The following is a 56,446-nucleotide window of genomic DNA, read 5'->3' on the forward strand; positions in this document are numbered from 1 at the left end:
CCGGCGAGGCTCTCGTAGTTGCCGTCGAAATTCCACTTGCTGGACTTGAGCACCTCGAAGCCGAGGTTGTCCTTGCGGTAGGAGGCGAACTCGTACTTCTTCTTGCGCTCCTCGGTGTCGGTGACGTTCGAGAAGGCGACGTTGACCTTGCCGCTGTCGATGCCGACGAAGAGGTTCTCCCAGGTGAAGTTCTTCAGCTCGGGCTTGAGGCCGAGGACGGCGGCGACGAGGCGTCCGAAGTCGGGCTCGGCACCGGTGAGGGTCTTCTGGTCGCTGCCGACGTAGGCCAGCGGCGCGAACCCGGCCGGCAGGGCGCCGATACCGATCTCCAACTTGCCGCTGTTCTTCACGGACTTGGGCAGTTCGGCGCTGATCGACTTCACCTCGGAGACCTTGAGGCCGGTCTGCTTGGCGGCACCGTTCGAGAGCTGCCCGACGGTCACGCTCCCGGAGGCGGCGGCGTCGGTGCTGGTGGCGGCGTCGCTGTTCCCACCGCAGGCGGCGAGCCCGGTGGCGAGGGAGGCGACGGCGGTCGCCGCGGTGATGCCGCGTATCAGGCTGCGTCGGGTGAAGTGGGTAGACATGGCCGTTCCTTGTCGCTGGGAGAAGGTGATGAGGGCGTGGCGTGGGGGGAGGTCGTGGGGCGCTGCGGGAATCGCGGCGGTGTGCGGCAGGTCAGAGGACCTTGCTTCAGAGGACCTTGCTCAGGAAGTCCCTGGTCCGCTCGTGCTGTGGCTTGTCGAGGACCTCGGAGGGCGGACCCTGCTCGACGATCTTTCCGCCGTCGATGAAGACGACCCGGTCGGCGATCTCGCGGGCGAACCCGATCTCGTGGGTGACGATGACCAGCGTGGTGCCGCTGGTCGCCAAGTCCCTGATGACGGCGAGGACTTCGCCGACGAGTTCGGGGTCGAGGGCGGAGGTGGGTTCGTCGAAGAGGATGACGCCGGGCCGCAGGGCGAGGGCGCGGGCGATGGCCACGCGCTGCTGCTGGCCGCCGGAGAGCTGCCTCGGATAGGCGCCGGTCTTGTCGGCCAGACCGACCCGAACGAGCAACTCGCGGGCGAGCTCCTGGGCTTCGGCCCTGCCGAGCCTGCCGGTCGCGACGGGGGCGGCGGCCACGTTGTCCAGGACCGTCAGGTGCGGGAACAGGTTGAAGTTCTGAAAGACGAAGCCGATCCGGCCGCGCTGGGTCAGGATGGCCCGCTCGCTCAGCTCCTTCAGCCGGTCGCCCTGCCGCTTCACGCCGATCAGCTCGCCGTTGACGCTGACGTGGCCGATCTCCGGCTTCTCCAGGTGGTTGATGACCCGCAGCAGAGTGGACTTGCCGGAGCCCGACGGGCCGAGGATCACGGTCACCTCGCCCGGCCGCACCGTCAGGTCGATGCCGTTCAGCACGCGGTGGGCGCCGTACCACTTGTGCACGTCGTGCACTTCGACAGTGGCGGGCTCGACGTCCGCGAGGGGCTCGTCGAGAGTCTTCGCGGTCATACGGCGGCCTCCCTGCGGATCCGGGCTCGCAGATCGGTGAGACCGGTGCGGAGCTTCTGCAACGGCGTCGGCGGCAGGCTGCGGGTGGCGCCCCGGGCGAAGTACCGCTCGACGTAGAACTGGATGACGGAGACGACGCTCGTCAGGATCAGGTACCAGACGGTGGCGACCAGCAGCAGCGGCACGATGTCGCCCGGGTAGGTGGAACCCATGGACTGCGCGGTGCCGAACAGGTCGAGCAGTGAGACGTAGAAGACCAGCGAGGTGCTCTTGATCAGGCCGATGAGCTGGTTGACGTAGTTCGGGGTGATCGAGCGCAGGGCCTGCGGGAAGACGATCCTGGTGAACTGGTAGGTCTTCGGCAGGCCGAGCGCCGCGGCGGCCTCGTGCTGGCCCTGGTCGACGGAGAGGATTCCGCCGCGGACCACCTCGGCGGCGTAGGCCGCCTCGTTGAGGCTGAGGCCGATGACGGCGACGGCCATGTCGGTGGCGAGCTTCGACTCGTCGAAGGAGAAGAAGGCCGGTCCGAAGGGGACGCCGACGCTCAACGTCTTGTACAGGGCAGAGAAGTTGTAGAGGAAGAGGAGCACCACGATCAGCGGGATGGACCGCAGCGCCCACACATAGGTCCAGCTGACGGCGCGCAGCACCGGCGACTTCGACAGCCGGGCCAGCGCGAGGAGGATGCCGCCGAGGAGGCCCAACACGGCGCTGTAGGCGGCGACTTCGAGGGTGATGAGCAGGCCGTCGAGGATGTTCGGCCGCAGGAACCAGTACCCGAAGCGGTCCCACTGGTAGAAGGGGTTGGTCGTCAGACCGTGGACGAACTGGGCCACGAGGATCAGAACAACGGCGGTGGCGATCCAGCGTCCCGGCCGCCGCAGTGGCAGAACTCGCTGTGCTGTAAGGGGTTTTGACGGTTTGTCGGCTGGTGGCGCCTCGGGGGCGGCGACGGTGAGGCCTGGGGGTTCGCTCATGGTGGGCTCCGGCGGATTTGGACACCCCGGCGCGCGGCAGCGTGCGCGGCGACAGGACGCAGCGCAGGGAGATGCACGTGAACCGGGGGGGGCGGGGAGGTCAACGGCACACCGCACGGGCGGTGTTCGTCAGAGGGTGCGAGGGCTGAGCGGAGGCGTCAGCCCTGGCAGCGGGTACAACCCGGTGCGGTACACAGTGCGCTGTTCACGCGGAGCAGATCGACGGCGCGGTCGGCGACAAGCGGGTTCGCGTACGGCCGTACGCAGCCCTGGAGGCGGCTCGCGGCCGTCCTGGGAGCTGCGTACATGGCGTCACCGTCGCTGTTCCGGCCCATGGGCCTCGTGCTTACCGAAAGGTGGGCAAAGTTAAAACAGTTGCCCGAACGAATGTCAACGCCGGTCCACTGTGTGGAACGACTCAGGTCCTGCTGACCTGCGGTCCGGTCCCGTTTCCATCGGATGCATGGGCAGCCCAGTCCAGGATCTGGACAGCGGCACCGGCGGCCTCCAGGCCCTGACAGCGGGCGTGGTGACGGCGCTCGATGCCGTCGAGGTCGAGGTGGGTGCCGAAGGCCGGGTGGGCGGCCAGACGGCGGGCGTAGGCCCACAGCACCGGGTGGTCGGCGATGCGCTGCACGGCGGACGCGTCGAGGTGGTTGCGGTGCACGGTGTCGAGTTGGACCAGGGCGACCCACAACTCGACGTCCGCGGCGGTGACTTCGTCGCGGATCATGTACGTACGGCCGACGAGCCAGCACTCCAGCGCGCCCAGCGTCTCGAGCAGTGTCTCGAGCGCTGCCGCGCGCTCCGCCTCGTCTCCGCCGGCCGATCCGGCGCTCTGCGCGGCCTGTTCGATGCCCTGCGCGCACATCCGCTCCACGGCCTCGATCTCCGACTCCGCGCCGCACGGGTACGGCGAGGGGCGGTCGCTGCCGAAGCGACGGGCGAGGTCCCGCATGATGTCCGGGGCGTGGGTGCTGACGATCCGCCCGGACCAGTCGTCGCTGAGCACGGGCGCGACGGCCGGACCGGTGTAGTGGTGCGCGCTCGCCTCGTACAGCGGGCGCAGGGCGCAGTGGCTGCCTTCGGGGGTGTCGGGGACGGCGGGCAGAAAGGTTGCAGGACAGACGGTGTCCAGGCCGAGCAGGCTGTGGGTGACGGCGATGCGCAGACCGTCGGGACACGCGGTCGACAGATGGAGGCGGTAGCGGCCCGGTACGGCGTAGTGGCCGCTGCGTGCGTCGCCGCCGATGCGGCCCCGGAAGGCGGGCGTGGGCCGGGCGGACGCGTGGGCGGCCAGCGGTGTGACGGACATGGTTCTCCCCTGGAGTGGGCGCGGACGTACGCGCGGCGGAAGCGACGTCGGGCAACTCAGCCCTGGGGGCTGATCGCACTGCAGACCCGCTGCAGATCGATGTGACGGCGGGAGGTGAGGAGAGGCGAACGGATCACTCGGACGGTGACCGACTCAAGGCGCCTCATGTTTCCCTACCTATTCACTAGGATTCCCCTCTGGAGTGTCGGTCCGGCTCGGAGTCACGTCAAGAGGGCCGTCCCGCAATGCGGACAGGCTGGTGGACAAGCCAGTGGACAGGTCAAGCGCAACCATTCATCCCCCACGGTTGTCTCCTGTGGGTGAACTGGCGTTACCGCGCGGTTCGTTCGCCCGTCGCCGATGCTTCACTCAGAGGACCCCCACATGCTGCAAGGCTCCCTCGGCCTCCGCCCGCTCCGACAGGCCGCCGGCGCACTCGGCGCCGTCGCGCTGATCGCGCTGGGCAGCGCGCCGGCCGTCGCCGACGACGATTCCGGAGCCGTGCTGACTCTGGGAACCATCGCCCCGGTCAACGGGGTGAAGCCGGGCAGCACGTTCAAGGTGCCCGCCGCTTTCACCAACAGCGGCAGCGCCTCGGTCGACAAGGTCTATCTGTCGTACTCCGTCACCCGCGGCCTGGGCCACACCGAGCTGCCGTCCAACTGCCTTCGCTATGAGGTCGTCTCGTTCGACGAGGAGCCGAGCAAGTCCGAGGCGGTCTGCGAGTTCGACCAGACGGTGAAGCCGGGGATCGTATATGCCCCCGAGAAGGCGCTGACGCTGAACGTCCTCGACCACGCCCTCTACGACAGGCTCCGGGTGACCGTCGCCACCGACGACTCCTCCCCCGAGGACGGCTCCTCCGCACCCGTCCGCGGCACGGCGCCCGCGGTCAAGCTGGTCGAGCAGCCCGACGCCACCCCGGCCCATCCCGGCTACTCGCCGCACCCCGACTGGGACGGGGCCGACGTCAAGGTCACCGCGAGGAACACCGCCGACTTCCAGGTGACGGGAGCCGACCTGAAGGGCAAGGTGGGTGACACGGTCCCCATGACGGTGACGTTCACCAATGCCGGGCCGGCCTGGGTCCTCAGGGACGGAGGCATCCCGGTGACCAAGGTCAAGATCAAGATGCCGGCCGGGATGACCGTGACGAAGGCCCACGGCTTCTGCGACAAGGTGGCCACCGGCAGCTACGAGTGCGGCACCAGCCAGTCCTGGGCGGACGAGGGCGACGAGGAGACGTACACCTTCAAGCTGAGGATCGACAAGGCGGTGACGGGCGCCAAGGGCTCGGTGTCCCTCACCGGTGCCGCCCGGCCGTTCGACAACGACAAGGCCGACGACACGGCCGCCATCACGCTCGACGTCGCGGGCAGCGGCGGCTCGACGGGCGGGTCCGGCACCTCGGGCGGGTCCGGCTCGGCAGGCGGCGACGGCTCGACATCTTCCACCGGTGGCTCGGGCTCCACGGGCGGCTCCACCACCGGGGGTGACTCGTCGACGGGCGGCACCTCCGCCCAGTCCGCCGCCGGCAGCGGCGACCTGGCGAGCACCGGCTCCGGCTCGGTCCTGCCGCTCGCGGGCGCGGCGACCGTGGCCGTGGGCATCGGCGCGGGTGCGGTCCTGGTGTCGCGGCGTCGCCGCGCGGCGCGACGGTAATCGGCCACTCGTACGACTGCGCAGGCCGGCCGGGGAGGGCAACTCCCCTGGCCGGCCTTTCCGTTGGGCTCGGGTCACGCTCACGGTCACCGTCAACGCGGTCGCCCCACCGGGCAGGTGCCGTACGCCGGCGGCGGGCGCATCCTCGTATGAACTCTGCTGCGCAGCAAGAGACTTCACGCGACTTCACGATGGGAGCCCGTATGACCTCCGTCCCCGAACGTTTCGCCGGCAAGACCGTCCTCGTCACCGGTGCGGGTACCGGATTCGGCGCCGAGATCGCGGTGCGGGCCGCGCAGGAGGGGGCGCGGGTCGCCGTCCACTACCGCAGCTCCGCCGCCGGCGCGGAGAAGACCGTCGCGCGCATCGAGGACGTCGGCGGCGAGGCGTTCACCGTGCAGGGCGACATCATCGTCCACGCCGATGTGATCCGCATGGCCGAGGAGGTGTTCGGCCGCTTCGGTGGCCTGGATGTGCTGGTCAACAATGTCGGTGACGTGGCGGGCGAGCAGATGTCCTGGCGGGACCTCACCGAGGAGTCCATCGACCATGTGCTCGCCGTGGACGTCAAGGGAACCATGCTGTGCGTCCACGAGTTCGGCTCCCGGATGCTGGACCAGGGGCACGGTGCCATCGTCAACATCGGCTCCACGGTGATCGTGCGCGGGAGCGCACGGGCTCCGCAGTACGCTGCCGCGAAGTACGGCATCCTCGGGATCACCAAGTCGTATGCCCAGGCGTTTGCGCCGCACGTCCGGGTCAACACGTTCGCCCCCGGGTTCATCGAGACCGAGACGCTGCTGAATCGGGCGGACTGGAGGTCCGGGCGGCGGGACGACATGATCGCGAAGACGCCGATGGGACGGATTCCGGGGCCTGCTGAAGTTGCGGGGACCGCGTTGTTCCTCGCCACCGACGACGCCTCGCACATGACCGGTGTGTATCTCAATGCCGACGGGGGCTTCAACATGATCGGGGCGTAGTCGCCGCGCGGGTTGGCCGTTTTGACTGCGGGTGCGTGGGGGGCTTGTCGCGCAGTTCCCCGCGGCGGCCACCACCCCCGGCATGGCGAGCGGGAAGGTGATGCACCGGGCGACGGTGAGGCGGCCCGCGCCCATGCTGGCCGCCGCGTCCTCCAGGCGTTCGTCGATGCCCTTGAGCGTGGCCATGAGGATCATCACGGCGATCGGCGAGGCCAGCACGGTGTGGCCGAGGGCGATGGCGATCGGGCTGCCGAGCATGGCGGCCGGTTCGAAGAGCAGGAACAGGCCGAGGGCGACGACGACCTGGGGAATGATCAGCAGGGCGAGGACCAGGCCGTAGACCGCCGAGCGCAGCGGCAGTTCGCTGCGGACCAGGGCGGTGGCCGCCGTCATGCCCAGGATGAGCGAGAAGACGGTGGTCATGGCCGCCACCAGGGCGCTCAGGGAGAGCGCGGCGGGCCACTTGCTGCCGTCGGCGAACAGTTGCCGGTACCAGCCGACGGTCCAGGCGCTGGGCGGGAAGGAGCCGAAGGCGTCCTTGCCGAAGGAGGTGACGACGATGACGACGATCGGCAGGGCCAGGAACAGCAGGATCAGTGTGGACAGGACGGCCAGGGTGATGCGTCCGGCCAGGGTGGAGCGCAGCTCGATCATGACGTCGTACCCCGCTTCTTCAGGGCCTCGCCCGCCGACTTCAGCAGCCTGAGCAGCAGCAGTCCCGCGAAGGTGAGCAGCAGCAGGATGATGCCGAGTGCGGAGGCGCCGTTCCACTGGTTCTGCTTCATCACCTGCTAGTCGATGAGCGAGGCGACCATGGTCTGCTTCTCACCGCCCATCAGGGCGGGGGTGAGGTAGTAGCCGAGGCAGAGGATGAACGACAGGACGCCCGCGTTGACCAGACCGGGGGCCACCAGGGGGACGTAGACCCGGCGGAAGATGGTGATCCGCCCCGCGCCCATGCCGGCCGCGGCGGCGATCAGCCGGCGGTCGATGCCCTTGATGACGGCGTACAGCAGCAGGACGGAGTACGGCAGCATCACGGCGGTGGTGCCGATGACGACACCGGTCTCGTTGTAGAGCAACTGGAAGGGTGTGCCCGGGAAGTGAAGGTCCGTCAGGACATTGTTCACGACGCCGTTGTCGCCGAGCAGGATGATCCAGCCGTAGGTGCGCACCAGGGCGCTGATGAAGTGCGGGACGACCACGACCAGCATCACCAGGCCCGCCCACAGGGGCTTCAGCCTGGAGATCGCGGAGGCCAGTGCGAAGCCGACCACGAGGGCGAGCAGGGAGGTCTCGACGGAGATCCGCAGCCCGCCGCGGCAACCTGTCCCGGGAGACGGTCTACCAGCGCCTGCGCACCATCGAACGGCTGCTGGACTGCGACCTGGAATCCGGCGAACAGCGCACCGAACTGCATGTGGCGCTCGCCGCCTTGGACGTCATGCGGGCACGCTGACTCACCCCTCGGCGACCCCGCCGTCCGTGGAGGCACCGGAGGCGATCCCGTACGCCCGCGCCGGCACCGACGTCGGCTCCAGGAGCGTGGAGCGGCGGCCGTCCACGCCCACCGGGACGTCACCGTCGATGGTGACGCGGCGCAGGGTGCACTCGTGGTCGTCGGAGTCGTTGACGCCGTAGTGCTGGGTGGCCCGGTTGTCCCAGACGGCGACGTCGCCGGAGCGCCACTGCCGGCGGACGGTGTTCTCCGGGCGCTCCACGTGCGACTGGAGGACGCCGATGACCGCCCGCGAGTCGGGGCCGCGCAGGCCGACGTCTCAGCGGTTTCCGGTGCGCACCGCGCCCGCGCTCGCCGTGACGACCAGCGCGATCGCGGCGCACTGCGGCAGCGACAGGCCCTGGCCCAGCACCAGATAGCCGGCCACCGCGGCAAGGGCCGGCGCCAGGCTCGTCAGTACGGCGAACGTTGCCGCGGGCAGTCGGCGCAGGGCGAGCAGTTCGAGGGTGTAGGGCACTGCCGAGCTCAGCACGGCGATGGCCAGGCCCAGCCCGAGCACCGCGGGCTCCAGCAGCGTCCCGCCCGCCGCCCCCAAGCCCAGCGGCAGGCTGACCAGTGCGGCGACGGCCATCGCGATCGCCAGGCCGTCCAGCCGCGGGAAGCGGGCGCCTGCGCGGGCGTTGAGGACGATGTACGCCGCCCACAGCGCGCCGGCAGCCAGCGCGAAGGCCACACCGGCGACGTTGAGGCGGTCGAAGCCGCCCCCGCCCAGCAGGAAGACCCCGGCCAGGGCCAGGCCGGCCCACAACAGGCCGGCTGCGCGGCGCGAGGCGGCGACGGACAGCAGCAGCGGTCCGAGCACCTCGACGGTGACCGCCGCACCCAGCGGGATACGGTCGATGGCCTGGTAGAAGAGGAGGTTCATGCCGCCCAGGGCCAGACCGAACCCGCCGGCCAGCGCCCAGTCCGCGCGCGAGTGCCCACGCAGCCGCGGCCGGGTGGCGACCAGCAGCAGCACCGCGGCGAACGTCACCCGCAGTGCGACCGCGCCCGCCGCTCCGGTGCGGGGGAACAGCAGCGCGGCGCAGGCCGACCCGAACTGCACGGACACCGATCCGGCCAGCATCAGGCCGACGCCGCCGAGGCTGCCGCGGCCGGGCGCATGACGGACGAGAACAGGCGCGGGCGTCGCCGCGGACGAGGTGCGGGCCATGGAGGTCATGCCGTTCACGTTAGGAATCCGGCTGCGGTCTGTGAAATGCCGATTCCGCTGCGGTTATGCTCCTGAGGTATGACCATCGAGCTACGGCATCTGCGGGCCTTCCTCGTCATCGCGGAGGAAGGCAACATCACCCGTGCCGCGGCCCGCCTCCGGCTCAGCCAGCCCGCGCTCTCCCGCACCCTGCGCCAGCTGGAGGACCAGCTGGGCACCCGCCTCGTCGACCGCTCCACCCACCATCTCGAACTCACCGCCGAGGGCCGCACCTTCCGTGACAAGGCCGCCGCCGCCCTCGCCGCCGTCGACACCGCCCTGGACCCGCGCAGCCTGCGCAGCTGGCCGCTGCGCCTGGGCCATCCCTGGGCGGCCCTCGGCGACCACACGATCGCGTTGCTGCGCCGCTGGGACGAAACGCACCCGGACGTCCCGCTGCAGCTGCTGCGCATCGACGACCGCACGGCGGGCCTCACGCAGGGCAAGGTCGACGCGGCCCTGCTGCGCGGCGCGGTTCCCCGGGCGGGGCTGCGCACGGAGCTGCTGGTGTCGGAGGAGCGGGTGGCGGTCATGTCGGCGGACAGCCCGCTGGCCGCGCTTCCCCAGGTCACCCTGGCGGACCTCGCCGCCCATCCGATCGCCCTCAACACCGTCTCCGGCACCACGACGATGGATCTGTGGCCGTCCGCCGCCCGCCCCACCGCCACCATCGAGGTCTCCAACACCGACGAGTGGCTCATGGTCGTCGCCGCGGGCCGCGCCGTGGGCATCTCCACGACGGCCACCCCGAGCAACCACACCCACCCGTCGCTGGTCTTCCGGCCGCTGGTGGACGCACCGCCCGTCCCGGTCTTCCTCGCCTGGCGCGAGGGACCCGGGCACCCGGCCGTCCCGGACCTGCTGGCGCTCACGCACGAGGTGGTGGCGAGCGGAGCAGCGGGCACCAGGGTGAGCCGCGGCAGCACGCCGCCACCCTGACCGGGGGATGCGTCGCAGGGACCGTGCCGCCGGTGGAGTAATTGCCGTTCGCCCTGGTCGGCCGTGCGACGCTGTGGTGACGAGAGTCGTGTCAGGAGGCCGGAATGACCGGAGACAAGGAAGGGAGACAGCCGAGGCAGCCGGACCTCCGCGACCTGCAGCTGCGCCTGCGTTCCGAGGTGGGCCGGATCGACGAGCAAATGCGCGCCCTGCTCTCCACCATGGACCGGCTGCAGGGCCTGCTGGACGCGGTGATGGCCATCAGCCGCGAGGTGGAACTGCCTGCGGTGCTGGACCGGATCGTGACCACCGCCATGGACCTGGTCGGCGCCCGCTACGGGGCGCTGGGTGTACTCAACGAATCCGGGGAGGGCCTCGCCCAGTTCATCCCGGCCGGTCTGTCCGAGCAGGAACGCGACGCTCTGTCCGAGACCGGCCTGCCCCGTGGCCTGGGCGTCCTCGGCCATCTGATCCGCTACCCCGAGCCCCTGCGGGTCGACGACATCCCGGCCCATCCGTCCTCCGCCGGGTTCCCGCCCGGCCACCCGCGCCTGCACACCCTGCTCGGGGTCGCCATCAGCGTGCGCGGCGAGATCTACGGCGACCTCTACCTCGCCGAGCGGCGCGACGGACGGCCCTTCGACGTGCACGACGAGAACGTGGTCGTCGCCCTGGCCGGCGCCGCCGGCATCGCGATCGAGAACGTCCGCCTCTTCGAGCGGATCCGGGTCGGGGCCGAGCAGTTCCAGCGGCTGCTGCTGCCCACCCTGCCCGACCTGGGGCCGTTCACCGCCGCCGCCATCTACCGGCCCGCCGCCGAGCCCAGTCAGCTCGGCGGGGACTGGTACGACGCCATCCCCCTGCCCGACAACGTGGTGGCGGTCGTCATCGGCGACGTGGTCGGCCACGATCTGCAGGCCGCGGCCGCCATGGCCGCCACCCGCAACATGCTGCGCGCGCTGCTGTTCGACCAGCGCAACTCGCCCGGCGCGATCCTCACCCAGCTCGACCGGACCCTGGAGGCCCTCACCAACAACCCCGTCACGACCACCGCCCTGGCCCGCATCGAACCGGAGGGATCGGGCTGGCGGCTGCGCTGGAGCACCGCGGGCCATGTCCCGCCCCTGCTGATCACTCCCGAGGGCCGGGCGGAGTACCTGCTCGTCGAGCCCGGACTGCCGCTCGGCGTCGACACCGAGCAGCCCCGGCCCGACCACTCCCGCTTCCTGCCCCCGGCCGCCACCATGGTCTTCTTCACCGACGGGCTGGTGGAACATCCCGACCACCCCATCGACGAGAGTCTGAACGAGCTCGCCGAACTCGCCGCGGCACATGCCGCCCTGCCCCTGCGGGAGTTCGTCCAGACGCTGGCCGATCACCACCCCAGCGACGGTCACGACGACATGGCGATCCTCGCCCTGCGCGCCCCGCACGCCTGACCGACACCGCCCAGGTGTTGATCTGCACCGTTCGGCTGCGACGTCGGCTCCGTAGAGGATCCGCGGGATACGGCGGATGATGGGCTTCGGGCGATGTCGTCCACGGAGGTCACCCGATGGCTGACGCGCGGCATGAACGGCTCCGGCGCAGCGGCTTCGCCGCCCTGGAGATCTGTGTCATTGCCGCGCTGTATTTCGGCTCGGCCAAGGTGGGACTGCTCCAGCAGCTGGTGCGCAGCCAGGTCACCCCGCTGTGGCCGCCCAGCGGTATCGCGGTGGCGGCCCTGCTGCTGCGCGGCCCGCGCGTCTGGCCCGGGATCGCACTCGGCGCGTTCCTGGTCAACGTCTCGCTGGGGCCGAATCTCCCGGCCGTGCTCGCGATCGTGGCGGGCAACACCCTCGCGCCCGTCTGCTCCTACGTACTGCTGCGCCGCGTGGGATTCCGCAACGCCCTGGACCGTTTGCGGGACGCACTCGCGCTGATCTTTCTCGGCGCGTTCACCGGCATGCTGGTCAGCTCGACGACGGGCAGCACGACCCTGGTTCTCGCCGGAGTGCTGGGCAGGGGTGACTTCTGGCCGACGTGGTCGGTGTGGTGGACCGGTGACGCGATGGGCGTCATGGTGGTCACGCCGGTCCTGCTGGTCCTGCGCTCGGCACACCGGCCGAAGGACACGTTGCCCGCCCGGTGGGTGGAGGGGCTGCTGCTGGTGGCCGCCACGGCCGGCGTCGGTCTCCTGGAGACCAGCCACGCGCCGCTTCTGTTCCTCGGCTTCCCCCTGCTGATCTGGGCGGCCTTCCGCTTCCAGCTGTCCGGGGCCGCGCCCTGCGCCCTGGCCGTGTCGACCTTCGCGATCATCGCCGCTGCCCAGGAAACGGGCCCGTTCCACGGTCACGACCTGCTCACCAACATGATCACCCTGCAGGCGTTCAACGGCTCCGCCTCACTGACCGCCCTGCTGCTGGGGGCGGTCGTCAGCGAGCGCAACCAGACCCAGCAGGAGATCGCCCGGGCCTGTGGGCAGCTCGCCGACATGGTGGCCAGGATGGCCGGCGGCGACCTCCGCCCCACGCTTCCCTACAGGGGAGACGAGAAGGAAGAACAGAGCGGGCAGAAACAGACTCCGCGAAAGGCATGAGCGGGCGGGGGCCCGGCAGGCAGGCTCGGAGGCCCACCCGCCGGGCCCGGGTTCAGAGCAGGTCGGCGCGGGCCTGGCTGTCGTCGACGTGACGGCCGGCGACGTGACCGTCCTCGACCGGAATGCCGTCGACCGGAGTGTTGTCGACGGAACTGTCCGCGAGGAAGCCGCCCGACTGGTGCTGCCACAGCTTCGCGTACGCGCCGTCCGACGCAAGCAGTTCCTGGTGCGTGCCCTGCTCGACGATGCGTCCGCGGTCGAGGACGACGAGCCGGTCCATGCCGGCGACCGTGCTCAGCCGGTGCGCCACCACCAGCGCCGTCCGCCCCTCCATGAGCCGCCACAGCGCCTCCTGGACGAGGATCTCGCTCTCGGAGTCCAGGGCGCTGGTCGCCTCGTCGAGCAGCAGGATCGGGGCGTCCCTCAGGATCGCCCGGGCGAGGGCGACCCGTTGGCGCTGTCCGCCGGACAACTTGATGCCGCGCTCGCCCACCATGGTGCCGAAGCCGTCGGGCAGCGCATCGGCGAACTCCGTGACGTGCGCCGCCTCGGCCGCCCGGCGGATCTCGGCATCGGTGGCGTCCGGCCGGGCGAAGGCGATGTTCTCCCGCAGGGTGCGGTGGAACATCGCCGGGTCCTGCGGCACGTAGGCGATCAGACCGCGCAGATCGGCCTGACGCATCCGGCTGATGTCCTGGCCGCCGATGAGGATCCGGCCGCCGTCGATGTCGGTCATCCGCAGCAGCAGGCGCGTCAGGGTGGTCTTGCCCCCGCCGGAGCGGCCGACGAGACCGATCTTCGTCCCGCCGGGCACGGACAGGTCGAGTCCCTCGAACAGCGGATCCGCTCCCCCGTGGGCGAAGGTCACCCGCTCGAAGCGGACGTCGGCGGGGCCCGGCAGCAGTTGCTCCGGCGAGGCCGGGTCGAGCACGGTCGGCGGAACCAGCAGCAGTTCGGTGAACTGTGCCGCCTCCGTCATCGAGCGCTCCAGCCGCCGGTAGGTCTGGTTGAACTCGAACATGATCTTCGTCGCGTTGCTGTAGTACGTGAAGGCGACCACGACCGCCTCGACGCCGTGCTCGCCCCCGCCGAGCGCGACCGCGAGCAGCAGGCCCAGCACGTTGGTCAGTACGGACATCGGCGCGACGAACGTGTCGATGCGCAGGTTGCCGTAGTCCCACGACCTGAGCGTGAGCCGCCGCGAGTGGGCGACGCGGGTCCGGTGCTCGGCGGCCTCGCGGTGTTCCGCGGCGAACGCGCGGACCGTGTCCATGTTCATCAGGCTGTCGGCGACATGGCCCGACACCCGGGCGATCGCCTCCTCGCGCTGGTCGACGAGCGCCTGGCGACGCCGGACGAGCGGCGCGACGCACACCGCCGTCAGCGCGATCATCGCCAACAGCCCGACGACGAGCAGCGGTTCGTAGCGCCACAGCACCACCGACCCGAACACCAGCGGTACGAGGCTGCCCACGATGTTGAACGTGAGGGTGTCGCCGAACTCCTCGAAGCGGGAGGCGAAACTCAGCACCCGCTTGGTCAGCGCCCCGGCGAAGTTGTCGTGGAAGAACGCGGCGTCCTTGGCGAACAGCTCGTCCATGCCGATCACATACAGCTGCTCAATGCCGAGGGCGTCGAGGCGGTTCAGGCAGTGCAGACCGATGCGCCACACCCCCTCCGACAGCAGCAGGACACCGGCGAAGCCGAGGACGTACGGCAGCGTCGAGCCGATACCGATGCCGGCGTCGCCGGCGATACGGCCGACGAGCTTCGCAACCAGCAGCGGCGCGATATAGCTGATCCCGATGTTGCCGAGCGCCGGGAGCAGCATGCCGGGCACGGTCCACTGCCGCAGCCGGCCCAACTCCCGTCCGTAGTAACGAAGTGCGAGGAGCACGGCGCCCCTGCGCGGCGGTACCTTGCGCGATTCAGGTAATCCCATCCCGATCCCGTGTGGTTGTACGGTGGACCTGCGCGTGCCGCGTCGGTGGGGTTGCCGTCGGAGTGAAGGCCGTCGCGCGAATACGGGCAGGCCAGGGAGTGGGAGTGTCCCGCGAGGGCGCCCCCTACGTCCAAGCGTTTTCCGTCGTCTTCCTCTTGGCTCGAACGTCGTCCGTCATGGCTTCGCGCCCGACCCGTCGAGCAGAACCGGAACCTGCCCCGCCGCGGCCGGCCGGGCGCGCAGCCGTGCCGCGTCCTGGCCGGGCGGCAGGCCGTAGGCGCGCCGGTATTCGCGGTTGAACTGGGTCGCGCTGACATATCCGAGGAGGATCAGGCGGTTCTCCACCCCCAGGCGCTGAGCGCCCCGCACGCGTTCCAGCAACCGGCGCACCGACTCGTCGTCGAGCGGGGCTGTGAGAACGTTCTACTGGAACGTTCTAGCTCCGCCTCCGCCGAACCCTTGACATAAGCGTGCGACGGCTGGCGTACTGCTCACCAGTTATAGAACGTTCTAGTATCTCCGGTCGCCCGGAGATGATCCGGAGATGAGGAGACCCGCGATGTACACACTGGCGGTCTGCGCGGAGATGGTCTTCCGAGACCTGCCGATCGGCCAGCGGGCCAGGCGCATCCACGAGGCCGGATTCCAGGTCGAGATCTGGGACTGGACGAAGCACGATCTCGACGCCCTCGCCCGGACCCCCGCCGAGTTCGTCTCCATGACGGGGTACGTCAGCGGCAGCCTCACCGATGAGGACGGCGCGGCCGAGCTGTTGCGCACGGCCGAGGAGTCGCTCAAGGCGGCCGAGCACCTGGGCTGCACCCGGCTGAATCTGCACGGAACCGGTCTGGACGACCGGGGGCTGCCTGTGGTGCCGGTACCCGGGGAACCGACGGGCGCGATGTGGCTGGCCGCGCACCGCACTCTCACGCGGATCACCGAGCTCGGCGAGGACGCCGGGGTCGTCTTCACCCTGGAGAACCTCAACACCGCGGTCGACCACCCGGGCGTCCCCTTCGCGAAGGCCACCGACACGCTCGCGCTGGTCGCCGCCGTGGACAGGCCGGGGCTGCGCATGAACCTGGACCTGTACCACGCCCAGATCGGCGAGGGGAACCTGATCGAGCTGGTCCGACGCGCCCACGGCGCGGGACTCATCGGGGAGATCCAGGTGGCGGACGTACCGGGCCGCTGCGAGCCCGGCACGGGAGAGATCAACTACCCGGCCATCGCCCGCACTTTGGCCGACATCGGTTACGAGGGCACCGTCGCCATGGAGGCATGGGCTTCCAACGACAGCGAGGCCGCTCTGGAGCGCTTCCGGACGGCGTTCACCGTCTGACAGGGGTGGCCGCGGAGCGTCCGCACGCCCTCGCGTTCGCGCACCACGGTAATCGCCACCACCGCAGCAACGAAGTAGCTCACGGAGCATGTGCCATGACCTCCCCTCAGTCCCTCGCGGTCGGCCTCATCGGAGCCGAACGCATGGGCTCCTTCCACGCCGAGACCCTGGCCCGCCGCCTGCCCGGTGTACGGCTGGCCGCCATCGCCGATCCCGCGCCCGGCGCCACCGAGGCACTGGCCGAACGTCTCGACTGCCCCAAGGCGTACACCGAGATCGGTGACCTGCTCACCGACCCGGAGATCGACGCGGCCGTGATCGTCACCCCGGCCCGCACCCACGCCGGACTGGTCGAGGCCGCGGCGCGCGCCGGCAAGGCGGTCTTCTGCGAGAAGCCGATGGCCGTCACCCTCGACGAGGCCGACCGCGCCGTCGCCGCCGCACGCGAGGCGGGCGTGGCCCTCCAGGTCGGCATCACCAGCGAGGATGCACGGGCCGCACCGGGTATGGCACTCGCCACGGGCGCCCCGGTCCGCGTGGGCGACGCACGGAAGGTCCCTGCGCGCCAGGAGCCGTCGCGCCGACGTTAGAACGTTCTATCATCGGGCGCACAGCACCCGAACAGGGAGGACAGAGTGGCGGCGACTCCCGCGGTCCCCGATGGAAAGCGACCGACGCTCGCCGACGTGGCGGCACGGGCGGGCGTGTCCACGGCGCTGGTCTCCATCGTGATGCGCGGCGCGAAGGGCGCGAGTGCCGCCACTCGCGAGCGTGTCCTCGAGGCGGCGCGCGAGATCGGCTACCGTCCGGACGCCCGGGCACGGCTGCTGCGCAGCCACCGTTCCCAGCTGCTCGGGGTGCAGTTCGGACTTCAACACCCTTTCCACTCCGACCTGGTGGAGGGCATCTACGCGGCGGCCGAACCGGCCGGCTACCAGATCGCGCTGAGCGCCGTTGCCGCCGGACGCAGCGAGCAGCGTGCCGTCGAGACGCTGCTCGCCGACCGCTGCGAGGCGCTGATCCTGCTCGGCCCGCAGGTTCCGGCCGCGCAACTGGCGGAGCTCGCACGGGAGTTGCCGGTGGTGTCCATGGCCCGCCGGCTGCGGCTTCCCATCCCCGGCCTGGAGGTCGTACGGACCGCCGACGACGAGGGAGCCCGCCAGGCGGTGGACCACCTCGTCGCGCTGGGCCACCGCGACATCGCCCACATCGACGGCGGCCGGGCACCGGGCGCGGCGGACCGCCGCCGCGGCTACCGCACCGCCATGAATCGCCATGGCCTCGGCGAACACATCCGCGTCCTCCCCGGCGGACTGACCGAGGAGGAAGGCGCCACGGCCGCCGGTACCCTGGCGGCGGCCGCCCCGCGACCCACGGCCGTCCTGGCCTTCAACGACCGCTGCGCGACCGGCGTTCTCGACATCTTCCTCCGCAGCGGCATCGAGGTCCCCGGCGACATCTCCGTCGTCGGATTCGACGACAGCCACCTGGCCCGCCTGGCCCACATCGACCTCACCACCGTCGGCCAGGACATCCCCCGCCTCGCCCACCTGGCCGTCCACCGAGCCGTCGCCCGCGTGGAGGGCGAGGGGACCGCCGCCGACGAACACGTCATCGCCCCACACCTCGTCATCCGGGGGACGACGGCCGCGCCTCGGTGAGCCTTGCCTCACGGGCCCTGCCTCCACGTCTCCCGAGTGCCACCGCCGGACGATCCGCTGACGCTCGCGTTACTTCGGCGAATCATGTGGCAGGCATTGACGTTTGCGGCGGGGTCCCTATTCTCCTGAGAGTCCGAAGACCCGAGCACTGTTCGAAATTACGGACATCCTCGGCCGCAAGTTCCCGGCCTGAAACCGTTCCTGGCATGAACCTTCGCACCGGTACTGAGCGAGACCGCACCCCCCACAACCGAAGGAGCTCTGCCCATGCCCTTCCGATCACGGTTACGTCCCCTGCGGCACCTGGTGCTCGCCACCGGCGCGGCCGCCGCGCTCGGCGTCGGTCTGCTCACCGCCGCCGCCCCGGCCGCACCCGCCGCCACCTCGCTGCCGTGCGATCTCTACGCCGCCGGCGGCACACCCTGCGTCGCCGCGCACAGTACGACCCGCGCGCTGTACGCCTCCTACAACGGCCCCCTGTACCAGGTGCGCCGTGCCCGCGACAACGCCACCCGGGACATCGGCGTCCTCAGCCAGGGCGGGGTCGCCAACGCCGGCGCGCAGGACTCGTTCTGCTCCGGCACGACCTGCCTGATCACCGTCGTCTACGACCAGTCCGGACGCGGCAACCGCCTCACCCAGGCGCCTCCCGGCGGCTTCTCGGGCCCCGCCGCGGGCGGCTACGACAACCTCGCCAACGCGACCGCGGCACCCATCACAGTGGGCGGGCACAAGGCGTACGGCGTCTACGTGGCGCCCGGCACCGGATATCGCAACAACAGCACCAACGGCGTCGCGAAGGGCGACCAGCCGGAGGGCATGTACGCCGTCCTGGACGGCACGCACTACAACGGCGGCTGCTGCTTCGACTACGGCAACGCCGAGACCAACAGCCGGGACAACGGCAACGGCACGATGGAGGCCATCTACTTCGGCAACATCAAGGTCTGGGGCTACGGCACCGGCAACGGCCCCTGGATCATGGCCGACCTCGAAAACGGCCTGTTCTCAGGCGTCAACGCCGGCTACAACGCGAACGACCCGTCGATCAGCCACCGTTACCTCACCGCGGTCGTCAAGGGCGGACCGGGCCGCTGGGCCATCCGCGGCGGCAACGCGCAGTCCGGCTCCCTGTCCACCTTCTACAACGGCACGCGCCCCAATGTCTCCGGCTACAACCCGATGAAGAAGGAAGGCGCCATCATCCTCGGCATCGGCGGCGACAACAGCCACGGATCCGCCGGCACCTTCTACGAAGGTGTCATGACCTCCGGCTATCCGTCGGACGCCACCGAGAACGCGGTGCAGGCCAACATCACCGCAGCCGGTTACGGCAGGTAGGACCGCACGCAAGAAGGGCCTACGCAGACTCTCGCCTGCGCGGGCCCTTCGCAACGTTCCCGCTCGGCCTGGTGACGGCCGCCCACCGGGGTCGACAACGCGCTGCGTAGGACCTTCACGTACACGCCCGCAGCCGCTCCGTCGACCTGTACGTCCACCGCATCCGCCGCAAGCTCGGCCCGCGCCGCATCCCTGCTCACCACGGAGCGAGGCGTAAGCTTCCGCCGGCGTGCGGCCCCCGCTCCGGCCCATCCCTGAAGGAGCATGCCGATGAGCAGACCCCAATCCGAGTTCCACCGTCCCCCGGCACCCTGGCGGCAGCCGTCCGGCGCGCCCGTCGGCGTGTGGGAGCAGGTGCTGGCCGTGGATCCGGAGACGGGCGAGGCCACCGTGCTCCAACGGTACGAACCGGGGACGGACACCAGCCCGCAGGGCACCGTCCGGCACGACTTCTTCGAGGAGGTGTACATCCTCGACGGCTCCCTCACCGACCTGCGCCTCGGCGAGACGTTCACCGCGGGGATGTATGCGTACCGGCACCCGGGGATGGAACACGGGCCGTGGACGAGCCCGGAGGGCGTGATGATGTTCGTGATCCGCAGCGATACGTCCAACCGGGGCAGCCGCGACCACCACGGCGTTGGCTCCCCCGGCACGCCCTAGCCGCACGCCGGCTCCCCGAGCAGCCTCCCGGTGCGGCGCAGGTGCTCATCGGCGTCCAGATCCGTCGCGCTGATCCCCCTCCGCGCTCACGCCGCCGGAAGCGTCCAACGCTGACCCACGCTGCCCGTGCAGGCGGCAATGGTCAGCCGGGTCTTGTTCGTCGCGCCATTGCTGGAGTCGGTCAAGCAGAGGCCGGAGACCGGGTTGACGACCTCACCCGAGGTGTCTGCTCGCCACTGCTGGGCCCGGGTGCCGTTGCAGGTGTGCAGTTGGACCGCGGTACCGGCGGTGGTCGCACCGCCCGTCACGTCCATGCAGTTGTCCAGCACCTGCAGGGTCCCGTCGGGGACGACCTTCCAGGTCTGCGCGCCGGTGCCGTTGCAGGTGTAGATCTGGATGGCCGTGCCGTTCGCCGTGCCCGAGGCGGCGTCGTCGACGCACTTGCCGGTGGCCGTCTCGGTGATGGCACCGCTGGGCTGCGCCGCTCCGGTGCCCGGAGTGCCGTCGTAGGACGGTGGTGCGTCCGAAGCGGCCGCGGCCCAGGAGGTGTTCGGGGAGGAGGCGAGGGTGAAGTCCAGTTTCGTCGAGGCGGCTAGGTAGGAGGCCGGGAGGTAGGCCTTGCTCCAGGAGGTGCCGTTGAGTCCGAGTGACTGGACGTACGGCGAACCGTCCGCCGCGGCAGGGGCGTTGACGGTGAGGGTGTGACCGCCGGCGGTGACGATTGCCGAGGTGAACAGGGGGCTGCCGATGGCCAGGTCGGCGGTGCCCGGGATCTCCGGGTAGAGACCGAGAGCGGACCACACGTACCAGGCGCTCATCTCACCGAGGTCGTCATTGCCGGGCAGGCCGCCGGCCGTGTTGGTCCACAGCTGGTCCTGGACGGCACGCACGGTGGACTGCGTCTTGTACGGCCTGCCGACCCAGTCGTACTCCCAAGGCAGCCCGATGCTGGGCTCGTTGCCCATGTTGGACTGGGTGCCGATGACGCTGCCCAGCCCCTGGTAGCCGCTGAGCACACTGTCCAGGTACGACGCCATCGACGCGTTCCCGCCCTCCGACGACGCCAGCTCGGCGATGTTGAAGGGGATCATCGGCGTATAGGTGAAGGCGTCGCCCTCGGCGAAGTCGTTGCTCGACGTGCCGGTGATCAGCTTGGGGTTGAAGCCGTCCATCCAGCGGCCGTTGGAGTGCCGCGGCTGGAGGTAGCCGGACGATGTGTTGAAGATGTTCCGCCAGTCCTGCGCCCGGTCCCGGAACTTCTTCTGTGTGGCGGTGTCACCCAGCTCGCCCGCGAACACCGAGAGCGCGAAGTCGTCGGTGTCGTACTCGAGTTGGGTGGAGGTGGTGGCGTACTCGTGGCAGCAGCCGTAGAGCGAGTTGGTGGGCAGGTAGCCGAAGGAGTCCAGGTACGTCACGCCGGGGGTGACGTCCGTGTTCGTCGTCTGTTCCTTGACCATCGCGGACAGGGCCGTCGAGGTGTCGAAGGTGCGGGCGCCGAAGGCGTAGTAGTCGGCCAGCTGCGGTACGGCGGAGTCGCCGACCATGATGTGTGTCTCGGCGGTCTCCATGCCCCACTTGGTGAGCGTGCCGCCCTGCTGGTAGTCGTCGACGATCGACTGGGCCATGTCGGATGCGGCCGACGGGTCGAGCAGCGCGGTGAGTTGGGCCTGCGAGCGGTAGGTGTCCCAGGTGGAGAAGTCGGCGTACTTCGCCGTGTGGCCGCTGCCCACGGTGTGCACCGCGCCGTCGAAGCCCCGGTAGGAGCCGTCGGCGTCGCTGATGACGGCGGGGAACAGCGAGGCGTGGTAGAGCGCGGTGTAGAAGACCGCCTGCTGGTCCTTGGTGCCGCCGGTGACGGCGATCTTCGACAGCTCGGACGTCCACGCCGCGGACGCCGCCGCCTTGACCGAGGCGAAGGTCTTCCCCGTCACCTCGGCGTCCCGGTTGGCTGCGGCCGCCGCCACCGAGGTGTAGGAGATGCCGGCCCGGGCCTCCACCGTACGGCTGCCCGTGGTGTCGAAGGTCAGGTACTCGCCGCCGGTGAAGGTGCCGGTGGCGGTGAAGGGGTGGTCGAAGGTGATCGCGTAGTAGAGCGTGATCGGGGTGGTGTCCTCGCAGAAGCCGGTGCTGGTGATCGACCCGGTGACCGTGTTTCCGCCGGTCAGGGCGAGCGTCGAGGAGGCGTACGGCGTCTGGGTGTCCTGGATCTTGAGGAGCAGACTCGACTGGGTGGAGGACGGGAAGGTGAACTGCCCGATCCCGGCGTGCGTGGTGGTGGTCAGCGCGACGTTGGTGCCGTTGCCCAGGCCGACGGAGTAACTCCCGGGCGCGGCAGCCTCGTTGGCATGCGAGAAGGTCTCGGTCGTGGAGGCGGGATCCGAGCCGCGCGAGCCGACCACGGGCAGGATCGGCAGGTCCCCGGCCGCGTCGCAGCCGACGCCGGAGACATGGGTGAGGCTGAAGCCGGAGACGGCCGAGTCGGCGTAGTTGTAGCCGCCGCCCTTGGGACGTGACGTGGTGTCAGGAGACCACTGCAGCATGCCGTGCGGCAGGTCGGCGCCGGGGAAGGTGTCCCCGGCACTGAAGTCGCCGTTGCCGCCGGTACCGATGTAGGTGTTGACCAGCGAGGCGGGGTCGGTCACGGCCACCGCCCGTGCCGCACCGGCCAGTTGGCCGGACATGGTGAGGGCGAGCGCCACGGCTCCCGTTGCCAGGAGACGCAGCAGCGCGCGGGGGCGCAGGGCGTCAGCCACGGGCGAGTACCTCGCCGAGCACGCCGTTGGCCGGGGCGGTGATCCAGTCGCTGGAGATGTACGAGGCTCCGTCGGCGGCGAGTTCGGCGACCCGCGCCTGGGCGTCGGCCAGCGACGGAGCCGAGGAACTGAGGGCGGGCGGGACGTCGTAGGCGTCGGTGACGACCGTCAGGTAGTGGTTGGCGTTGTACCACTCGGTGTTGCCGTCACCGACCCAGGCGGCGGCGTCCGCGTCGAACACCACGAACCAGGGGCGCAGCGTGGTGTCGCTGTAGCGGGTGCGCGGGTCGACGGCCTGTGCGCCGAGGACGCTGGGGAAGATCGCCGCCTGACTGATGCTCCCCGCCGCGGCGAGGTCCTTGAGGTGCTGGGCGTAGACGACGTCCGACCAGGAGGAGGCGGGGTCGACGGCCTGCTCGAAGGTGCCGGGGATGATCTCCACGATCGCCCGGCCGGCGAGCGAGCCGTAATCGGCCCAGTTGTCGGCGCGGGCGGCGGTGTCGAGGTCCGGGTACCGTGTGCCGTCGCTCCTGGTCAGCAGGTCGGCGGGGGCGTAGAGGACGCTGCCGAGGTGCGTCTTGACGTAGCCGTCGAACGAAGTCGGGTTCATCCCGAGGGTGTTGTTGAACCCGTTCTTCATCTCGATCTTGATCATGATCGGGTGGCTCGTGGGGTGAGCCTGCAGCCAGATCCGGATGTCGTCGAGGCAGCTGTCGAGGTTCTGGTTGCGGTCGCCGGTGTAGAGGTCGGCTGCCGTGCCGGCCTTGACGCAGTTGTTGTCGCTGCCCAGTGGGTTGCTGTGGCTCACGTTCCATTTGCGCGTGAACACGTTGGCCCAGGTGTCGAGTTCGACCAGGGAGGTTCCGGTGTCCAGGGCGTTCGCGAGGTAGGTGTACGCGGACTTGTCGTTGTACGTGTTGTGGATGCCGGTCCCGGAGACCCCGGCCAGCGTCTGACCGCCGATGTCGTCGGCGTGCGCGGCGGGGATGGCCGATACGCCGAGCAGCAGGGCCGAGAGGGACAGAAGCGCGGCCCGAAATCGGCGAATCATGGGCATGACAGATCCCTTCGCGGTGCTCGATGGACGCGCAGAGCCTAGAGGGGCCTGATGGCCATCCGCTACGCCCCGGTAACAACTTGCCGTCGCCGCCCTGAACCCCCGCCAGAATTGACGGTGGCGTCGAGGCAGGGGATTCGGCGGAAACAGGCCGGATCGGGCCGGTTTGTGGGATTGTGAAGGGGACTGGTTTGCGGCCCGGTACGGCGAGGGATCAGCACGCCGCTGTACCGGGTCGGTCCTCGGGGGAGGCGTGTCATGCCGGATGACGCAGGGCAGTTGGACGCGATCGAGCACATGGTCGTGCTGATGCTGGAGAACCGCTCGTTCGACCACATGCTCGGCTGGCTCTATGCCGACGAGGGCAACGTCTCACCCTCGATGCAGCCGTACGAAGGCCTGACCGGCGCCGAGTCGAACCCGGACGGGCACGGCGGGAAGGTCACCGTCTTCCGGATCGACGGCACCGCCCCGCACGCCTACTTCATGCCCGGCGCGAACCCCGGCGAAGGCTATGCGCCCACCAACAAGCAGCTGTTCGGCACCTCAACTCCCGCCACGCCGACGCCCACTGCGACGAACGACGGCTTCGTCACCGACTACGCCGACACGCTGGTCCTGCGCGCCGCTCAGCACCGCCCCGTGTATCCGGGGACCACCGCCGCGGACATCATGGGCTGCTTCGACCCGCAGGCGCTGCCCGTACTGTCAGGTCTGGCGCGGGGGTTCGCGGTGGCCGACCACTGGTTCTGCTCGGTGCCGACCGAGACCCTGCCGAACCGGGCGTTCGCGTGCGCGGCCACCAGCCTGGGCCACATGGACGACGCCACCCACACGTTCGCCACGCCCAGCATCTTCGGAAGGCTCTCCGAGCACGGCATCGACTGGGCGGTGTACGGCTACGACAAACAGCCGCTGACCCGCGGCAACTTCCCCGACACCGCGCATGCACCGGCCTCGCACTTCGGCCTGTTCACCGACTTCCGGGCCGCCGCCGCGGGCGGCACCCTGCCCGCGTTCACCTTCCTGGAGCCCAGCTGGCGCTCCACCGGCAACAGCCAGCACCCCAACTACGACGTAGCCCTGGGCGAACAGCTCATCCACGACGTGTACCGGGCCCTGCGCGACGGACCGGCCTGGGCGGGCACGCTGCTGATCATCACCTATGACGAGCACGGCGGCTGCTACGACCACGTCCCGCCGCCGAACGGGGCTCTCCCGCCGGACAGTTCGGCGGGACAGTTCGGCTTCGACTTCACCCGCTTCGGCGTGCGGGTGCCCACCGTGCTGGTCTCCCCGCTCATCGAGCCCGGCACGGTCTTCCGCGTCCCCGACGGCAGCACCCCGCTGGACCACACCTCCGTCCTCAAGACGGTCGAGCAGCGCTGGAATCTGCCCTCACTCACCGCCCGCGACGCCGCCGCCCCCGGCCTCGCCGCCGTACTCACGCGCACACAGGCCAGGACCGACGACCCGCTCACCGGCGTCACCGTGCCCGTCTCCACCGGCACCAACCCGGCCCGGCACGAGATCTCCCACCTGGAGCAGGTCCACGCCGCCCTCGTCGCCCGCAACCTCATCCCCCGCACCTGACCGACCGCTGCCGGAGCCTTCCGCCTGAGCAGAAATGAGATCCTCAGATGGCAACCACGCACAAGATCGCCCTTGCCGAAAGCCTGCGCGCACCGGTCCCGGACGCGCGCGTCATCGGCCCGGTGGAGGACTCCGAGCACCTGGAGATCACCCTCGTCCTGCGTCGCCGCGCACCGATCCCGCACGACCTGGTCGAGGGCACCGACACCGTCACACCGCAGGAACTGGGCGACCGGTACGGGGCGGACCCGACGGACGTCGACCTGATCCGGCGTACCGCCGAAGAGCACGGCCTCAAGGTGACCGAGACCCACCCGGGCGCCCGCCGCGTCAAGATCGCGGGCACCCTCGGCCAACTGCGCCACGTGGTGGACCCGCAGGCGCTGCAGCAGGTGGAGAGCGCGGACCCGCACACCGGTGCGTCCGTACGCCACCGGCAGCGCACCGGCGCACTGGACATCCTCGCCGAGTGGCACGACGTCGTCGTCGGCGTCCTCGGCCTGGACGACCGGCCCCAGGCACGCCCCTACCTGCGCCGCCACACGGCCGCCGCCGAAACCTCCTACGCTCCCCCGGAGCTCGGCACCCTCTACAACTTCCCCGCGGGCACCGACGGGACCGGCCAGGTGCTGGCCATCATCGAACTCGGCGGCGGTTTCACCACCGGTGACCTCGACCAGTACTTCAGGGACCTCGGCATCAGCCCCGCCCCCAGCGTCACCGCGGTGGGCGTCGACGGCGGCGCCAACGCCCCGGAGGGAAACCCCGACAGCGCCGACGGCGAGGTGCTGCTCGACATCCAGGTCGCCGGCGCGCTGGCGCCTGCCGCCCGGCAACTGGTCTACTTCGCCCCGAACACCGACCAGGGATTCGTCGACGCGCTGACCACCGCCGTCCACGCCACCCCGACCCCGGCCGCGGTCAGCATCAGCTGGGGGGCCAACGAGGACGCCTGGACCGCGCAGGGCCGCCGCCTGTTCGACCAGGCGCTGGCCGACGCCGCCGCCCTCGGCGTCACCGTCTGTGCGGCCTCGGGCGACAACCTCAGCAGCGACGGCGCCAGGGACCGCCGTACCCACACCGACTTCCCCGCCTCCAGCCCGTACGCGCTGGCCTGCGGCGGCACGCGGCTGATCGAGGACACAAGCACCGGCACCATCACTGCCGAGACCGTCTGGCACAGCAACGGCGTCGGCACCGGCGGTGGCGTCAGCGACGTGTTCGAGCTGCCCTCCTGGCAGTCCGGGGCGGGCGTCCCGGCAGGCCACAGCGGATTCGCCGGACGCGGCGTACCGGACGTGGCCGGCGACGCCGATCCCGGCACCGGCTACCAGGTCCTCGTCGACGGACAGCAACAGGTCGTCGGAGGCACCAGCGCGGTCGCCCCCTTGTGGGCGGCCCTCACCTGCCGCCTCACCCAGGCCCTGGGCCGCCGCCTCGGCCTGCTCCAGCCCCTGCTGTATCCCGGCGCCACCCCCGGCCACACGGCGCCCGGCTTCCGCGACATCACCAAGGGGAACAACGTCGGCTACAAGGCCGCCCCCGGCTGGGACCCGTGCACCGGCCTCGGCACTCCCGACGGCACGGCGCTCCTGGACCGCCTGCGCACCACCACCGGCAGCTGACCGGTACGACCCGTCCGGGCATCGGCGGGAAGGCCGCCCACGTCGCCCTTCCCGCCTGAGGGCCCCTAAGCGGGGCGGGCGAAGTGCGCTGCGGTTCGGTAGCGCCCTGAAGGGGCGCGGGGAACTGCGCGACCAGCCACGACCGCGCCGCAGACGACCGACGGCACATCGCGGCGCATCCAGCGGAGCGCTTAGCCGGTGATGGTCCCGTAGCCGTCGTTGCCCAGGCCGGTCTGGGTCTGCGAGTTCCACAGATGCCCGCTGCTGCCGAGCGATTCGACATCGGCGATCACCAGGGAGTCCACCTCGTCGCGGGGCAGATCGCCGGCCTGGGCGATGTCGTACGCGTACGCGGCCTGCGCGCTGCCCGCGGCGGCCGCCAGCGAGGCGGTCGTGGACGACCAGGGGGAAGCGAGGCTTGCTGCGCCCGCACCCACGCCGAGCGCCGAACCGCCGAGCTTCCCGTCGGTGTCGCGGTCGAGGACGTTGCCGCTGTTCCAGACCGACTGGTGGGCCATCTGGTAGTAGGCGTTGGACGGCGTGCCGGTGACGGGTCCGGCCACGAAGGCGTTGTCGGCCACGTCGTGCCGGAAGGTTCCGCCGGAGTTCCCGGCGGTGTATCCGCCCTGGTAGTCGTAGACGACGTTCCCGACGAACTGTGTGTCGGCCTTGGCCAGCGGGTTGCGGTTGTGGGCGTTGGCGAAGACGTCGTGGTACCAGGTGAACGGGCCGCCTTCGGTGTGCGCCGCGAACCGCTGCCCGATCGGGTCGGCGACGATCGAGTTCTGCACGGTGATGTCCTTGGCGCCCACGGCGTCGATGTCGTCCCACTTCGCGAACTCCACCGACACATGGTCGAAGATCATGTCGCTCGCCTTGGCCAGCGCGACGCTCGCCTTGCCGCCCGCCGGGTCGAGCGTGCCTTCCCGGAAGCGGACGTAACGCACGATGTCGTTGGAGGAGTTGGAGAAGGACACCTCCCTGCCCCGCAGCCCGATGCCCTGACCGGGCGCCGTGTCCCCCTCGATGGTGATGTCACTGGCGACGGACACGGCCGAGGACAGCGTGATATAGCCGCCCACGTCGAACACCACGGTGCGGTGGGAACGGCTCACCGCCTCCCGGAAGGATCCGCTCCCGGAGTCGTTCAGATTGGTCACGTGGTACGTCGTCCCGCCCGCGCCCCCGGTGGCTCCCGCGCCGTAGCCCACCGCGCCGTCGAACGCCACGACCGCGCCGGCGGCCGGGGGAACGGGGGCGATCAGGACGCCAACGGCCGCAGCCAGGGCGGCAGTTGCGGCGGCTGCGGTACGACGTGCGGTGCGGGACATCTCTGCCTCCAGATCGACCGGTTGGTCTGTCACGACGTGAAGTGGCCGGCAAACGCGGATTGGTTGCCGCCCGTTCCCGCCGATTGACGCACGGAGGGCAGGTTGCTACTTTCCTCGACGCTCAGTAAGCGCTTTCTGCGACTCTTCCCCAGGTTCCACCCCCATGAAAGGAACCGTGAAATGGCGATCAGCAGAAGAAAGTTGCTCGCGGCCTCCGCGGCGGCCGTCCCGCTCACCAGCACGGCCGCCGCCGTACTGGCTGCCACCCCCGCGGCAGCGGCCGGCTTCGGATACACCAGCAGCGGCGGCTACTACACCGTGAACACCGGCGCCGGACTGACCTTCAAGGTCAGCCAGACCAACGGCGACCTGACCTCCCTGAACTACAACGGCACCGAGCTGCAGCCCTCCGGCACCAAGGGCTCGCACGTCGAGTCGGGCCTCGGCAGCACGGCGACGGTCACCGCGGCCCAGAGCGGCAACCACATCATCGTCACCGAGTCGGTCGCCAACTGGTACGGCAGCGGTACCCTGGTCCATTACTTCGTCGTCGTCAGCGGCCAGAACACCATCTACATGGCCACGTACGTCGACTCCGCGGGCGGCGGCGAACTGCGCTGGATCCAGTACCTCAACCGCTCCGTCCTCAGCAGCATCAACACCTCCTCGGACATCAGCGGCGGCACCAGCATCGAGTCCTCGGACATCTATCAGGTCGGCAGCCAGACCCGCTCGAAGTACTACTCCAACCGCCGGGCCCTGGAGCTGACCCCGCGCGGCGTCACCGGCAGCGGCATCGGCGTCCACATGGTGTACGGCAACCGGGAGAGCAGCGCGGGCGGCCCGTTCTTCCGCGACATCGAACAGCAGGGCACCAACTCCTCCGTAGAGCTGTACAACTACCTGTTCTCCGCCCATAACCAGACCGAGGGTCAGCGGCTGGGGGTGCTGTACGGCCCGTACGCGTTGATGGTCGGCGGTACGAGCACACCGGGCACCCCCGACATGAGCTTCATGTACGGCCTCGGGCTGCGGGGTGCGGTTGCCGACTCCGGCCGGGGCTATGTCTCCGGCAAGGCGTCCGGCGTCGCGAGCGGCTCCTCGGCGCTGGTCGGCTTCGCCAACAGCACCGCGCAGTACTGGTGCACACCAGACGGGTCGACGGGCAACTTCAGCAGCCCGATGATGAAGCCGGGGACATACACACAGACCCTGTACCAGGACGAACTGGCGGTCGCCACCCGGAGCGTGACGGTGACGGCGGGCGCGGCCACGACGGGCCAGAACATCACCTCGGCCTGGACGACCCCCGCCGCCGTGTTCCGCATCGGCGAGTGGAACGGCATGCCGGTGTCGTTCAAGAACGGCTCCCGGCTGACGTCCATGCACCCCTCCGACGCACGGATGAGCGCCTGGGGCCCCACGACGTACACCGTGGGCGGCAGTACGGCCGCCGACTTCCCGGCCTGCCAGTGGAAGGACGTCAACAACCCGACGACGGTGACCTTCACGCTCACCTCCGCCCAGATCGCCGCCCGCACGGTCCGCATCGGCATCACGGCCGCCCACGCCGGCGGCCGCCCGCAGATCACCGTCAACAACTGGACCTCCCCCGCCCCCAGCGCCTCCGGCCAGCCGAGCTCACGCAGCCTGACCATCGGCACCTACCGCGGCAACAACACACTGTTCACCTATTCCGTGCCGGCCGACGCGTTCGTCGTGGGCACCAACACGCTGAGCATCGGCGTCATCAGCGGGTCGAGCGGGAGCGGGTATCTGAGTCCGGGAATGAGTTACGACTGCGTGGAGCTGTACTGAGCGGAGTTGTGCACGCATGGCCGAAGCAGTGGAGCGGGCGCTGGGTGGCGGTGCAGGTGGTGCGCCCCGACCTCGCGATGAACCGTCAGCTCCGCCACGAAGGCCAGCCGTTCGAGTGAGGAGCGGCACACAAGCGGACGGAACGCGCCCGGCCCGTCAACCCTCTACCCGTACGGAATTCGGGAGCAAGGGGGACGCCACATGGACCTCACCAGTTGGACAACGGTGTACGCACTGGCCGCGCTGGCCGCGCTGTTCGTCGCGCTCTTGGTGTGGCAGTGGCCGCGCCTCGGGCGGCCCGGCTGGGCATGGGTCACCGCGCGCCTTGTGTCCATCGGGGTGACGCAGTTGGTGACGACGACCATGCTCTTCGCGGCCGTCAACGCGGATTACCAGTTCTACGGCTCCTGGGGCGAGCTGTTCGGCACCGGCACGACGGCACCGGCCGCTCTGACGGGGACGAACTCCTCCGGCGGAACCACCGACGTCAACAGCCACACCAAGCTGATCCAGCCCGGCGACAGCTCACTGCTGAACCGCGTCACCGGCATCCCGGCCGGCCCGGCGGCGGTGAACGGCCGGGTCGAGTCGGTGCGGGTCATCGGGCGACGCACCGGTGTGATCGACCCGGCCTTCGTCTACCTGCCGCCCCAGTACTTCCAAAAGGCGTATCACCGCCAGCGCTTCCCCGTCATCGTGGCCATGAGCGGCTACCCGGGCAGCATCTTCAACCTGGCCCAGAATCTGCGGGTCTGGCAGACCTCGCAGGATCTGATGAAGCAGGGGAAGATGCAGCCGACGATCATCGTCGAGATCCGGCCGACTATCGCCCCGCCCCGGGACACCGAATGCGTGAACGTACCCGGCGGACCGCAGACCGAGACATTCCTGGCCAAGGACCTCCCGGACGCCCTCAAGTCCGGCTACCGGGTGGGCCACAGCGCCACCGCCTGGGGCGCCCTCGGCTACTCCTCCGGCGGCACCTGTGCGCTGCAGCTCGCCCTGCGCGACCCGAACGCCTACACCTCGGCGGCGGCCCTCTCCCCCGACTTCCGCATCAAGGAGGACCTGACCACCGGCAACCTGTTCGGCAGCGGCCTCTCCCGGCAGAAGCGCATCGACTCCCACGACCTGTTCTGGCGGCTGAAGCACCTGCCGATCCCGCAGGTGTCGGTCCTGATCGCCGCGAGCAAGCACGGGGACGAGAACATCTACCCGCAGGCCCAGGAGTTCCTGCGGCTGGCGAAGGCCCCACTGCGCACAGCTTCGATCTTCCCCGACAAGGGCGTGCACAACTTCAACACCTGGACGAGCGAGATGCCCGCCGCCCTGGCCTGGCAGAGCCAGCAGCTGATCTTCCCGCAGGACGTGGTGCCGCGTCACCTCAAGCACAAGGGCACGAAGTCGGCCGTCCGGGCGGGCGGCGAGCCGTCGCCCACCCCGAGCGAGCACCGACAGAAGCGGTAGGCACGCTCGGATGCCGGTGGACGACCGGCAAGCCTGACCCGCACGGCTACAGGGCGGACACGGCGGTCGTACGACCGGGGCCGTGCGGATGCCGGAGGGGCACGACTCCGATGCAGTGGCCGTCGTGGTCGAGGAGGCGGCCCATGTGCTTGAGCGTGCGCAGGACGACCGAGCGGTCGGCGACGGTCAGGTGCGGGAGCCTGCGGGAGAGATGGGCCTCGAAGGCGTGCACGTCGTGGAGGTCGCGCAGCCAGACGTCGAGGACGAGGTTGTGCGGGCCCGCGGTGATCGAGCAGGGGCGGACCTCCGCCGCCTGCAGTCACTGCTCGCTGCACGACTGAGCCTGCGCTGCGACCTCGCCCGGCCGCTGTCCGGATGGCCGCTGTCCGCCGTCTACTTCGCCTCCGTGCCCGGCCAGTACGTCGAGGAGACCAGCCGGGTGCTGGCCGGGGTGCGCGGCGCACGGTGGTGAGGCTGGTGCCGGTCCCCGCGAACAGGTCGCGCAGGGTCATGCGGCCGTCGGCGCTGAGCAGTTCCAGGAGGCGGCCGTCGAGGTCGTCCCAGTTACGAGACGCTCGCCCCGCTCACGGACGGGACGCCCGGCGGCTGGTTCCGCTTCCTCGACCGGCTCAAGGACGTCATCCGACGGCGCGGCGAGAACATCTCCTCCTACGAGGTGGAGGCGGCCGTCCGCTCCCTTCCGGCGGTCGCCGAGACCGCCGCGTTCCCGGTGGCATCCGAACTGGCCGAGGACGAGGTGATGGTCGCCGTTGTCGTACGACCCGGCGCGGTACTGGATCCGCCGGACCTGGCCCGGCACTGCGCACAGGAGCTGCCCGCGTTCGCCGTGCCCCGGTACGTGGAGGTGGTGTCCGACCTGCCGTCGACCGAGACGGGCAAAGTGCGCAAGGTGGTGCTGCGGGAACGGGGCGTCACCGCCGTGACCTGGGACCGGGCCTCCGAGCGACCGTGACAACTCCCCACAGGCCCGAGCAGCGATCGTTGACGGGTGGCCCTGAGGCTTTGTCCGCCCCCCTCGTGCTGGGCCGGGACGACAGGCGACCTCCCTCGGGCGTTATCGGGCAGGTCACGGGCCACATGCTGCCCGATGCGGCGGCAGGCCTACGGCCGCCTGTCTCCCAGACCGATGCAGGACACCGGCCGAAGCCTCAGGCCATCAGCCGGGGATTGCCGCGAGGTCCTCTCGCAGCTGCGAGAGGGTGAAGCCGTCCGGGTCAGCGCGGTTGGCGTCGGCCCACTGACCGCTGAGCACTGCGTATGCCTCGTCGCAGTAGGACAGGAAGAACCGCCAGGTCATCGGCTGGAGCTTGCCCCAGGTGACGCAGATCAGCTGGGTCGGGGTGTACCCGATGACGGGCACGCAGTGGCCACCCCAACTGTTGGGCTGGCCCGGTCCCACCGGTCCTCCCGGGGGCACCATCCAGACATTCTGCCCTTGCGCACTGTAGGGCAATTGCAGTCCGACGAATGCGGCACCGAACAGTTCGATGGCGTTTCGTACGTGCTCGGTATTGCCCGGCTCGCAGGCAGCGAAGCCGAAGACGTTGTTTCCTCCGATGCCCTCATTGCGCCAGAATTTCAGCGCATCGAGCATATTGGTGCCCTGGTCTGTCGAGGGATCCCCCGCCTGAAATCCCGTGAGAGCGGTGTAAGCATCCAGGGCTTCTTTTTCGGTGGGCATGAACTCTTGCGGACCTTCGTAGGCCGACCAGTTCTGCTCCATGTGGAGCGCTGCGGCCTCTACACAGTCGCCGTACTGATCATTTCCCAGTGTCTGCCAGTCGATGACCTTGTCGGTCCAGTTTTTCGCTGTAGGGGCCGGTGGCAAGGTGGGGTGGAGGTACTGCGCGAAGTTGAGCGTTCGCCTGTCGACTCTGGCGGGTGCCTTGCCGAGCCTGCCCATGATGGGCCGGCCATTACGGGGTGCCATGGATTTCCTTCCGTGTCCTGCCTACCTTCATAGGCGATGGATATTTCTTCTGTCATATGCCAGGCGCCCACTTCGCGCTACCTGTGGACTATGAAGCTTGAGCTCAATGGGTGATTTTCAGAGAGGTGTAGCTGACGGACAGCCAGGATGGCGGCCACCGACCGAAGCGGTCGGACCTTCGCTCCATCGACTCTCCCCGCAGCAAGGCCGTAGCGGGACAAGTACCGTCTCAATGCGCGAGGACGGTGGATCGGGGCCGAGATCGTCCGTGTGTGGGCAAGCCCTGTCCACCCGAGCGGGGCTCTGACGCAGGCAGCACGGCCAGCGTTCGGTACGACCCGGCCAAGCCTGGCGGTAGGTGATGAGGCAGCAGGCGATTTTGCCGGTAGGTACCCAGTCCGGTGGCGTGACGGGTGCCGCGGCGGGCGAGGGCAGGCACGATGCCGCGGGTGCGGACCTGGTCGCGGTAGTTGTCGTGGTCGTAGCCGCGGTCGGCGAAGAGGGAGTCGGACCGGTCCAGGCGCGAGGCCGCATTCAGCTCGGCGAGCAGGACCTCGTGCAGCCGTTGCCGGACGCCGGCCTCGTTGCAGTCCCGCAGACGACGCCAGCAGGTCATGCCCGAGCGGAAGCCCAACTCCTGGGGCAGGTACGCCCACTGAATGCCGGTGTGCTGCACGTACAGGATCCCGCAGAGCACTTCCCGGTCCGGCAACGGCGAGAATGCTCAGTCGATACAGAACTCGTTGCCCTCGATGTCCAGCATCGGGATGCACGCATCATTGCCGTCATACAGCGTTCGCACGTGTACCGCGCCGAGCGGGACCAGTCGCGCACATTCGGCCTCAAGCGCGGCAAGGCGCGCTTCACCCACGAGACCCGTGCCGACCCGCACATCGGACCCTGCCGCTCATTTCCCCAGGCGAATCCACCCGCCACCCGTCGCACCCTGAGCCACGTTGGACACCATGAGATCAAACCGGACGGTCCACAAGAACGACGCGACCATGGCGGCGTTGGGCCCCAGAGGCACCCAGGATCCAGTCCTGACCAACCACCCTCATGCGGAGATCAGTTGCGGGACAACCCTGTTCGGGATTTCAAAGTCGGCAGCCGACCGGATCATCGGTCACATTGGGCCTCTGCCGACACCAAGGCGTGGAAAGAATCGGGGGCCAAGACCGCGGTGGGCCGGACAACCGTGATAGGGCCATGTCCGAACTCAGACAGGCCTCTCATCCGCGTCTGTCAGCGGGCGCGGTGTGTGCCGCGGCCACGGCGTGCCGACCTGTTCCACCACGGCCGCCCGGAATGCTTCCAGAAGGATGCATCCGGGATACGTCCCGAACGTTCCATACTTCCAGCGGTAGTAGCACGACCAGTAGCTGACCACTCGGCGTTCTGTGCGGGCGAAGAAGGCCGGATTCTGAGCGATGAACTGCCCGTAGAGTCGGCGCTGGGGCGAGCCCGGCAGGGAGAGTCCGGGGAGCCCCCGGCTGATGGCCTCAAGGATCTCCAGCACGTACTCGCCGGCCAACTGCACTACGAACGGCACCACCCACGGCTCGCTCGATGCCACGAGCTTCTCAAGGTGGCGCTGGCGGAGCAGGCCATCACTGTGCCGGGAGTACAGGCAGTGCAAAATCACCTGCTGGGTTCCTGGCAGGCGCCGTGCCAAGTCGGCACCCGGCTCCTCGTTGTAGATGCGTGAGGGGATGGCGACCGTTTCACCCTGCACCTCCACCTCGAAGGGCTGCATCGGCGCGAATCCGGCATCCGGCATGACAGCCAGGACGCCCCGCACGTCGTCAGCAAGACGGGCCGGAAATGCTGCCGCCAGGACATGGGCGACGTTCGACGGATCCCTCGGTAGCTGCACAACACGAGGATAGGCAGCGAAGGCCTCGCCTCTTCAGGGCAGATCATCCAAGTTCGTGAGAAGTTGTGAGACGACCGCCCAGAAACGATCAAGGGCCTCGTCTCACATCATGTGATTCAAGGCCCTGATCTGCGACTACGGAGAAGACTCCAGTCGGGACGACAGGATTTGAACCTGCGACCCCTTGACCCCCAGTCAAGTGCGCTACCAAGCTGCGCCACGTCCCGATGCGCCTCTCGCGGTGAACCGCGTGATCGCGCAGGTCAACTTTACCGTATGTGCACCGGTGTTCTCGCCGGGCCCGCGGCCGACCCGGCTCTCCGGGTCGGCCCCCTGTGTCAGCCGCGGGTGGCGGATGCGACCGTTTCCGGGTCGGCGGGTGCCTGGCCGGCGGCGCGGGCCGGGCCGGCGAGGCGGGACGTCCGTGTCGTCGGCACCAGCAGGGCCGCCAGTGCGGCAGCGAGGCACAGCACCGCGAGCAGGGCGAAGCCGTGGGTGTAGCCGGAGGCGTACGGCAGGCCCGAGGGCTGGAGGCGGCCGGTGACCAGGACGCTGGTCACGGCGGCGCCGATGGAGCCGCCGATGGTGCGGATGTTGGCGTTCATGCCGGTCGCGGCGCCGGTCTGGGAGGCCGGGACGCTGCCCACGATCAGGTTGGCCATCGAGGCGAAAGCCAGGCCGATACCGAGGCCGAACACACCGGAGACAAGGGCGACCTGCCACTGCGCGGAGTGCCAGAGGGCGAGGATGCCCAGGGCGAGGGCGCCGAGCGCGGCGCCTGACGTCAGCAGCGCCTTGGCGCCCACGACGGGCTCCAGTCGGCCGCTGAGGATGCCCGAGAAGAACATGGCCACGAGCATCGGCAGCATCAGCAGTCCGGAGGCCGTGACGCTCGCGCCGAAGCCGTATCCCGCTGAGCTGGGTGTTTGCACGAAGCCGGGCAGGAAGGACCAGAGCGCGTACATGCCGGCGCCGAACAGCAGGGCCGCGGTGTTGGTGGTCCACACGGCCGGCAGCCGCATGACGCGCAGGTCGATCAGCGGGGTGCGGGAGCGGGCCTCGGACAGCAGCCACAGGGCGAACAGGACGACGGCCGCGGCGAACAGGCCGATCACCCGGGCCGAACCCCAGCCCCACTTGCCCGCCTGGCTCAGCGGCAGCAGCAGGGCGACCAGCCAGGCGGAGAGGAGACCGGCGCCGAGCCAACTGACGTTGCCCTCGGCCCTGTTGGGCGACTCGGGGACGTAGCGCAGGGCGATCAGGACGGTGGCTGCGACCACGGCGACGGGGATCCAGAACAGCCAGCGGTAGTCGAGCGCGGACACGATCGGTCCGGCCGCGACGATGCCGACGCCGCCGCCCGCGGCGATCACGGCGGACAGGTTGCTGATGCTGCCGGGGACCTCGGACGCGGCGAACTCGTCGCGGATGATGCCGAAGGAGAGCGGGAAGAGCGCGCCGCCGACACCCTGGACGACCCGGGCGACGATCAGTACGCCGATGTTCGGGGCGAGCGCGGCGAGCAGACAGCCGAGGAGCACGACGGACAGGACGGCGACCAGGGTGCGCTTCTTGCCGATCAGGTCGCCGACGCGGCCGAGGATCGGGGTGAAGACCGAGGCGGACAGCAGATAGGCCGTCATCACCCAGGTCGCGGTGGACTGCGAGGTGTGCAGCGCGTGCTGGACGGTCGGCAGGGCCGGCGCGATCAGCGACTGCAGCATGGCGAACACACCGGCGCCGGTCGCGAGGACCGCGAAGGTGAGACGGGTGGACTTGCGGGGCATGAAGGGCCTCTCCGAACGAGCGGGGTGCGGCCGGGGTTCTCGGGCCACGGTCGTGCGGGCCCGGTGCGCCGGTGGGCGGATTCGGGCACGCCGACGGCCGCGGTGAGCGGTCGCGGAAAGGTGGTGGGCGCCTCGCACTGCTAAAGTGGAGGCGTACCTCCACTGTAGCGGAGGCATACCTCCGGTTCAACCCGTACCGCCCCGGGAGGCAGCAGTGCCGGCTCAGCCGTTCCCCGTCCGCGAGATCGTGGCGTCCCGCCGACCCCACCGGAAGGACGCGGCGCGCAACTACGACGCCCTGGTGGCCGCGGCCCGCGAGGCCTTCGCCGAGCACGGCGCCGACGCGTCGCTGGAGGACATCGCCCGTCGCGCGGGCGTGGGCATCGGCACGCTGTACCGGAACTTCCCGTCCCGCCGGGAGCTGTTCGAGAGCGTGTACGCGGAGGATGTCAACGAGCTGGTCCAGGTCGCCGAGGAGGTCGCCGAGCTGGAACCGTGGGAGGCGCTCACCTCCTGGCTCACCAGGTTCACCGGCTACATGGTGACGAAGCGGGCCATCCGCGAGGCCCTCGACGGCCAGTCCGAGATCTTCGACGCCTGCCGGGACTCGCTCTACGCCTCGGGCGGTCCGCTGTTCGAGCGGGCGCAGGAGGAGGGCGTGGCGCGCAAGGACATGGACATCGGCGATCTGCTGCGGCTGGTCTCGGGCGTCACCGGGACGGTCTTCGTGGACGACGCCCAGCGGGACCGGGTGCTGGCGATCGCCCTGGACGGGGTCCGCGCCGCCCGTTGACCGGGCGGCGCGGCGGCCGTCAGTGCCGGAAGCCGTCGGCTACGCGGGGGTGCGGCGCAACGCCCGCTCCCCCGGCCGTCCGTGCTCCCGCAGCGGCCCGACCGACAGGCCGCGCTCCTCGCAGGTGTCGAGGATCCACGGCAGGGCGCCGAGGGCCGAGCGCCAGGCGCCCGGAGCGGAGGTGCAGTCGGAGTCGTGCAGCAGGATCGTGCCGCCGCCGTCCAGGTCGCTCGTGACCGTGCGGTGGACGGATTCCGGGGTGGCCCGGGCGGTCCAGTCCTCGCCCCAGGCGGTCCACAGCACCGGGGTGAGGCCGAGGCGGCGGGCCGCGACGTGGGCGGCGGTGGACATCACGCCGTAGGGCGGCCGGAACAGGCTCGGCGTACGGCCGCTGAGGTCGCCGACCGTGTCGCGGGCGCGGGCGAAGTCGTCGTGCGTGGCGCGCGGGCCGCGCAGCAGCAGGGGGCGGTGGAGCCAGCCGTGGATGGCGATCTCGTGCCCGGCGGCGGCGATCTCGTGGACCAGGCCGGGTGAGCGGCGCGCCATGGAGCCAAGGAGGAAGAAGGTGGCCGTGACCTTCCGCTCCTCCAGGGCACGCAGGAAGAACGGGGTGGACAGCGGGTCCGGTCCGTCGTCGAAGGTCAGCGCGACGTGGTCGGCGCGGCCCCGGCCGGCGAGGCGGGGCATGACGCGGTTGCGCAGCGGGCCGAAGGTGGACAGCACCGGGGCCGCGTGAGCGGCGGCCAGTACGGGGAGGGCGACCCGGGCGGTCGTACGGAGCAGGCGTGCGGCGCTCACGAGCGGTGGCCCCCCGGGTGAGAGGTGTACGGCAGGTCGTCGAAGTCGAGGTGGCGGCCGATGGCGTGCAGCATGCCCGTGCCGGTCTCGGTGGTGGCGACGGCGGTGCCGACCGCGCAGGCCCCGACGGTGCAGGCTGCGGCCGCGGTGACGCCCAGACGCCGTACGGCCAGCCGGGTCCCGCGTGCGGCTGAAGGCGTGACAGGGAGCGCGGCGGGAAGCGGCGCGCCGGTGCGGCAGGCGCGGGCTATGGCGTCCGCGGGCCCCCGGCCGGCGGCGGCGAACAGGGCGAGCCCCGCCTCGCGTTGCAGCAGGCCGCGCGGTCCGCCGATCAAGTCGTGGAGGACGTCCTTGAGTTGGGCGGGGTCCTGGATCCAGGCGGCGACGCCCGCCTCGTCGAGCGCGGCGGCATTGGCCGGCCCGTGGCCCGGTATGCAGCGGAAGCTGGCGACGGGCAGTCCGGCGGCGAAGGCCTCCAGCGAGGTCAGTCCGCCGGCGTTCTGCACGAGCACATCGGCGGCGTGCATCAGTCCGGGCATGTCGTCGACCCAGCCGTAGGCGTGCTCGATGCCGTCCTCCCGCAGCTGCCGGGCCAGCGCCTCGTTGCGGCCGCAGACCACGACCGGCACGGCCGCGCCGCAGTCCCGCAGCTCCAGGGCCACCTGCCGGACCGGGCCGACACCCCAGGAACCCGCGACCAGCAGGGCGAGCGGGGTGGTGGCGGGCAGCCCGAACCGTGCCCGGGCGGCGCTGCGTTCGCCCTCCTGCGCGGGCCGGAAGCGCGGGTCCACGACCGGCCCGCCCACCTGGACGTCGCGTGCGCCGAGGGCCCGGGCCTGTGCGGCGGGCACGGCGTGGGCGGCGAGGTGGACGTCCACGCCGTCGGCCACCCACAGCGGGTGCACCGAGAAGTCGGTGAGGTAGGTGAACACCGGAGCGTCGAGGCGGCCGGCCAGCCGCAGCCTGCCCAGCACCCGGCTGGCCCCGGGATAGGTGGAGACGACGACGGCCGTGTCCGCGGGCAGGGCGCGCAGCATCCGGTTCTCGGCGGTGCGCAGCAGGGCGCGGGCCAGCGGGCCGCTGCCACCGGCGCGCTCGGTGCCGCTGTAGATGCGCTGATAGACCCATGGCGCCCGGACGAGCATCCGGTGGTAACCGTCGCGGACGGCCCGGCCGATCCGGGCCGGCAGCAGGTCGAGCAGGTCGTACCGCTCGACGGGGACGCCGTCCGCCCGGAGCCGGCGGTGCAGCTCGTGCGCTGCGCCGTCGTGGCCGGCTCCGATGCTGGCGGAGACGATCACGACGCGTTCGGCCGGCGCCGAACGGCAAGGCGTCGGCGCGGGCCGGCGGCTCAGCGCGGCGGCCGCGAGGGCACGCAGATGCACCGTACTTCCGAGGTGGGGCATGGGCTCGTTCCTCCGCAGGTGGGGTGAGGCGGCGAAACTCTACAACATGTAGTAGGTAATCTCGTACAAGATGTAGTAGATACCCCTGGGATATCTGAGATGGCTGAGATACGAGTGAGACGCCGCCCGACCCCATGTCCTACATGTCGTAGTGGCCCGACGGGTAGGCTGTGCCGCCGAGCAACGAAGAACGGTGAGGTGAACAGTGCACGACCGGGAGGGCGAGGCATCCGGAAGGCGGGCGCGCGGTGAGCTGGAGAGCGGGGTGCTCGCCACCCTGTGGGGGGCCGAGGCGCCGCTGACGGCACGGCAGGTCCGGGACCGGCTGCCCGGCGACCTCGCCTACACGACCGTGCTGACGATCCTGTCCCGGCTGTACGACAAGGGCATGCTCGTCCGGCACCGGGCGGGCCGCGGCTACGCCTATGCACCCGCCCGGGACGAGGCCTCCCACACCGCCGAGCAGATGCACGCACTGCTTGAGCACGGTTCGAACCGCGAGGCGGTACTCAGCCGCTTCGTCTCCGAACTGTCGCAGGAGGACGAGCAGTTGCTGCACCGACTGCTGTCCGACCAGGACTCCGGGCAGGACTTCGGTCCCGCCGGCACGGGGTCGTGAGCCGGTGCGGTTCAGCGTCTACGTCCCCCTTATGGTCACCGTCGTCCTCGCCGTGCTCGTCCCCGGTCCGGCACGGCGGCTGGCGCCGCGTCCGGCCGCCTGGGCGCTCGCGTGTGCCGCGCTGGTGACGGCACTCGGCTGGCTGGGATCGCTGGCCCTGCTGGCGTTCGCCGGGTTTGCGCAGATCCCCGTGGTCGCCAAGGAGGGCGAGTGGTCGGTACCGGCACTGCGCGCCGACGACCCGGTGTACCTCACCGTCGCGACGTTGGCCGCCCTCGCCCTGGCCGCTTCCTGCGCCGGACTCGGGGTCGCCGCCGTGCGGCAGGTACGGCATCTGCGCTGGGCCCGCCGGGAGTGCCGGCGGCTGCCGGGCGACACGGAACTGGCCGTCCTCGACGACCCGTCGCCGGACGCCTTCGCGCTGCCCGGGGCACCCGGACGGATCGTGGTGTCCTGCGGCATGCTCCGCTGCCTCGCCGATGGCGAGCGCGAGGCCCTGCTGGCCCACGAACGGGCGCATCTGCACCGCAGGCACCATCTCTTCCAGGCCCTGTGGCGGCTCACCGCGGCCGCCAATCCACTGCTGCGCCCACTGGCCGACGCGGGCTGCTTCGTCCTGGAGCGCTGGGCCGACGAGGAGGCGGCGGCGCACATCGGCGACCGCCGGACCGTCGCGCGCGCAGTGGGCCGGGCCGCCCTCGCCTCCGCCGCACATCCGCCCCGCAATGCCTTGGCTGCGACCGGCGGCGCAGTACCGCAGCGGGTGCGGGCGCTGCTCGCCCCGCCTCCCCGCAGCCGCGCCCTGCCGTTCGTCGGGGGCGCGGCGTTGCTCGTCCTGTGCTGTACGAGCCTGGCGAGCGCCGCGTCCGACAGCGAGGAGATGATCGAGAGCGCGAAGCACGCGACCTGCACGGCGGAGGTCGAGGACGCCTCGGCATCGACCGCGCCGGCGCCGCCGCGCGAACACCGGCACGGCCGCTGCCGTGACCACGACCGGCCCGGGACACTGGAGCGACCAGGTCCCGACGGGCCGGACGGCCTGCGGGGGCCGGGCACACCCAGGCGCTGAATTCCCCGCCCCAACAGTTCCAGCGAACGGAGCCGTATGTCCCTCCTGGCCCGGCCGGCGGTGGCCGCCTTCGTCGCCAAGGCGATGCAACGCATGACGCAGCTCGCCGACCGGCGCTCGGGCGGGCGCGGCTCCGCCGCCGCGTCGCACGCGCGCTTCCCCGAATTCCCGCGTGTCGTCATCGAGTTGACGATCCCCACGTCGGTCGCCCCGGCAAGGGCGACGGTGTACCTGCCGACGACCGAGGGACCGACTCCGCCGCCCGTCCACGTGAACTTCCACGGCGGCGGCTACGTCATGACGCTGACGGAGCTGGACGACCCCCTGTGCCGCTTCCTCGCCGCCGAGGCCGGAGTGGTCGTGATCAACGTGGACTACGTCGTCGCCCCGCAGCACTCGTTCCCGGCCCCGCCCCGGCAGGCGTACGACATCGTCCGCTGGGTCGCCGAGCACGGCGCCGAGCACGGCTGGGACGGCGGCCGTCTCACCGTCGGCGGGCAGAGCGCCGGCGGCGGACTGGCGGCGGCCGTGGCACGGCAGGCGCTGGAGGAGGGCGGGCCCTCGATCGCCCTGCAGGTGCTGCACTATCCGCCACTCGACCTGGCGACGAACGCCCGCGACAAGCGGGCCGCCGTCGCCAGGCCGGTGCTACGGCCGTGGATGGCCGACGTGTTCGACACCGCGTACGTCCCGGACGTGAAGCAGCGCGCCGACCGGCTCGTCTCGCCCGCCCATCCGTCGGACACCGCTGATCTGAAGGGCATCGCCCCGGCCCTGGTCATCACGGCCGAACTCGACCTCCTCAAGACGGAGGCCGTGTTCTATGCGGACCGGCTGCGCACGGCGGGCGCACTGATGGAGCACCACGACGTACCCGGCGCCGACCACGGCTACGACACCGAGAACGACGAACGAGCGCGGGACAGTTACGCCCTGATTGCCCGTCACATCCGCAGGGCCGTCAACGCGGAAGCGCCCGGCGCCGGTTGAGCGTCGGGGGCGAGTCTCGGACGACGGGGAAGCCCAAGGCCGCCTCCGCCCGGTCAGGGCTCTCCCGGAGCGGATACGGCGTCGGTGCTCGCGGCGACCGGCCTCCTCGCAGCCTCGATGGTGGGCTCCCGGCGCGGCATGAGCAGCAGCGCGGCCATCGCGACGGCCGAGCAGCCGACGATGTACCAGCTGATCCCGGTGCTGGAGCCGGTGTGTTTGAGGATCGCCGCGGCGATGAGCGGCGCCGGCCCGCCCGCGATGACCGAGGCGAGCTGATACCCGAGCCCGGCGCCGCTGTAGCGGACGTTCGTGCCGAATCCCTCGGCGATCAGTGCGGCCTGGGGGCCGTACTGGATGTCGTGGAAGACCAGGGAGAGCACGATCGCGAGCAGGACGAGGCCGGAGCTGCCCGTGTCGAGCAGGCCGTAGTACGGGAACGCGAACAGTCCGGTGCAGCAGATGCCGATGCCGTACACCAGACGCCGGCCGAACCGGTCGGAGAGGTGGCCGAAGAGCGGGACACTGATCAGCCCGACGGCTGCCGCGACGAGCGTGTAGTTCAGCAGGTCGCCCCGCGGGAGGCCGAGGTGCTCCGTGCCGTAGGTGAGCACGAAGGTGATGAAGAGGTAGAAGGGGGCCTGCTCCGACATCCGTACGAAGGCGGAGGTCAGGACCGCGCGCGGCTGGTGGCGGAGCACGCTCCAGACCGGCCGGCGCACCCTCACGCGCTCCTGCTTCACCTCGGTGAAGGCCGGGCTCTCCAGTACGCGCAGCCGCACATAGAGCCCGACGCCGATCAGCACCACGCTGGCGAGGAAGGGGATCCGCCAGCCCCAGCTGTCGAAGCCGTCGCCGGAGACCGCGTTCATCAGTTTGACCATGCCGGTCGAGGCGAGAAGACCGAGCGGCACACCGAGCTGCGGCCAGCTGGCCATCAGCCCCCGGCGCCGCTCGGAACCCCATTCCATGGACAGCAGGACCGAGCCGCCCCACTCTCCGCCGACGCCGATCCCCTGGACGACCCGCAGCAGGACCAGCAGCACGGGTGCGGCGAGACCGATGGTGGCGTGACCCGGCAGTACGCCGATGAGGAACGTGCTGACCCCCATCAGGACGAGGGTCGTCACCAGGGTGGACTTGCGCCCGACCCGGTCGCCGATGTGCCCGAAGAGCGCGGCCCCCAGCGGACGGGCGGCGAAGCCGACGAACTGCGTTCCGAACGAGGCGATCACCCCGGTGTACGGGGCCGCACCGGGGAAGAACACATGCGGGAAGACCAGGGCCGCGGCGGTGCCGTAGAGGAAGAAGTCGTACCACTCGATCGCCGTGCCCACCGTGGCGGCGACCACGGCGCGGCGGCGGTGCCGGTGCATTGCGTCGGAGCTGACAGGGTGCTCGGGGCTGACGGAGTGCTCGTGTGCGGCCATGACGGCTCCCGGTCGGCTGGTTGAAACCCTGAACCGATGAACGGGTTGCGGTGAGCGTGCTGGCCCGTCGCGGGCATGTCAAGAGGAGGCGCGGCCGAGAGCGCCGCAGGCGAACGGGCCATCAACCGGTTGAAACGGCGCCGTTCGGCCGGCCGGCGCATCGACAGGCCGGGCAGACAGGCGACTTCGCATCCACAGGCGCGGGCGACCGTCACCGCCAGGGACATTCCCCTGGCGCTTGAGGCAGGCGAACAGCTCTCGCAGCTGGGGCTCGCCGTTGGGCAGCGGCTTGTCGAAGGTGATGCGGCCGTCGGCCGGCAGGGCCGTGCCGTGGTGGGTGGACTTGCCCACGTCCAGGGCCGTGCGCCCGCGCGCCCCATCGTGCGCCCGCGCGCTCTCACCCAGGGGCTATCGCAATCTACTCGTCAGGGCACATTCTCCTCGCGCAGCACACGCTCCCACCTCCGGGGGCAGAAAAGGGATTCCCGATGAACCGCCGCCCCTTCAGAAGCCGTTCGGGACCGTGGTGGCCCGCGCTGCGCTCCTCCGAGTCACGAAGGAGATCCCTCATGATCCGTCGCCCTCGCCCTCGCCCGGCGCGGCCCCAGCCCCCGACCCATACGCTGATCGCGCGGCCGCGCATCAGGTCGATCATCACAGCGACAACGGCCGTGGTGTCTGCCGTGTCGCTGACCCTGCTGGGGGCCGCGCCTGCGCACGCATTCAAAACCTCCATAGCGGGGTGCACCAATAGCGTGGGGGCCTTCCGGAGCAAAGTGGGGGGTTGTCTGCTCGGTGGCGGGGGAGCTCACCTCATTAGGTCGTTCAAAATACGTGGAAACTACAACGTAACCGCTGCGGGTGTGGATGAGGCGGACGGCGTCGTGGACGCCAGCGGCAACGACCAAACCACGGAGGAGGTTGACACGTCGATGATCAACATCGGGACCCTCTCGAACGGGGAGCAGGTCCAGTTCGTCGCCGCTCTCGCGATCTACGACAGCAGCGGGGTTCAGGTCGACACAGCGAACTGGACGGGGACCCTCTCCTGCAACCTGGACGCGGACGGGGACGGCACCTGCGCCTGAGCAAGGCGGACACGATCAAGCTCCTTGCCCCGGTACGGTCCGACAGCCAACGCCGCCCACCGTGGCAGACAGCCCCGTGACGAACATGGCCCTGACGCGCGGCCCTACCCTCCCCACGACCATCGGCGGCGCCATCCCCACCCCCCGCCCCAACCGCCGCCGGTCGCGCTGCCCGTGCCGACGACTTCGCTACCAGTGATCCAACCACTGGGCCATCCTGTTCGGGTCCAGCCAACGGGGCTACCCGCGCTGGCCGGGCAGGTTTCGGGGAAGATCTCGGTGGCGGTGTTGTCGGTGGTGCCGGCGGCCTGTGTGAGGGTGATCGAGAGAGTCTCCGTGCCGCCGTTGACCGAGCAGCGGAGGGTGCCGCCGACCGTGATGGTCCCGTTGGGATTGACGGTGTCGGAGTCGACAGTGATCTCGTCGTCGTTGTTGTTGACCACGTCGCCATCGGTGTCGGCCGAGTGAATACCGTCGGCGTAGAGGCTGGCCTCCCAGAGTGTGGGCGAGCGCCATGTGCCGTCGACGGCGTTGACGACGCCGCTGATCGGGGCACCGGTGGCCGGGCAGGACTCGCTGCTGAAAGTGTTGACGTCGTTGAGGCCGCCCCCCTCGGTGTCGCTGGCGATGAGGTCAAGGGTGACAGGGCTGGTACCAGTACAGGAGTAGCTTCCCGACCAGAGCAGCTGATTGGTACCTGTGCCCAACATGGTGTCGATGTTCAGACCTGTGCCTGCCGGCTCAGACGCGTGCGCGGGCTGGGCCACGGACAGCAGAAGCGCGTTGACGGCAGCAGGGACGGCGAGCCATCGGGCGAATTGGGACCTGGTTGCGAGCCTGCTCATGACTTCCTCCGTGAAGGTGCGAGGGGGACAGATGCCGTGTGCCAATCAGGCCCCGTCCCTGGCATCCTCAGCGGATCCCAGGGACGACGCGTGTACGCCCAGGCCAGGGTGTGGTGCTTTCGGACGAAACGTTCAAGCCAGGAACAACGTGCGCCCCGGCGCCCTCTGCTGTCTCCACCCTGGAGACGGCGCACAGCAGTACGCGCCAGCGCACAATCAGAGACGTGCGGAACAGGAGTTCCTCCTGATGCCGTTTGTCACGGAGTAAGAGGGAGCGAGCGGCCAGGCTGAAGGCCAACTGACGGCGCGGGCAAGCCTGGACCGGCGACGATGGGGAGGGCACACGCCGGGAGGCCTACAAGATCGCCCGGACAGGCTCTAGTCGTCCGCGACGCGTACGACCGCCAGCGTGATGTTGTCGGGCCCGCCGGCCTCGATGGCGGCCTTCCACAGCTCGAAGGCCGCCCGGCTGTCGTCGTGCTCTCGGACCAGTTCCTCGAGCAGGTCCGTCGTCAGCGGGTCGGTGAGGCCGTCGGTGCAGATGAGGTAGCGGTCGCCGGGTGACACGGGTGCCGCCGTCACATGGGGGTGGATGGCGCGATAGGTCGGGGTGCCGCCCAGGCACTGGGTGACCAGGGACGTCGTGCGCTGCCCGGGCCGCAGCGGTGGACTGTCGTCGACGCTCACCTGGCGCAGCCCGTCGCGGTCGGCGGCGAGGACCCGGCTGTCGCCCACGTTGAACACCAGCAGCGAGCCGGGCTGCACGACGACGCCGGCCACCGTCGTCCCCATGGCGGCGAGCTCGCCTCCCTCGGCGGCCTGGTACACGGCGCGATTGCAGGCGTTCAGAACGGCGCGGACGGTGTCCTCGGTGTCCAGTACGGGGCCCATCGACGCGATCCGGCGGGCGACCAGGGCGCTGGCCACGTCGCCGCCGGGATGCCCGCCGAGCCCGTCGGCAACGGCGACGACCAGGGGTGTGCCGAGCCGGAAGACAAGGGTCTGGGGGCTCTCGGTCACGGTGGCGCACAGGGTCCACGGCCCGACGACGAGACTGTCCTCGTTCCGCTCGCGAAGCAGCCCGGGATGGCTCAGCGCACTCACCGCGACGTACTGCATGGAGCGCCACCGCCTTCCGGGCTCCTCCTTCGAGTCTAGGAGCAGCTCACCGTTTCCGCTGGTCAGAAGCGCGCGCTCATGCTCCCAGGTAGCGCAGCACCGCCAGCACCCGCCGGTTCGCGTCCTCCGATGCCGGGAGGCCCAGCTTGCTGAAGATCGCCGCCACATGCTTCTCCACCGTGCCGGCCGACACCACCAGTGTCTGCGCGATCGCGGCGTTCGACCTGCCCTCCGCCATCAGGGCCAGGACCTCGCGCTCACGGGCCGTGAGCGACGCCAGACCCTCGACGCGGCGGCCGGCCCCGGCGAGTTGGGTGACGACCTCGGGATCGAGGGCCGTTCCGCCGGCCGCCACCCGGGCCAGGGCGTCGGTGAACTCTGCGACGTTCGCGACCCGGTCCTTGAGCAGATAGCCGACGCCGGCCGAGCCCTCGGCCAGCAGTCTCGTCGCGTACTTCGTCTCGATGTACTGGGAGAACAGCAGCACGCCCGCGCCGGGTTGCTCGCGCCGGATGTCGATCGCGGCGTGCAGTCCCTCGTCCGTGTGCGTGGGCGGCATCCGGATGTCGACGACGCTGACGTCCGGCCGGTGCTCGGCCACGGCCGCCCGCAGTGCGTCGGCGTCCCCGACGGCCGCGCACACCTCGTGGCCGCGCTCGGTGAGCATCTGTGCCAGCAACTCCCGCAGTACGGCAGCATCTTCGGCGATCACGACGCGCATACGGCGCATGCTCTCACGTCCTCGTTCGCGGGCCACCGCGGCTCACGCATGCAGCGGCAGCGCCACCGTCACGGCCGTCGGCCCGCCGTCCGGGCTGCTGATGTCGAGAGTCCCGTCGACCGTACGCACCCGCTGCGTCAGTCCCGGGAGCCCGCTGCCCGCACCGAGCGTGGCACCACCATGGCCGTCGTCCGTCAGGCACAGCCGCAGCAGCCCCTCCTCCTGCCTGGCGCGCAGGACCGCCCGTCGGGCGCCGCTGTGCTTGATGACGTTGGTGAGCAGCTCCGCGGCACAGAAGTAGGCGATCGTCTCGATGGCCGGCGTGGGCCGCTCCGGGATGTCCACGGTCAGCTCCACGGGTACGGTGCTGCGCGCCGCCAGGGTCGCGAGGGCGTCGGGCAGGCCGTCGTCCAGTACGGGCGGATGGAGGCCGCGGGCCAGGTCGCGCAGCTCGGTGAGGGCTTCGGTGGCGTTGCTGTGGGCGGTCTCCAGCAGCCGGCGCAACCGCCCGGGGTCGGCGACCGGTTCGCCGTCCGCGCCCAGCCCCTCCTTCGCCATGTCGAGGCTCATGGCCAGCGCGACGAGCCGTACCTGCGCACCGTCGTGCAGATCCCGCTCCAGCCGGCGCAGCAGGGCGGCGGAGTCGTCGACGGCGAGGGCGCGGGTCTCCTCCAAGTTCCGTACTCGCTGGGCGAGTTCACCTGGCCCCAGCAGGGCGCGCACCAGCCAGCGGTCCACGGCGACGATGCCGCGGGTGACCCACGGCGCCGCGAGCAGCGTGACCGCGCCGATCGCGGCTGCCACGAAGGTCCCGGCGAAGGAGGTGCTGTGCGGGGCACCGCCGCCGACCGGAATCGGAGTGATCGTCGGCATGCCTTCCGCGCCCTCGTGCGGACGCTGACCGAAGGCGGCCCAGCGCAGCGGCGCGGACAGGTTCAGCAGCCCGGTGAGCCACCAGCCCACCGCATACAACTCGACGGCGGCGACGGGCAGTTTGACCAGTACGTACGCCGCCGACCGCCACCCGGCGGCGTCCCGCAGCCGCGCGTCCAGCCGCGCGAAGGCCCGGCCCGCGGGCCTGAGCAGCATCGGCGACGGCACCCGCTCCCCCAGCAACCCCGCTGCCAGCCCGCGATGCACGGCGGCGAAGACACGGGCGAGCCCCGTCGAGACGACCACGAGCAGCAGCCCGAGAACGGCACCGAGGAGGGAGACGGTGAGCCCGGCACCGAGGACGAGCAGGACGAGAACGAGAACAAAACCGATGACGGCAACGGGAAACCCGAGGAGACAGTAGGCGACCTCGGCCCAGGCACGTGTGGTGAACGGAGCGCGCAGCACGGCCCACCGACGGACCGCCCCCGTATATGTGTCATGCATGGTCCCAGTGTCCCGACGGCCAGTGAGTTCGCGGCCATCATGGTCGGGAAGAACTTCGCGACGATGGCCCGGTCGACCCGGCCGGTGACCGGCCTGCCGAGCCGATCCGGGGCACGGGCCGGCCAGCATGACCGTGACACGTGGGGAAGGTCCTCCGGGCCAACCGGAGAGCGTCAGAAACCTTCCGCCGACCGGGCATTGCCATGACTCGCCCGCGAGCAAACGGCCTTCGCCGAGCCCACTGAACATCCGGCAGGTCGCTCCGTAGAAATGGGCCCCGGCTGCCGTAGGTATCGGCCGCACGGTGCGCAGTGTTCGCCACAGCAATGACGGTGAGCCGTTGCCGCTGGGACAGCGGGCGCCATTGACTGAGCTCAGACGACCGCAGGCAGAAATTCACGCCTGCGCAGTCTGCACCTGTAACCGACCGGAATGAAAGGTGAGTTCACCATGGGAAGACATCGCAAGCCGTCGGATTCACAGATACCTCGACGGGTGGGCATGGGCGTCGCCACCGCGGCCCTCGGAGTCACCGGCCTTGGCTTTGCCAGCACCACCGCGTATGCCGACAGCACCCCCTTCAACTCCGACAAGTTCAGTGGGCTGATGAACGAGCCCCTGGACACCTTCGCAGCGCAGCAGAACCAGCACGATGCCAACGATTCCACACCGGATGCGGACGGTATGCGGTGGGACCGCGACGGGTGCTCCGTCCCTGACTCGGTCGCGTCGGTCGCCGCCACGGTCGGCCAACCCCTCAAGGGCACGGCCGCGGACGCTGCCTGCAACCGGCACGATGCCGCTTACCGCACCCTCCAGAGTGCAGGTAACTGGAATCCGAACAGCCATGCCGATGCCGACAGGCGTTTCGCCGCTGATCTCCACGACCTCCAGCAGGCCGGCAAGATCTCGGAGGTCCAGGAGGCATCGCTGGCGCTCGGCGCCGGGCTCGGCTCAAAGCTGCCGAGCGGGGCAAACGGGCTCCCCGCGTACGACGAGAGCACGGGCAGCCCTTACGAACAGTCCGGTCAGGACACAAGCCGCACCAAGCGCAGCCTGGACGACGTCGCACCTCCCCAGGAGCCGGACGACGGATCTCTCCAGGGAGCGGGAGGACCGGACCCGGACCCCCAAGAGGCCCAGGATTCCACCGCCGGCCAGGAGCAGGACCTGTGGGGTGACGACTCCTTCGCGCAGTCGGATGACGTGGCCTTCCCGGCCGGGGACGACGGGTCATCGCAGGTTTGGGGCGGAATCGAAGAGCGCTGATTCTGCACCACCCCCTACGGGAAGCGGCGGCGTGGCGGCCATTACGGCCTCCACGCCGTCATTCCGCGTGTGCCGGGGCAGAGAGGCTGGGCTGTGTGACGTGGCTGGCGGTCAGTGCCGTACCCAGTTCTGCTCGGCCGTCGATGGCGAGCTTGCGGTAGACGTGTGTGAGGTGGAACTCGACAGTCCGTCGGCTGACGAACAAGGCAGAGGCGATCGCCCGGTTGTCCATGCCAGTGGCGGCGAGAGAGGCGATGCGGTACTCGCGTTCGGTGAGCGCGCTCACTCCGGACTGACGTCTTCGCCGGGGGCGCGCACCTGTGACCAGCAGGGCACGGTGGGCGCGTTCGGACAAGGGGGTGGCGCCAGAGGCGTCGGCGAGGTCGAGTGCCTGGCGCAGGGCTTGCCGTGCATCCGCGAGACGGCCGGTCGTGTGGAGTGCCTCGCCGAGGTCGGTGAGGGTGTGGGCGAGGGCTCGCCGTGCGGGCGTGCCCTGAAGGAGGGAGGCGGCCTCGGACAGGGCGGTGACGGCGTCGCTGCCGGTCTGCAGGCGGCCCAGGGTCCGCAGACTGGTGGCGATCGTGTGGGGGGCGCCCCAGCGGCGTGCTCGTACAAGTTCTTCGTCGGCCAGGTCCATGGCGGTGGCGTGGTTGCCGAGATGCTGGTGGACGAGTGCGGCGTGGGAGCGCCAGGGGACAAGGGCGGGGTTGTCGTATCCGCGGTCCTGCATCAGCCGTGCACAGGCTTCGAGTTCTTCCAGGGCAGCGTGATGGTTGCCTTGGACGTGGTGGTTTCGGGCGCGTGCGGCGTGCAGGCACGCCCAGCTCCAGTGACAGCCGGCAGGGCTCTGGTAGGAGGTGCGGCAGGCGTGCTCTGCTTCTTCGCCGGCACCGAGGTCGAGCAAGGCATGGAGGACCTGGGCGGTGGCGTAGGGCTGGTAGCGCTGCCCTGGGGGCGCCAGGGCGAGGGCCTGGCGGCCGAGCGACAGGGCGGATGCTATGTCGCCCGTACGGTGGGAGATTTTGGCGCGCATGGCCATGAAGAAGGACTGCAGGGGGACGGGCTGGCGGTGCAGGCCGTCGCCGAGCAGCTGATCGCAGCAGCGGGCGGCGTCGGTGAGGCGGCCCGCGTGCAGCAGAGCGACCGTTGCGAATGCGGTCGTGAGAGCGGGTCCCTCCGTCGGCCCGGACCGGGCGAGGGCCCGGTCCGCGAAATCGGCGGCGGCGTGGGAGCACTCTCCGGTCAGCGTGGTTTTCAAGGCGAGTACGGCCAGCAGCAGACGCTGCCCGGGGCTCGTTCCGTCCAGGTCGTCGGCGATGTTGTCGCGGGCGATCCAGGCGTCGGCCACGTGCGGGGTCTCCTCCATGAAGACGAGGATGCCTTGGGCCCAGAGCCGGTACAGCGTCTCGCGGTCGTCCTCGCCGATCTGGCCGGCGAGCTCGTCCAGCAGGGTCACGGCCGCTTCGGCGCGGCCGGTGCGGACCAGCGCCTCGGCCAGGTGTGGCACCAGGGTCACCCGTACCCGGATGTCTTCTTCGCCTTCCAGGACAGTGCGCAGGTGGGAAACCGCCGAGTCGGGGTCGAGGTGCACCTCGGCGATGCCCAGCCGGGCCAGCAGCGCAGAACGGTCGGTGTCCTCAGGCGGCTCCGCCAGGGCTCGGCGCAGATACGCACCGGCGGCGGGCAGATCGGAGCGCTCGTCGGCGATGCGGGCCGCCTCCCGCAGTACCGGCACCCGCCACGCCTGCCCCTCGGGTGTGGTGAGCAGCAGCATGTCCGCGATCTGGGGGGTGGCGGCACCGAGGTCCCGCAACGCCTCGGCCGCCCGGGAACGCACTGCGCTGAGCGTGCGATCGTCTGCCAGCGCGGTGAGAACCTGCGCGATGGCGGCAGAGCTCGGTCGCCAGGGCGGGCCCACGCAGACGAGTCCGGCATCCTCCAATGCGGTGACCGCCTGCTCCACGGTCGGCATGGCCGTCCTGGCCGTCCGTGCCAGCAGCGGCAGGCCGGTCACCCGGCCGAGGGCGGTGACCGCTGTCGCCGTGGCGGTCACCGCGGGTCCGTGACGGTTCAGCAGCAGGGGCAGGGCGCGCAGGAGGGCGCGTGAGCAGATGTCGGCGGCTTGCTCCGGCGTGATTTGCGGCGGCGGGGTGCCGGTGCGGGCGATGGCATCGGCCATGGCGTCGAGCAGCCCCGGGTTGCCTCCGGTGGCGGCATGGCACACCTCTGCGCTGACGGACTCAAGGGCCTGGCCGAGCTTGCCCGCCAGGTGGCTGGCCGTGCCCAGCTCCGAGAGGGGTCGCGGGCGCAGGCGGGGGAATTCCGGGCACGCCGCCAGCGCGGTTTCGAGTGCCCCGCACTCGGTTCCGGAGGCGGTACGGGTGGCCACGGCCAGTCCGATCGGAACTCCGTCCAGGCGACGAGCCAGGTACGCCAGCCACTGCTGGGAGAGGTCGTCGGCGTGGTGGGCGTCGTCGACCAGCAGGACCACGGGAGCCTGCCGGGACAATTGCAGAAGCAGCAGAAACAGATCGTGGAACCGCTTGACGGGCAGGGCTCGATCACCGTGCCCCTCGGGGAGTGGAGCCGGGCCGGGGGCCGGCAGGCCGAGGTCCTTGTCGCTCAGCCGCGCATCGAGCAGTTGCCGGACGGTTCCCCACGGCGCGTACGCCTCTTGTGGGCAGCAGCGCGCCCTCAGCACCTGGGCCTTCCGCAGCCGGGCACGCGTGGCGGCTTCCGCCAGCAGGGCACTCTTTCCGGTGCCTGCCGGGGCGTCGATCAGCGCAGCCGTACCGTTTCCCGCAAGGACCTGGCCGAGGAGGACATCCAGCATCTGCAGCTCAGTGGCGCGCTCCATGAGAGACGTCATGGGCTCTCCGTACGTCGTCGGGGCGGAACGTGTCCAAAGGAATGCGGCGGTGGCGCCGCGGTGGTGATCAGCCGGGCCGGCTCGGGCGTCATCGCAGCAGGTGCTCGGCGACGGCCGTGTTGGTGACGATGCCGTTGAACAGGCCGGTCTTCAGCGCCGCCGAGGTGGCGGCAGCCCGCTCGGCACCGTCGGCGAGCAGGATCACGTCGGGCACGCGACCCAGTTCCTCGAAGCCGATGGCGATGATCCGCTCGGTGAGTTCCGGGGCGACGGGATGCCCGTCGGCGTCCAGCAGTTGGCCCACGACTTCGGCACATACTCCTCGGCGCCGGTACTTCGCGCGCTCGGTGTCGCTGAGTGCGTCGTAGACGGTGGACAGTCCCGGCCCCCATGCGCCGACGGTGACGATGGCTTTGGTGACGTGGTGGAACTGGCTGACCGCTTCGGCGATGCCTGGCTGACGGCGGAGCATCTGGGCCGTCGCGCCATCCGGGAGGAGCAGCGGCGCGTAGATCGGATATGCGGGTCCTCGCGCGATCGAGGCGGCTCGGCGTACGGCTTCCACGACGTTGGCGTCCGCGGGCCGCAGGGGGGTCACCCCGCACAGTTGCACCACCGTGCACCGGGCCAGCACGGTCAGTTCGGGACCGAGCGCCTCGATCTCAGGGCCCCAGACGAGTCCGAGGACATCGTTGTCCGCGACGATCTCGGTGAGCAGTCCCGCGGCGACCGCGCCGAGGCGGCGGGTGAGCGTTTCCGCGCCGCCCGTGTCCTGCTCTGTCGAGGTGAAGACGACGCTGTGGCGGAGGTTGTACCGGGTACGCAGGGCGTCGGAGCGTTCGGCGTCCAGGTCGGCGGGCAGCCGGACCTCGAGTCGGATCAGGCCCTTGTTCAGGGCGGTCTCCAGCATTCGGGCCACCTTGAAGCGGCTGACGCCGAACTCCTCCGCGATCTCGGTCTTCGACCTGCCCTCAAGGTAGAACTGACGGGCCATGGCGGCGGTTTGGACCAACTCCTCCGGTCCCGTTTGGTGCGGCGGCCTGCCGACCCGTGGTCCGTGCTGCGTACTCATGCCGTCCACCACCTGCTGTTCCGAACCGTTCGTCGAACCTGTCATTCGAATCTGTTCTTCGCCAGATCAGCCAGGGACGGGGACGGCTGCCCGCGGCAGACATACCCGCACCCACTTGCCGCCTCCGGGTGCCCACCCGGCCGTCCAGGACTCGGCCAGCGCGGCGACGATCGCAAGCCCGCGCCCGCAGTCGTCGTCGTGCCCTGCCGAGCGTCGGACGGGCAGCTCCGGCGATTGGTCATGCACTTCGGCGTGGAGTACGTCGGGGCTGAGCCCCAGCTTCAGGGTGATCGACGACTCCGGTCCGCGCTCGTCCGCAGGCGTGGCATGTCGGCGTTGGGCCCGTGGCGATTGAGCAGCACCGTGGCAGACAGCGTTCGTGACCAGTTCACAGACGACCAGGACGGCCGCTTCGATGAGTTCCTCTGCCGCACCCCAGCGGTGCAGGGACTTCCTGGTGAAGGCCCGCGCCTGCCGGGGCGCGGTCAGGACGGCCTGCAATTCGATGGAGGCGGAGGCGACTTCGGCGTCGGCGCTCGGAACGTCGCGTTCGGCGACAGCGTTCATGGCGTCTTCCGATCTTTCAGAAGATTCTGGATGGCCCCTGTTGGGCTGCCGTGACCTCACCGCGCGGTCTGGCTGATGCTGCGGTGCTGAGACCGAGAGCCATAGATGACGGCCATGGACCTGGATGGGTCGGCTCTGCAGGTTTTTGCTCAACTGAGCCAATAGACCTCATATGTTTCAGGTACCTCTATTAAAGGCCGCGACAAGCCAAAGTCAATGGGACGGCCGGGACATTCTCCAAATGGAGCGAATAGTGCTCATACGAGCAAAACCCCTCGGTACGTCGTCGGCCGGACAGCGTCGGCCGCGCCATCACAAATGAGGCGTCAGCACGCCGGGGGTGACTGTTCCGTAGGTTTTCGCGACCGGCTCCGCAGGACTTTCTGGGAGCGCACCGTGACGTCACCGCAGTGAATTGGTCATGCGCCTTCGCGGACAAGGCAAGCATCGAGCGCCCAGTCAGAGCGGGCACACAGCCGCCCGGGGCACCGCCGTCGCCGCTCTCGTCGCCGGTCTGGCCGGTTACGCCCTCACCGCCGCGCCGACGGCTTCTGCCGCCATGTGCAACCCGGGATTCGGGGGTTGGAGGCGGGCTGTTCCGACAGGGTGTTCTAAGGGCTTGCCGGGAAGCAAGTCGGCCCACCGGTCACCTTCGAGCGGACCCTCCACAGCAGCACATCGCGAACCGGACGCCCGACCTCGTCTCAGGCGACCGGGCAGACCGCATCAGAACTCAATGGAGTCGAGCATTACCGACCTGCGTCGTGTGTAACTGCCAAGCAGGCGTACGAAGTTCCGGCGCCGGGTTTCGAATTGCGGCACCGGCGCGCCCTCGGCGCTCGTCGGCACCGATGGGAACCGACACGCGGTCCGTAGACATTGGCGCCGTCCTCCGTACGTGTTTCCACAAGGGGTTCCAGAGACGGCCGCAGCAGTATCGGCAAGCCATTGCGGGCCCGGCCGAGTACGTCATTGACTTCAATCGGCGCCAATCGAGCGGGCTTTCCCGCGCGGAGACGTTGAAACCGGCAATCATCCGCCGGTGATTCACAGGGCGGCGATTCGAGACCGCCCGACCGACAGAACGGATACCCCCATGCGGCCTCCGGCTGCCCGCTTCCCCGATTCACGCACCTGCAGACCACAACGAGGTGCGGCATCTCGCCGAAGCCCGCACACATCCATGGCGGAACCCCGCCTGCCGTTCCTGACGAGCCCACGTGCCCGCACGGGCCTCCCCGCACACGGCCCGCGCCCCTCGGCACACATCCACCACTCCCGGTGTGGCGGATGCCAGGGGCGTCGGAAGGGCAGGTGACGATAAATGCCACAGCGTCACCAGTGCGACCCGCCCGATCCGAAAGGCAGCGAGGCGGACCTGCCATGGGCTGATCTTCCCGATGCGGCACTCATCGCGAGACTGCGCACCCCCGCCACGTCACTGCCGGATGACCAGAGCCCGGGCGACCCCAGGGCCCGTAGGAAGCAGATCGCGGCAGCCGCGGCCGAACTGCGCAGGCGTCGCCTTCCGGCCCTGCTCGACTACGCCGC

49 protein-coding genes, 1 tRNA gene and 7 pseudogenes (2 of these 57 only partly in view) are annotated in these 56,446 nt (G+C 70.2%); 24 read left to right on the forward strand and 33 right to left on the reverse strand.

Annotation, left to right across the window (positions count from 1 at the left end; genetic code table 11):
* The 5 genes from P2Q00_RS29345 to P2Q00_RS50830 form a co-directional block, all read right to left on the reverse strand.
* Positions 1–584 carry the 5' portion of an ABC transporter substrate-binding protein gene (locus P2Q00_RS29345; RefSeq protein ID WP_275776109.1) on the reverse strand. 442 nt of this gene lie to the left of the window's left edge, so 584 of the gene's 1,026 nt are visible here — the first part of the coding sequence; it begins with the start codon at positions 582–584; its stop codon lies off the left edge, out of view.
* Positions 585–690: 106 nt separating this feature from the next.
* Entirely contained in the window at positions 691–1,491 is an 801-nt protein-coding gene (locus P2Q00_RS29350) for an amino acid ABC transporter ATP-binding protein (RefSeq protein WP_275776111.1), read from the reverse strand.
* On the reverse strand, positions 1,488–2,468 hold the full coding sequence (locus P2Q00_RS29355) for an amino acid ABC transporter permease (RefSeq protein ID WP_275776113.1): 981 nt from the start codon (positions 2,466–2,468) through the stop codon (positions 1,488–1,490). Before P2Q00_RS29355 ends, P2Q00_RS29350 begins: the two co-directional genes overlap by 4 nt.
* Positions 2,469–2,886: 418 nt before the next feature.
* Positions 2,887–3,783 carry a glutathione binding-like protein gene (locus P2Q00_RS29360; RefSeq protein WP_275776114.1) on the reverse strand — a complete coding sequence of 299 codons (897 nt, stop codon included), beginning with the start codon at positions 3,781–3,783 and terminating at the stop codon, positions 2,887–2,889.
* Between the two features lie 56 nt (positions 3,784–3,839).
* Positions 3,840–3,950 carry a putative leader peptide gene (locus tag P2Q00_RS50830; RefSeq protein ID WP_338059355.1) on the reverse strand — a complete coding sequence of 37 codons (111 nt, stop codon included), beginning with the start codon at positions 3,948–3,950 and terminating at the stop codon, positions 3,840–3,842.
* A gap of 217 nt (positions 3,951–4,167) precedes the next feature.
* On the opposite strand from P2Q00_RS50830, the gene P2Q00_RS29365 reads away from it, so the two are divergent.
* Positions 4,168–5,445 carry a hypothetical protein gene (locus P2Q00_RS29365; protein WP_275776115.1) on the forward strand — a complete coding sequence of 426 codons (1,278 nt, stop codon included), beginning with the start codon at positions 4,168–4,170 and terminating at the stop codon, positions 5,443–5,445.
* Between the two features lie 203 nt (positions 5,446–5,648).
* Positions 5,649–6,428 (forward strand): SDR family NAD(P)-dependent oxidoreductase, encoded by a 780-nt coding sequence (locus P2Q00_RS29370; protein WP_275776486.1) that lies wholly within the window; start codon positions 5,649–5,651, stop codon positions 6,426–6,428.
* Between the two features lie 63 nt (positions 6,429–6,491).
* Here P2Q00_RS29370 and P2Q00_RS50835 read toward each other — a convergent pair.
* The 3 genes and pseudogenes from P2Q00_RS50835 to P2Q00_RS29385 all read right to left on the reverse strand — a co-directional run.
* Positions 6,492–7,082: pseudogene (locus P2Q00_RS50835) on the reverse strand (ABC transporter permease); the annotation flags it as partial.
* Positions 7,079–7,213: a hypothetical protein gene (locus P2Q00_RS29380; protein ID WP_275776116.1), complete on the reverse strand. Its 135-nt coding sequence runs from the start codon at positions 7,211–7,213 to the stop codon at positions 7,079–7,081. The pseudogene P2Q00_RS50835 and the gene P2Q00_RS29380, both read right to left, overlap by 4 nt.
* Positions 7,214–7,219: 6 nt before the next feature.
* Positions 7,220–7,705 carry an ABC transporter permease gene (locus P2Q00_RS29385; protein ID WP_275776117.1) on the reverse strand — a complete coding sequence of 162 codons (486 nt, stop codon included), beginning with the start codon at positions 7,703–7,705 and terminating at the stop codon, positions 7,220–7,222.
* A gap of 32 nt (positions 7,706–7,737) precedes the next feature.
* Between P2Q00_RS29385 and P2Q00_RS29390 the strand changes: the two are divergent.
* Positions 7,738–7,887, forward strand: a pseudogene (locus P2Q00_RS29390) (helix-turn-helix domain-containing protein); the annotation flags it as partial.
* 1 nt (position 7,888) lies between these two features.
* Here the strand turns inward: P2Q00_RS29390 and P2Q00_RS29395 are convergent.
* Both P2Q00_RS29395 and P2Q00_RS29400 read right to left on the reverse strand, forming a co-directional pair.
* Positions 7,889–8,200, reverse strand: a pseudogene (locus P2Q00_RS29395) (TauD/TfdA dioxygenase family protein); the annotation flags it as partial.
* Positions 8,201–8,206: 6 nt separating this feature from the next.
* Positions 8,207–9,109, reverse strand: a complete 903-nt coding sequence (locus P2Q00_RS29400) for an EamA family transporter (protein WP_275776118.1) — start codon at positions 9,107–9,109, stop codon at positions 8,207–8,209.
* A gap of 69 nt (positions 9,110–9,178) precedes the next feature.
* Between P2Q00_RS29400 and P2Q00_RS29405 the strand changes: the two genes are divergently transcribed.
* From P2Q00_RS29405 to P2Q00_RS29415, 3 genes are all read left to right on the forward strand, one after another.
* The gene (locus tag P2Q00_RS29405; RefSeq protein WP_275776120.1) at positions 9,179–10,078 is read left to right on the forward strand and encodes a LysR family transcriptional regulator; all 900 of its coding nucleotides are present in this window, start codon (positions 9,179–9,181) and stop codon (positions 10,076–10,078) included.
* 104 nt (positions 10,079–10,182) lie between these two features.
* Entirely contained in the window at positions 10,183–11,517 is a 1,335-nt protein-coding gene (locus tag P2Q00_RS29410; RefSeq protein ID WP_275776121.1) for a PP2C family protein-serine/threonine phosphatase, read from the forward strand.
* Positions 11,518–11,633: 116 nt separating this feature from the next.
* On the forward strand, positions 11,634–12,656 hold the full coding sequence (locus tag P2Q00_RS29415; RefSeq protein WP_275776123.1) for an MASE1 domain-containing protein: 1,023 nt from the start codon (positions 11,634–11,636) through the stop codon (positions 12,654–12,656).
* A gap of 52 nt (positions 12,657–12,708) precedes the next feature.
* On the opposite strand, the gene P2Q00_RS29420 is transcribed toward P2Q00_RS29415, so the two are convergent.
* Together P2Q00_RS29420 and P2Q00_RS29425 are read right to left on the reverse strand one after the other, a co-directional pair.
* Positions 12,709–14,598 carry an ABC transporter ATP-binding protein gene (locus P2Q00_RS29420; protein WP_275776125.1) on the reverse strand — a complete coding sequence of 630 codons (1,890 nt, stop codon included), beginning with the start codon at positions 14,596–14,598 and terminating at the stop codon, positions 12,709–12,711.
* A gap of 174 nt (positions 14,599–14,772) precedes the next feature.
* Positions 14,773–14,922, reverse strand: a pseudogene (locus P2Q00_RS29425) (AraC family transcriptional regulator); the annotation flags it as partial.
* 235 nt (positions 14,923–15,157) lie between these two features.
* Between P2Q00_RS29425 and P2Q00_RS29430 the strand changes: the two are divergent.
* From P2Q00_RS29430 to P2Q00_RS29450, 5 genes and pseudogenes are all read left to right on the forward strand, one after another.
* Positions 15,158–15,940, forward strand: coding sequence for a TIM barrel protein (locus P2Q00_RS29430; RefSeq protein ID WP_275776127.1), 783 nt, complete (start codon positions 15,158–15,160; stop codon positions 15,938–15,940).
* A 95-nt stretch (positions 15,941–16,035) separates the two neighbouring features.
* Positions 16,036–16,530, forward strand: coding sequence for a Gfo/Idh/MocA family oxidoreductase (locus P2Q00_RS29435; protein WP_275776128.1), 495 nt, complete (start codon positions 16,036–16,038; stop codon positions 16,528–16,530).
* 45 nt (positions 16,531–16,575) lie between these two features.
* Positions 16,576–17,601: a LacI family DNA-binding transcriptional regulator gene (locus P2Q00_RS29440; RefSeq protein ID WP_275776129.1), complete on the forward strand. Its 1,026-nt coding sequence runs from the start codon at positions 16,576–16,578 to the stop codon at positions 17,599–17,601.
* A 267-nt stretch (positions 17,602–17,868) separates the two neighbouring features.
* A pseudogene (locus tag P2Q00_RS29445) lies at positions 17,869–18,933 on the forward strand (arabinofuranosidase catalytic domain-containing protein); the annotation flags it as partial.
* Between the two features lie 279 nt (positions 18,934–19,212).
* Positions 19,213–19,605, forward strand: coding sequence for a cupin domain-containing protein (locus tag P2Q00_RS29450; protein WP_275776130.1), 393 nt, complete (start codon positions 19,213–19,215; stop codon positions 19,603–19,605).
* An 86-nt stretch (positions 19,606–19,691) separates the two neighbouring features.
* Here P2Q00_RS29450 and P2Q00_RS29455 read toward each other — a convergent pair whose 3' ends face one another.
* Both P2Q00_RS29455 and P2Q00_RS29460 read right to left on the reverse strand, forming a co-directional pair.
* A complete protein-coding gene (locus P2Q00_RS29455) occupies positions 19,692–22,358 on the reverse strand; it encodes a lectin (RefSeq protein ID WP_275776131.1) in 2,667 nt (888 codons plus the stop codon).
* Positions 22,351–23,415: a PI-PLC domain-containing protein gene (locus tag P2Q00_RS29460; RefSeq protein WP_275776133.1), complete on the reverse strand. Its 1,065-nt coding sequence runs from the start codon at positions 23,413–23,415 to the stop codon at positions 22,351–22,353. The genes P2Q00_RS29455 and P2Q00_RS29460 overlap by 8 nt, the downstream gene beginning before the upstream one ends.
* A gap of 258 nt (positions 23,416–23,673) precedes the next feature.
* On the opposite strand from P2Q00_RS29460, the gene P2Q00_RS29465 reads away from it, so the two are divergent.
* Both P2Q00_RS29465 and P2Q00_RS29470 read left to right on the forward strand, forming a co-directional pair.
* A complete protein-coding gene (locus P2Q00_RS29465) occupies positions 23,674–25,008 on the forward strand; it encodes an alkaline phosphatase family protein (RefSeq protein WP_275776135.1) in 1,335 nt (444 codons plus the stop codon).
* A 47-nt stretch (positions 25,009–25,055) separates the two neighbouring features.
* On the forward strand, positions 25,056–26,633 hold the full coding sequence (locus P2Q00_RS29470; RefSeq protein ID WP_275776137.1) for a S53 family peptidase: 1,578 nt from the start codon (positions 25,056–25,058) through the stop codon (positions 26,631–26,633).
* A 191-nt stretch (positions 26,634–26,824) separates the two neighbouring features.
* Here the strand turns inward: P2Q00_RS29470 and P2Q00_RS29475 are convergent, their stop codons facing one another.
* Positions 26,825–27,964 (reverse strand): hypothetical protein, encoded by a 1,140-nt coding sequence (locus P2Q00_RS29475; RefSeq protein WP_275776138.1) that lies wholly within the window; start codon positions 27,962–27,964, stop codon positions 26,825–26,827.
* Positions 27,965–28,144: 180 nt separating this feature from the next.
* Between P2Q00_RS29475 and P2Q00_RS29480 the strand changes: the two genes are divergently transcribed.
* Positions 28,145–29,782 carry a rhamnogalacturonan lyase B N-terminal domain-containing protein gene (locus tag P2Q00_RS29480; protein WP_275776140.1) on the forward strand — a complete coding sequence of 546 codons (1,638 nt, stop codon included), beginning with the start codon at positions 28,145–28,147 and terminating at the stop codon, positions 29,780–29,782.
* 201 nt (positions 29,783–29,983) lie between these two features.
* Complete coding sequence (locus P2Q00_RS29485) at positions 29,984–31,249, forward strand: alpha/beta hydrolase (protein ID WP_275776142.1); 1,266 nt, start codon at positions 29,984–29,986, stop codon at positions 31,247–31,249.
* A gap of 46 nt (positions 31,250–31,295) precedes the next feature.
* On the opposite strand, the gene P2Q00_RS29490 is transcribed toward P2Q00_RS29485, so the two are convergent.
* Complete coding sequence (locus tag P2Q00_RS29490; protein ID WP_425579579.1) at positions 31,296–31,481, reverse strand: hypothetical protein; 186 nt, start codon at positions 31,479–31,481, stop codon at positions 31,296–31,298.
* Between the two features lie 3 nt (positions 31,482–31,484).
* Here P2Q00_RS29490 and P2Q00_RS51175 point away from each other — a divergent pair, with 3 nt between their 5' ends.
* The gene (locus P2Q00_RS51175; protein ID WP_425579578.1) at positions 31,485–31,721 is read left to right on the forward strand and encodes a hypothetical protein; all 237 of its coding nucleotides are present in this window, start codon (positions 31,485–31,487) and stop codon (positions 31,719–31,721) included.
* A gap of 204 nt (positions 31,722–31,925) precedes the next feature.
* Positions 31,926–32,222, forward strand: coding sequence for an AMP-binding enzyme (locus tag P2Q00_RS29500; RefSeq protein ID WP_275776144.1), 297 nt, complete (start codon positions 31,926–31,928; stop codon positions 32,220–32,222).
* A gap of 204 nt (positions 32,223–32,426) precedes the next feature.
* On the opposite strand, the gene P2Q00_RS29505 is transcribed toward P2Q00_RS29500, so the two are convergent.
* From P2Q00_RS29505 to P2Q00_RS29530, 6 genes and pseudogenes are all read right to left on the reverse strand, one after another.
* On the reverse strand, positions 32,427–33,200 hold the full coding sequence (locus tag P2Q00_RS29505) for a hypothetical protein (protein WP_275776146.1): 774 nt from the start codon (positions 33,198–33,200) through the stop codon (positions 32,427–32,429).
* Between the two features lie 382 nt (positions 33,201–33,582).
* Positions 33,583–33,915 (reverse strand): annotated as a pseudogene (locus P2Q00_RS29510) (transposase); the annotation flags it as partial.
* Between the two features lie 9 nt (positions 33,916–33,924).
* Positions 33,925–34,095 (reverse strand): annotated as a pseudogene (locus P2Q00_RS29515) (VOC family protein); the annotation flags it as partial.
* A 324-nt stretch (positions 34,096–34,419) separates the two neighbouring features.
* The gene (locus tag P2Q00_RS29520; protein WP_275776147.1) at positions 34,420–35,076 is read right to left on the reverse strand and encodes a hypothetical protein; all 657 of its coding nucleotides are present in this window, start codon (positions 35,074–35,076) and stop codon (positions 34,420–34,422) included.
* Between the two features lie 153 nt (positions 35,077–35,229).
* A tRNA-Pro gene (locus P2Q00_RS29525) sits at positions 35,230–35,303 on the reverse strand.
* 111 nt (positions 35,304–35,414) lie between these two features.
* The gene (locus P2Q00_RS29530) at positions 35,415–36,863 is read right to left on the reverse strand and encodes an MFS transporter (protein ID WP_275776148.1); all 1,449 of its coding nucleotides are present in this window, start codon (positions 36,861–36,863) and stop codon (positions 35,415–35,417) included.
* Between the two features lie 214 nt (positions 36,864–37,077).
* Here P2Q00_RS29530 and P2Q00_RS29535 point away from each other — a divergent pair, with 214 nt between their 5' ends.
* The gene (locus P2Q00_RS29535) at positions 37,078–37,656 is read left to right on the forward strand and encodes a TetR/AcrR family transcriptional regulator (protein WP_275776149.1); all 579 of its coding nucleotides are present in this window, start codon (positions 37,078–37,080) and stop codon (positions 37,654–37,656) included.
* A gap of 39 nt (positions 37,657–37,695) precedes the next feature.
* On the opposite strand, the gene P2Q00_RS29540 is transcribed toward P2Q00_RS29535, so the two are convergent.
* On the reverse strand, positions 37,696–38,454 hold the full coding sequence (locus P2Q00_RS29540) for a polysaccharide deacetylase family protein (RefSeq protein WP_275776150.1): 759 nt from the start codon (positions 38,452–38,454) through the stop codon (positions 37,696–37,698).
* Entirely contained in the window at positions 38,451–39,860 is a 1,410-nt protein-coding gene (locus P2Q00_RS29545; protein ID WP_275776151.1) for an MGDG synthase family glycosyltransferase, read from the reverse strand. Before P2Q00_RS29545 ends, P2Q00_RS29540 begins: the two co-directional genes overlap by 4 nt.
* 205 nt (positions 39,861–40,065) lie before the next feature.
* Here P2Q00_RS29545 and P2Q00_RS29550 point away from each other — a divergent pair, with 205 nt between their 5' ends.
* The 3 genes from P2Q00_RS29550 to P2Q00_RS29560 are packed head-to-tail and all read left to right on the forward strand — an operon-like array spanning position 40,066 to position 42,538.
* Positions 40,066–40,479, forward strand: a complete 414-nt coding sequence (locus P2Q00_RS29550) for a BlaI/MecI/CopY family transcriptional regulator (RefSeq protein WP_275776153.1) — start codon at positions 40,066–40,068, stop codon at positions 40,477–40,479.
* A 31-nt stretch (positions 40,480–40,510) separates the two neighbouring features.
* On the forward strand, positions 40,511–41,548 hold the full coding sequence (locus P2Q00_RS29555) for a M56 family metallopeptidase (RefSeq protein WP_275776155.1): 1,038 nt from the start codon (positions 40,511–40,513) through the stop codon (positions 41,546–41,548).
* Positions 41,549–41,584: 36 nt separating this feature from the next.
* Entirely contained in the window at positions 41,585–42,538 is a 954-nt protein-coding gene (locus tag P2Q00_RS29560; protein ID WP_275776156.1) for an alpha/beta hydrolase fold domain-containing protein, read from the forward strand.
* Positions 42,539–42,591: 53 nt separating this feature from the next.
* Here the strand turns inward: P2Q00_RS29560 and P2Q00_RS29565 are convergent, their stop codons facing one another.
* Positions 42,592–43,965, reverse strand: coding sequence for an MFS transporter (locus P2Q00_RS29565; RefSeq protein WP_275776157.1), 1,374 nt, complete (start codon positions 43,963–43,965; stop codon positions 42,592–42,594).
* A gap of 78 nt (positions 43,966–44,043) precedes the next feature.
* Complete coding sequence (locus tag P2Q00_RS29570; protein WP_425579577.1) at positions 44,044–44,316, reverse strand: hypothetical protein; 273 nt, start codon at positions 44,314–44,316, stop codon at positions 44,044–44,046.
* Between the two features lie 512 nt (positions 44,317–44,828).
* On the opposite strand from P2Q00_RS29570, the gene P2Q00_RS29575 reads away from it, so the two are divergent.
* Positions 44,829–45,053, forward strand: coding sequence for a hypothetical protein (locus P2Q00_RS29575; protein ID WP_275776159.1), 225 nt, complete (start codon positions 44,829–44,831; stop codon positions 45,051–45,053).
* A 104-nt stretch (positions 45,054–45,157) separates the two neighbouring features.
* Here the strand turns inward: P2Q00_RS29575 and P2Q00_RS29580 are convergent, their stop codons facing one another.
* The 4 genes from P2Q00_RS29580 to P2Q00_RS29595 form a co-directional block, all read right to left on the reverse strand.
* On the reverse strand, positions 45,158–45,898 hold the full coding sequence (locus P2Q00_RS29580; protein ID WP_275776161.1) for a hypothetical protein: 741 nt from the start codon (positions 45,896–45,898) through the stop codon (positions 45,158–45,160).
* Between the two features lie 378 nt (positions 45,899–46,276).
* The gene (locus tag P2Q00_RS29585; protein ID WP_275776163.1) at positions 46,277–47,017 is read right to left on the reverse strand and encodes a PP2C family protein-serine/threonine phosphatase; all 741 of its coding nucleotides are present in this window, start codon (positions 47,015–47,017) and stop codon (positions 46,277–46,279) included.
* Between the two features lie 76 nt (positions 47,018–47,093).
* The gene (locus P2Q00_RS29590; protein ID WP_275776488.1) at positions 47,094–47,738 is read right to left on the reverse strand and encodes a response regulator transcription factor; all 645 of its coding nucleotides are present in this window, start codon (positions 47,736–47,738) and stop codon (positions 47,094–47,096) included.
* A gap of 42 nt (positions 47,739–47,780) precedes the next feature.
* A complete protein-coding gene (locus P2Q00_RS29595; RefSeq protein ID WP_275776165.1) occupies positions 47,781–49,118 on the reverse strand; it encodes a sensor histidine kinase in 1,338 nt (445 codons plus the stop codon).
* Positions 49,119–49,619: 501 nt separating this feature from the next.
* Here P2Q00_RS29595 and P2Q00_RS29600 point away from each other — a divergent pair.
* Entirely contained in the window at positions 49,620–50,387 is a 768-nt protein-coding gene (locus P2Q00_RS29600; protein WP_275776167.1) for a phospholipase A2 family protein, read from the forward strand.
* Positions 50,388–50,445: 58 nt separating this feature from the next.
* Here the strand turns inward: P2Q00_RS29600 and P2Q00_RS29605 are convergent, their stop codons facing one another.
* The 3 genes from P2Q00_RS29605 to P2Q00_RS29615 all read right to left on the reverse strand — a co-directional run bounded on the left by P2Q00_RS29605 (position 50,446) and on the right by P2Q00_RS29615 (position 54,895).
* A complete protein-coding gene (locus P2Q00_RS29605) occupies positions 50,446–53,256 on the reverse strand; it encodes a helix-turn-helix transcriptional regulator (protein WP_275776168.1) in 2,811 nt (936 codons plus the stop codon).
* Between the two features lie 88 nt (positions 53,257–53,344).
* Positions 53,345–54,328 carry a sugar-binding transcriptional regulator gene (locus tag P2Q00_RS29610; protein WP_275776169.1) on the reverse strand — a complete coding sequence of 328 codons (984 nt, stop codon included), beginning with the start codon at positions 54,326–54,328 and terminating at the stop codon, positions 53,345–53,347.
* A gap of 66 nt (positions 54,329–54,394) precedes the next feature.
* Positions 54,395–54,895 (reverse strand): ATP-binding protein, encoded by a 501-nt coding sequence (locus P2Q00_RS29615; protein WP_275776170.1) that lies wholly within the window; start codon positions 54,893–54,895, stop codon positions 54,395–54,397.
* A 1,324-nt stretch (positions 54,896–56,219) separates the two neighbouring features.
* Between P2Q00_RS29615 and P2Q00_RS29620 the strand changes: the two genes are divergently transcribed.
* On the forward strand, positions 56,220–56,446 hold the start of the coding sequence (locus P2Q00_RS29620; protein ID WP_275776171.1) for a hypothetical protein. The gene runs 1,135 nt beyond the window's last position; 227 of the gene's 1,362 nt are visible here — the first part of the coding sequence; its start codon is at positions 56,220–56,222; its stop codon lies beyond the right edge, outside the window.

It is taken from the genome of Streptomyces coacervatus, from assembly GCF_029223485.1.
In the GTDB taxonomy this organism is placed as follows: Bacteria; Actinomycetota; Actinomycetes; order Streptomycetales; family Streptomycetaceae; genus Streptomyces; species Streptomyces coacervatus.

Coding starts and splice junctions, on each gene's coding strand:
- P2Q00_RS29350 (WP_275776111.1), bottom strand. CDS start 1,491: ATGACCGCGAAGACTCTCGACGAGCCCCTCGCGGACGTCGAGCCCGCC.
- P2Q00_RS29355 (WP_275776113.1), bottom strand. CDS start 2,468: ATGAGCGAACCCCCAGGCCTCACCGTCGCCGCCCCCGAGGCGCCACCA.
- P2Q00_RS29360 (WP_275776114.1), bottom strand. CDS start 3,783: ATGTCCGTCACACCGCTGGCCGCCCACGCGTCCGCCCGGCCCACGCCC.
- P2Q00_RS50830 (WP_338059355.1), bottom strand. CDS start 3,950: ATGAGGCGCCTTGAGTCGGTCACCGTCCGAGTGATCCGTTCGCCTCTC.
- P2Q00_RS29365 (WP_275776115.1), top strand. CDS start 4,168: ATGCTGCAAGGCTCCCTCGGCCTCCGCCCGCTCCGACAGGCCGCCGGC.
- P2Q00_RS29370 (WP_275776486.1), top strand. CDS start 5,649: ATGACCTCCGTCCCCGAACGTTTCGCCGGCAAGACCGTCCTCGTCACC.
- P2Q00_RS29380 (WP_275776116.1), bottom strand. CDS start 7,213: ATGAAGCAGAACCAGTGGAACGGCGCCTCCGCACTCGGCATCATCCTG.
- P2Q00_RS29400 (WP_275776118.1), bottom strand. CDS start 9,109: ATGACCTCCATGGCCCGCACCTCGTCCGCGGCGACGCCCGCGCCTGTT.
- P2Q00_RS29405 (WP_275776120.1), top strand. CDS start 9,179: ATGACCATCGAGCTACGGCATCTGCGGGCCTTCCTCGTCATCGCGGAG.
- P2Q00_RS29410 (WP_275776121.1), top strand. CDS start 10,183: ATGACCGGAGACAAGGAAGGGAGACAGCCGAGGCAGCCGGACCTCCGC.
- P2Q00_RS29415 (WP_275776123.1), top strand. CDS start 11,634: ATGGCTGACGCGCGGCATGAACGGCTCCGGCGCAGCGGCTTCGCCGCC.
- P2Q00_RS29420 (WP_275776125.1), bottom strand. CDS start 14,598: ATGGGATTACCTGAATCGCGCAAGGTACCGCCGCGCAGGGGCGCCGTG.
- P2Q00_RS29430 (WP_275776127.1), top strand. CDS start 15,158: ATGTACACACTGGCGGTCTGCGCGGAGATGGTCTTCCGAGACCTGCCG.
- P2Q00_RS29435 (WP_275776128.1), top strand. CDS start 16,036: ATGACCTCCCCTCAGTCCCTCGCGGTCGGCCTCATCGGAGCCGAACGC.
- P2Q00_RS29450 (WP_275776130.1), top strand. CDS start 19,213: ATGAGCAGACCCCAATCCGAGTTCCACCGTCCCCCGGCACCCTGGCGG.
- P2Q00_RS29460 (WP_275776133.1), bottom strand. CDS start 23,415: ATGCCCATGATTCGCCGATTTCGGGCCGCGCTTCTGTCCCTCTCGGCC.
- P2Q00_RS29465 (WP_275776135.1), top strand. CDS start 23,674: ATGCCGGATGACGCAGGGCAGTTGGACGCGATCGAGCACATGGTCGTG.
- P2Q00_RS29470 (WP_275776137.1), top strand. CDS start 25,056: ATGGCAACCACGCACAAGATCGCCCTTGCCGAAAGCCTGCGCGCACCG.
- P2Q00_RS29475 (WP_275776138.1), bottom strand. CDS start 27,964: ATGTCCCGCACCGCACGTCGTACCGCAGCCGCCGCAACTGCCGCCCTG.
- P2Q00_RS29480 (WP_275776140.1), top strand. CDS start 28,145: ATGGCGATCAGCAGAAGAAAGTTGCTCGCGGCCTCCGCGGCGGCCGTC.
- P2Q00_RS29485 (WP_275776142.1), top strand. CDS start 29,984: ATGGACCTCACCAGTTGGACAACGGTGTACGCACTGGCCGCGCTGGCC.
- P2Q00_RS29505 (WP_275776146.1), bottom strand. CDS start 33,200: ATGGCACCCCGTAATGGCCGGCCCATCATGGGCAGGCTCGGCAAGGCA.
- P2Q00_RS29530 (WP_275776148.1), bottom strand. CDS start 36,863: ATGCCCCGCAAGTCCACCCGTCTCACCTTCGCGGTCCTCGCGACCGGC.
- P2Q00_RS29545 (WP_275776151.1), bottom strand. CDS start 39,860: ATGCCCCACCTCGGAAGTACGGTGCATCTGCGTGCCCTCGCGGCCGCC.
- P2Q00_RS29555 (WP_275776155.1), top strand. CDS start 40,511: ATGGTCACCGTCGTCCTCGCCGTGCTCGTCCCCGGTCCGGCACGGCGG.
- P2Q00_RS29560 (WP_275776156.1), top strand. CDS start 41,585: ATGTCCCTCCTGGCCCGGCCGGCGGTGGCCGCCTTCGTCGCCAAGGCG.
- P2Q00_RS29565 (WP_275776157.1), bottom strand. CDS start 43,965: ATGGCCGCACACGAGCACTCCGTCAGCCCCGAGCACCCTGTCAGCTCC.
- P2Q00_RS29580 (WP_275776161.1), bottom strand. CDS start 45,898: ATGAGCAGGCTCGCAACCAGGTCCCAATTCGCCCGATGGCTCGCCGTC.
- P2Q00_RS29585 (WP_275776163.1), bottom strand. CDS start 47,017: ATGCAGTACGTCGCGGTGAGTGCGCTGAGCCATCCCGGGCTGCTTCGC.
- P2Q00_RS29590 (WP_275776488.1), bottom strand. CDS start 47,738: ATGCGCGTCGTGATCGCCGAAGATGCTGCCGTACTGCGGGAGTTGCTG.
- P2Q00_RS29595 (WP_275776165.1), bottom strand. CDS start 49,118: ATGCATGACACATATACGGGGGCGGTCCGTCGGTGGGCCGTGCTGCGC.
- P2Q00_RS29600 (WP_275776167.1), top strand. CDS start 49,620: ATGGGCGTCGCCACCGCGGCCCTCGGAGTCACCGGCCTTGGCTTTGCC.
- P2Q00_RS29605 (WP_275776168.1), bottom strand. CDS start 53,256: ATGACGTCTCTCATGGAGCGCGCCACTGAGCTGCAGATGCTGGATGTC.
- P2Q00_RS29610 (WP_275776169.1), bottom strand. CDS start 54,328: ATGAGTACGCAGCACGGACCACGGGTCGGCAGGCCGCCGCACCAAACG.
- P2Q00_RS29615 (WP_275776170.1), bottom strand. CDS start 54,895: ATGAACGCTGTCGCCGAACGCGACGTTCCGAGCGCCGACGCCGAAGTC.